Source organism: Sediminibacterium sp. GW821-FHT12F12, from assembly GCF_058806635.1.
In genome coordinates this window covers 230686-288356 of sequence record NZ_JBXAPW010000005.1, presented here as the reverse complement: position 1 = coordinate 288356, position 57671 = coordinate 230686, and the positions used below count along the sequence as shown (strand labels likewise).

Genomic DNA, 57671 nt, shown 5'->3' with positions numbered 1-57671 from the left:
ATAAGTCTTTCGACTTCATCATCAAAACCGCTCCTGCTGCTGTCCAGTTAATGGAAGCCGCCAAAATCCAGAAAGGATCCAAGGAAAGCAATCGTCAGAAAGTAGGTAAAGTAACCTGGGAACAGGTAGAAGTTATCGCTAAAGACAAGATGTCTGACCTGAACGCATTTACTTTAAACAGCGCCATGAGCATGGTAGCCGGTACTGCACGCAGTATGGGTTTAACCGTTGATGGAAAAGCGCCATGGGAAAACTAATTATTCACCTTAACACAGTAAAACATGTCAATTACTAAAAAAAGAAAAGTAGCTGCAGCCAAGGTGGATAAAAACAAAGTTTATTCCCTGAAAGATGCCGCTAACCTCGTTAAAGAGATTAACTGTACAAAATTTGATAGTTCCGTAGATCTGCATATCCGTTTGGGTGTAGATCCCAAGAAAGCAGACCAGCAGGTACGTGGTACCGTTTCTTTACCTCACGGTACCGGTAGAACCAAAAAAGTATTGGTGCTGTGTACCCCTGATAAAGAAGCCGCTGCCAAAGAAGCCGGTGCTGATTTTGTAGGTCTGGATGAATTTATTACCAAGATCGAAGGTGGTTGGGTAGATATGGATGTGATCATTGCTACACCGGCTGTAATGCCTAAGATCGGTAAACTGGGTAAAGTACTGGGGCCACGTAACCTGATGCCAAACCCCAAAACCGGTACAGTAACCAATGATGTGGCTGCTGCGGTAAATGAAGTAAAAGGTGGTAAAATCGCCTTCAAGGTAGATAAAGCGGGTATCGTTCACGCTTCTATCGGCCGTATTTCATTTGCACCCGAGAAAATTGCTGAGAACAGTGCAGAACTGATCAATGCCATCATGAAACTGAAACCATCTACTGCCAAAGGAATTTACCTCAAAGCGGTAAGCATGGCCAGCACCATGAGCCCGGGTATCACATTAGACACCAAATCATTAATGAACTAATCCTGGTGATCTCGGCTTAGCCAAGAAATGACCCGGGTTTTTAAAAAGATTAGTTATGACTAAAGATCAAAAAAACGAAGTGATTGAAATTCTGAAAGGAAAATTCAGTCAATACAATAACTTCTACATTACCGATACAGAATCTTTAACGGTAGCGCAGGTTTCCAAACTCCGTCGCACCTGTTTTGACAAACAGGTTGAGATGAAGGTTGCGAAAAACACATTGATCCGCAAAGCACTGGAATCACTGGATGCTGAGAAGTATGCAGGTGTTTACGAGTCTTTGAACAATGTAACTGCCCTGATGTTCTCTGAGAACCCTAAGGAACCGGCACTGATCATCAGTTCTTTCCGTAAGAGCAGCAATGGCGACAAACCTGTGCTGAAAGCGGCTTTCATCAATGGTGAAGTGTACACCGGTGATAACACACTGGCTTCATTGACCAAGATCAAAACCAAGAACGAACTCATCGGAGAAGTTATCGGCTTACTGCAGTCACCTGCTAAACGTGTACTGGCTGGTTTGTTACACCACCACGAGAAGCAGGCAGCAGGCGTAGCCGCTGAATAAGTTAAAAGTTAAAAGTCAAAAGTGTTCTTCACTATTAACTTTTCACTCAAAATATCCCAGGCCTGAGGGAAAATAAAGGCAAATTTTTTTAAACCCTCCGTCGGATCACACAGAACGTGAAATGAAGACGGAAAAAATTTAAACACATGGCAGACGTTAAAGCATTAGCCGAAACATTAGTAGGCTTAACAGTAAAAGAAGTTCAGGAATTAGCTGATGTATTGAAAGCTGATTACGGTATCGAACCAGCTGCTGCTGCAGTAGTAGTAGCAAGTGGCGACGGCGGTGGAGCTGCAGCTGCTGAAGAGAAAACATCTTTCGATGTAATCCTCGTTAGCGGTGGTGCAAGCAAACTGGGCGTTGTTAAGATCGTTAAGGAATTAACCGGCCTGGGTCTGAAAGAAGCAAAAGACCTGGTTGATGGTGCTCCTAAAGCCGTAAAAGAAGGCGTATCTAAAGCAGAAGCTGATGATTTAGTAGCCAAGCTGAAAGAAGCTGGTGCTGAAGTTGAAGTGAAATAATTACTGTTTCGCTAAAGAATATAGCCGGTGAGTGTTTGCTCACCGGCTTTTTTTTGCGTGAGGCGTGAATCGTGAGGCGTGAATCGTCAGTGGTGAATAGTGAATGGTGAATAGGTAGGCCCAATACTCACGACTCACGACTGACGACTCACGCCCCGAATGACGGGCGGTTTTGAAATGTGGGGGCGAATCCTAATATTTACAGTCACTAAAACCTCTTTATGAAAAAGCTACCCATTCTGCTGGCAGGTATTTTGCTGGCTTTGGTTTCCTGTAAAAGCAAATCCGGTTCCGATAAGGCTTTTTTTGATGTTGCCGGCATGGATACTACAGTGCATCCCGGCGATAATTTTTTCCTGTATGCGAACGGGGGATGGATCAAGGCGGCCAAGATTCCTGATGACCAGAGTGGCTGGGGCAGTTTTTATACCCTGTACCAGGATAACCTGGGTAAGATGCGTACCATACTGGAGGAAGTAGCTGCGAAAAAAGATCACCCCAAAGGTAGTACAGAGCAGAAAGTGGGCGATTTTTTTGCCAGCGGTATGGATACGGTAGCCATTGAAAAAGCAGGGTACGAACCCCTGAAACCCATGCTGGCCAAAATAGATGCGGTAAAAGATTACAAAGAGCTGATGAACCTGCTGGCAGAAAATGCCAAAGAAGGCAATGGCGACCTGATCGGGTATTATGTAGGTGCCGATGAACGTAACAGCGTAAAAAATATCCTGGTGTTGTACCAGACAGGAACCTCCCTTCCTGAAAAAGACTATTATACCAAAACAGATTCCATCACCGTTAACCAGCGCAACAAACTGGTAGAACATGCGGCCAACTATTTTACCCTTACCGGTACCGATGCCGCCACTGCCCAAAAAGGAGCCGCAGCGGTGCTGGCCCTTGAAACGGCTATCGCCCAATCGCATTTAACTCCTGTGGAACAGCGCGATCCGGTGAAGAATTATAATAAAATGTCTGTGGCGCAACTGGAGAAAATCTCTCCCAATATCGGCTGGAGCAATGTGTTGGCTAAAATGGGCATCAGTACCGATAGTGTAAACGTATCTCAACCCAACTATTACAAGGCACTAAGTGCACTGCTGGTTTCTCAGCCTATTGATGTGTGGAAACAGAAAGTGAAGTTTGATTATATCTCTGCCAATGCCTCCCTGCTTAGCAAAGCTTTCCGCGATGAGCGCTTTGCTTTTGGCAAACTGTTTTCCGGCGCCAAAGCCCAACCCGACCGCTGGAAGCGGATGGTTACGATGACAGATAACGGGTTGAAAGATCTGCTGGGACAGTTGTTCGTACAGAAATATTTCCCTGCAGAAGCCAAACAACGCATGGATGAACTGGTGAATAACCTGCAAACCGCTTTCAAAGCGCGTATTGCCAGGCTTGACTGGATGAGCGATACCACCAAACAGCGCGCCCAGGAAAAACTGGCTGCATTTCTGAAGAAGATCGGTTATCCTGATAAGTGGAAGAGTTATGAAGATGTGACCATCAGCCGCGATCAGTTTTATGAGAACATGCGCAGCATTGCCCGCCATGATTATAAAGAGACTATTGAGAAGATTGGTAAACCGGTTGACAAAACGGAGTGGGGTATGACAGCACCTACGGTGAACGCGTATTATAACCCGACTTTTAATGAAATCGTATTTCCTGCCGGCATTCTGCAGTTTCCTTTCTTTGATATGAAAGCAGACGATGCCATCAATTATGGCGCCATTGGTCTGGTGATCGGTCATGAAATGACGCATGGTTTTGACGACCAGGGCAGGCAATATGATGCCCAGGGCAACCTGAAAGACTGGTGGACGGCCAAAGACGGTGATCTGTTTAAATCGAAGGCCAAAGGGGTAGTGGATCAGTATAACCAGTATGTGGTGTTGGATAGCCTGCATGTAAACGGAGAACTGACCCTGGGAGAGAACCTGGCCGATATTGGCGGCCTGGCCATTGCCTGGGACGCTTTCAAATTAACAGAGCAGGGTAAGGGACAAACCAAAATCGATGGGTTTACACCTGACCAGCGCTTTTTCTTCGGATTTGCACAGGCCTGGCGTATTGTGAACCGGCCGGAAAATGTACGTACCGGTATTACCACCGATCCGCATTCGCCCGATGAGTTCCGGGTGCTGGGTCCTTTATCCAATTTTGATCCGTTTTATACCACGTTTGGAGTAACCGAGAAGAACAGAATGTACCGCAAGCCCGAGAACAGGGCTAAAATCTGGTAGAATATAATATATCTTATTGTTTTATAGCAACTAACAAATAATATTTTAATAAATATTATTTGTTGGTTGCTATTTTTTCAGGAAAAAACTGACAACTTGCCAAAACGGTGGATTTCTTTTCCACAAAAGGGGGTATTGGTCCAAAATTTGTTTTTTAAGTTTCTCCCCATTCCTTACCTTTGCCATCCTTAATTTTGGGCTATTTAGCGGGTGGACATTTTTATCATTATCGTTTGAATGGTGAATGCGCCGATTGTACGCTAAGAGAATCTTTGTTCTCCCCAGATTTTTTTTCGTATAAAACCGGTTTTCACACATATGTCTACAACTACATTGAACAACAGGGTCAACTTCGGAAAAACAAGACATTTAGCCGATGCACCTGACCTACTCGACATTCAGTTAGAATCATTCAGAGAATTTTTTCAGTTAGAAACCACGCCTGACAAACGTAATGTGGAAGGGCTGTTTCGTGTGTTCAAGGAAAACTTTCCTATTACGGACACGCGTAACATTTTTATGCTGGAGTTCCTGGATTATTTTATTGATCCGCCACGTTACACCATTGAAGAGTGTATGGAGCGTGGATTAACGTATGCAGTTCCCCTGAAAGCCAAACTTCGTTTGAGCTGTAATGATGAGGAGCATGTAGACTTCCAGACCATTGTACAGGATGTATTCCTCGGAAACATTCCTTACATGACACCCCGCGGTACCTTCGTCATTAACGGAGCCGAGCGTGTGGTGGTATCGCAGTTACACCGTTCACCGGGTGTATTCTTCGGTCAGTCCATTCACCCCAACGGAACCAAGATCTACTCTGCCCGTGTGATTCCTTTTAAAGGTGCCTGGATGGAGTTTGCGACCGATATCAACAACGTGATGTATGCGTACATCGACCGTAAGAAGAAATTCCCGGTAACTACGCTGTTACGTTCTATTGGTTTTGAAACCGATAAGGATATCCTGGAACTGTTTGGTATGGCTGATGAAGTGAAAGCCGACAAAAAATCACTAGCCAACCAGGTAGGCAAGAAACTGGCTGCACGTGTTCTGAGAACATGGGTAGAAGATTTCGTGGATGAAGATACCGGTGAGGTAGTGAGCATTGAGCGTAACGAGATTGTAATGGAGCGTGATACTGTTCTTGACGAAGAAGCGATCGCTACCATCATTGAGATGGAAGTGAAGAGCGTATTTATCCAGAAAGAAGACGTGGGTGGAGATTACGCTATCATCTATAACACATTAAATAAAGATACTTCGAACAGTGAACTGGAAGCGGTTCAGCATATCTACCGCCAACTGCGTGGTGCTGATGCGCCGGATAATGAAACTGCGCGTGGTATCATCGATAAATTATTCTTCAGCGATAAACGTTATGACCTGGGTGAAGTTGGCCGTTACAAGATCAACCGTAAACTGGGACTCGATTATCCTTTGCAGAAAAAAGTATTAACCAAGCAGGATATCATTGAGATCATCAAGTATCTCGTTCGCTTAACGAACGCGAAAGCTGAGATCGATGATATTGATCACCTGAGCAACCGTCGTGTACGTACTGTAGGCGAACAATTATATGCCCAGTTCGGTGTAGGTCTGGCCCGTATGGCCCGTACCATCCGTGAGCGTATGAACGTTCGTGATAACGAGGTATTTACTCCGGTTGACCTGATCAATGCCAGAACCCTTTCTTCTGTGATCAACTCCTTCTTCGGAACATCGCAGTTATCACAGTTCTTAGACCAAACCAATCCTTTGAGTGAGATCACGCACAAGCGTCGTATCTCCGCACTGGGACCAGGCGGTCTGAGTCGTGAGCGTGCCGGTTTCGAGGTACGTGACGTACACTATTCACACTATGGCCGTTTGTGTACCATTGAAACACCGGAAGGACCAAACATCGGTCTGATCTCTACCCTTTGCGTACACGCTGCTATCAACGATATGGGCTTTATTGAAACCCCTTACCGTAAAGTAGTGGATGGTAAAGTGAACATGAAGGAATTGACTTTCCTGAGTGCAGAAGAAGAAGATTCTGCTAAAATTGCCCAGAGTAATTCTCCATTGAATGACAAAGGACAGTTTACAGAAGACAAGGTTGTTTCCCGTCAGACGGGCGACTTCCCGATCCTCGATAAAGAAGAAGTTGAATATATGGACGTTGCGCCGAACCAGATCGTTGGTTTGAGTGCTTCGCTGATCCCGTTCCTGGAGCACGATGATGCCAACCGTGCCTTGATGGGATCGAACATGCAGCGTCAGGCGGTTCCTTTGTTACGTCCGGAAGCACCTATCGTAGGTACCGGTCTGGAAGGAAAAGCGGCACGTGATGCACGTATCCAGATCCACGCAGAAGGTAATGGTGTGGTTGAATTTGTAGATGCCACCGAGATCCATGTACGTTACGACCGTAACGATCTGGACCGTCTGGTAAGCTTTAATGATGACCTGCAGATCTACAAACTGACCAAGTTCATCAAAACCAACCAGGCTACCTGTATCAACCTTCGCCCTGCGGTGAAGAAAGGACAGAAAGTGAAGAAAGGTGACTTCTTAACTGAAGGATACGCAACCAAAGACGGAGAGCTGGCACTGGGCCGTAACCTGCAGGTGGCATTCATGCCATGGAAGGGTTACAACTTCGAGGATGCGATCGTGATCAATGAGAAAGTGGTGCGTGAAGACCTGTTTACTTCTGTACACATTGAAGAATACGAACTGGAAGTACGTGATACCAAACTGGGTGAAGAAGAACTGACCCCGGATATCCCGAACGTTTCTGAAGATGCTACCAAAGACCTGGATGAGCATGGTATTATCCGTATCGGTGCTACCATCAAAGAAGGTGATATCCTGATCGGTAAGATCACGCCTAAAGGTGAATCAGATCCTACACCGGAAGAGAAACTGCTGCGTGCCATCTTCGGCGACAAAGCAGGTGATGCCAAAGATGCTTCTCTGAAAGCACCAAACGGAACTGAAGGTGTGGTGATTGACAAGAAACTGTTCCAGCGCGCCAAGAAAGACAAGAATGGTAAGATCCGTGAAAAAGCGCTGTTGGAAAAAGTAGAAAAAGTTCACCAGCAGAATACAGAATCTCTGAAAGAACTGTTGCTCGAAAAACTGCAGACATTGTTGAAAGACAAAGCGTCTACCGGTGTAAGCAACAACTTTGGTGAGATGCTGATCGGTAAGGGTGCTAAGTTCAATAACAAGAACCTGGCTACCATCGATTACCAGAATGTAAATCCATTGGGTTGGACAGGTGATGCGAAGACCGATGACCAGATCAACACATTGCTGCACAACTACAGCATCAAGTTCAACGAAGAATTAGGCCGTTATAAGAGAGAGAAGTTCAATATTTCCATTGGGGATGAATTACCTGCTGGTGTATTGAAACTGGCGAAAGTGTACCTCGCTGTTAAGCGTAAGCTGAAAGTGGGAGATAAGATGGCGGGCCGTCACGGTAACAAAGGTATCGTGGCCAAGATCGTACGTGCGGAAGACATGCCATTTATGGAAGATGGATCACCGGTGGATATTGTACTGAACCCGTTAGGGGTACCGTCGAGGATGAACCTGGGACAGATCTATGAAACCATTCTGGGATGGACCGGTAAACGTTTGGGTCTGAAATTCTCTACACCGATTTTCGACGGAGCTTCTACTACACAGATCGAAGAATACTGTGTGGAGGCTAACATTCCAAGGAACGGTCATACTTACCTGTATGATGGTGAAACCGGGGAGCGTTTCCACCAGAAAGCAACCGTGGGTATCATTTATATGATCAAACTGCACCACATGGTTGACGATAAGATGCACGCGCGTTCTATCGGACCATACAGCTTGATTACCCAGCAGCCGTTGGGTGGTAAGGCGCAGTTTGGTGGACAGCGTTTTGGTGAGATGGAGGTTTGGGCACTGGAAGCTTATGGTGCTGCCAACATCCTGCAGGAATTGCTGACACTGAAATCAGATGATATCATCGGTCGTGCGAAAACTTATGAAGCTATCGTGAAAGGTGATAATATTCCAAGGCCGGGTGTTCCTGAATCGTTCAATGTATTGGTACATGAACTGAGAGGGCTGGGTCTTGATTTAAAATTTGAATAGTCAATTGTGAATGGTCAATTGTGAATGAAAACATTTGCTATTGACCATTCACCATTCACAATTGACGAATAGCGTTGCTGCAGTACAAGGGTGCGACGCAACAGCTGGTGAAGTAAGATTCAGCAGCTGACAACAAAATAAAAACATACAAATCCTCAACAGAGATATGGCAATCAAAAGAGATAACAAACCGAGACCAACTTTCTCCCAGATCACGATCAGCTTAGCATCTCCTGACAGTATTCTGGAAAGAAGTTTTGGCGAAGTTTTAAAGCCTGAAACCATCAACTACCGTACGTACAAGCCGGAGCGTGATGGTTTGTTTTGTGAAAGAATTTTCGGACCGGTAAAAGATTATGAGTGTGCCTGCGGTAAGTATAAGCGTATCCGTTACAAGGGTATTGTTTGTGACCGTTGCGGTGTGGAAGTTACCGAGAAGAAAGTGCGTCGTGAGCGCATGGGCCACATTAAACTGGTGGTGCCTGTGGTGCATATCTGGTACTTCAAAAGTTTACCAAACAAGATCGGTTACCTGTTGGGAATGAGCTCTAAGAAATTAGAGACCATCGTATATTATGAAAGATATGTGGTGATCCAGGGTGGTATCAAAGAGAACCTGAGCATGGGTGATCTGCTGACCGAAGAAGAGTACCTGGACATCCTGGATAATTTGCCCAAAGACAACCAGTACCTGCCGGATGATGATCCGCAGAAATTTGTTGCGAAGATGGGAGCAGAAGCGGTGCATGCTTTGCTGGAAAGGATTGACCTGGACAGCCTGAGCTTTTCACTGCGTAATGCAGCTGCCACTGAAACTTCCCAGCAACGTAAAGCAGATGCCTTAAAGCGTTTGAGCGTGGTTGAATCTTTCCGTGATGCCAGTACCCGTATCACCAACCGCCCTGAGTGGATGGTAATGCAGTATATCCCGGTTATTCCACCGGAACTGCGTCCATTGGTGCCATTGGATGGTGGTCGTTTTGCGAGCTCTGATTTAAATGATTTATATCGTCGTGTGATTATCCGTAACAACCGTCTGAAAAGACTGTTGGAGATCAAAGCACCGGAAGTGATCCTGCGTAACGAAAAACGTATGCTGCAGGAAGCGATCGATTCACTGTTCGATAACAGCCGTAAATCCAATGCGGTGAAAGCAGAAGGTGGTCGTGCGCTGAAATCACTGTCTGATGTACTGAAAGGTAAACAGGGACGTTTCCGTCAGAATCTGTTGGGTAAACGTGTGGATTACTCCGGTCGTTCTGTAATTGTGGTAGGACCTGAGCTGAAGATCCATGAGTGTGGTTTGCCAAAAGATATGGCGGCTGAACTGTTCAAGCCGTTTGTGATCCGTAAACTGATTGAAAGAGGTATCGTGAAAACAGTGAAGTCTGCTAAGAAATTAGTAGACCGCAAAGAAGCTGTGATCTGGGATATCCTTGAAAATATTCTGAAAGGTCATCCGATCCTGTTGAACCGGGCCCCTACACTTCACCGTTTGTCTATTCAGGCGTTCCAGCCAAAACTGGTAGAAGGTAAGGCGATCCAGTTACACCCATTGGTAACCTCATCTTTCAACGCCGACTTTGATGGTGACCAGATGGCGGTGCACGTGCCTTTGAGCAATGCAGCCGTACTGGAAGCCCAGTTGCTGATGCTGTCTTCGCACAATATCCTGAACCCGCAGAATGGTACGCCGATCACGCTGCCTTCTCAGGACATGGTATTGGGTCTGTACTACATCACCAAAGGCAAGAAGACCACTGAAACCGAGATCGTAAAAGGCCAGGGAATGGCTTTCTACAATATGGATGAAGTGATCATTGCCTACAATGAAGGCCGCGTTGACCTGCATGCCAACATCAAAGTAAAAACCAATGTACGTGTAAACGGACAGCTGGTGAAAAAACTGATCGATACCACCGTAGGTCGTGTACTGTTTAACCAGCACGTACCTGTGGAAGTAGGATATGTAAATGCTCTGCTGACCAAGAAGAGCCTGCGGGAGATCATTGGTGATATCATCAAGATCACCAATGTTCCTAAAACTGCGAAGTTCCTGGATGATATCAAAACACTCGGATTCCGTATGGCCTTCCGTGGTGGATTGTCGTTCAGTGTTAATGACCTGATCGTTCCTGAGATCAGGGAGCAACTGCTGGACTCAGCCAAGGACGAAGTAAATGAAGTGTGGGAAAGTTATAACATGGGTCTGATCACCAATAACGAGCGTTACAATGCCGTAATTGATATCTGGGGCCGTGTGGATATGAAGATCACAGAAAGCCTGATTCACGAAATGACCGTGGACAAACAAGGTTTCAACTCAGTATTCATGATGCTGGATTCCGGTGCCCGTGGTAGTAAAACACAGGTAAAACAGCTGGTAGGTATTCGTGGATTGATGGCGAAACCCCGTAAGAGCGGAAGCTCGGGCAGTGAGGTAATTGAAAACCCGATCCTGTCTAACTTTAAAGGCGGACTGAACGTATTGGATTACTTTATCTCTACCCACGGTGCCCGTAAGGGTCTGGCGGATACAGCCCTGAAAACAGCGGATGCAGGTTACCTGACCCGTCGTTTGGTGGACGTATCGCAGGATGTGGTTATCTCTGAAGAAGATTGCGGAACACTGCGTGGAAATGCAACGACTGCGTTAAAAGATAACGAAGACATTATTGAACCACTGGCTGACAGAATTGAAGGACGTACTTCTCTGCACAATATCTATCATCCGTTAACCGATGAGCTGATCATTGTTGCCGGTGAAGAAATCTCTTCCGATATCGCCAAGAAAATTGAAGAAGTAGGTATTGAAACCGTAGAGATCCGTTCTGTACTGACCTGCGAAAGCAAGCGTGGTGTTTGTGTGAAGTGTTATGGTAAAAACCTGGCAACAGGTTACCTGGCACAGAAAGGAGATGCGGTTGGTATCATTGCTGCCCAATCCATTGGTGAGCCTGGTACCCAGCTGACACTGCGTACCTTCCACGTGGGTGGTGTTGCGGGTTCTGCTTCTATCGAATCTACCTTACAGGCCAAATTCGATGGTACTTTACAATTCGATGGTCTGCGTACCGTAGATACCGTGAACAATGAAGGTGCCAAAGTAAAAGTAGTTATCGGCCGTACCGGTGAAGTAAGGATTACAGATGTGAAGAACGATCGTTTACTGATCACCAATAACGTTCCTTACGGTGCTACTTTGAATATCAAAGATGGTTCGCAGGTGAAGAAAGGGGATGTGATCTGTACATGGGATCCGTTCAACAACGTTATCGTGGCAGAACTGGTAGGTAAGATCAAGTTCCAGGATGTGATCGACGGTGTTACTTACCGCGATGAGTCTGACGAACAAACCGGTCACCGCGAGAAAGTGGTTATCGAAACCAAAGACAAGACCAAACTTCCTACCATTATCGTGGAAGGAAAAGATATCAAACAATATAACCTTCCGGTTGGCTCACACATCGTTGTAGAAGAAGGCGAAGAAGTAAGAGCCGGACAGGTACTCGTTAAGATCCCTCGTATCCTCGGTAAACTCCGTGATATTACGGGAGGTCTGCCACGTGTAACAGAATTGTTTGAAGCACGTAATCCGGGTAACCCTGCGATTGTTTGTGAGATTGATGGTGTGGTTGCTTTCGGTAATGTGAAGCGTGGTAACAGAGAGATCATTGTTGAATCGAGAGATGGTATGGTGAAGAAATACCTGGTGCCGTTGTCAAGGCAGATCCTGGTACAGGATGGTGACTTCGTGAAAGCGGGAACGCCGATGTCTGACGGACAGATTGCACCAGCGGATATCCTCACTATCAAAGGGCCATTTGCGGTACAGGAATACGTGGTGAATGAGATCCAGGAAGTATATCGTTTACAGGGTGTACGGATCAATGATAAACACGTAGAAGTGATCGTTCGCCAGATGATGAAGAAAGTAGAGATCGTTGATGCGGGTGATACCAAATTCCTGGAGGAGGATCTGGAAGACAGGTTCGACTTTATTGAAGAGAACGACCGGATCTACGACAAAAAAGTGGTAACAGAAGCCGGTGAAAGTACCAAGATGAAACCAGGTATGATCATTACCCTGCGCGAACTGAGGGAAGAAAATTCCATCCTGCGCAGAAGTGATAAGAAACTGGTGGAAGTAAGGGATGCCAAACCAGCCACTGCTACACCGGTACTGTTGGGTATTACCAAAGCATCACTGGGTGTACAAAGCTGGATCTCAGCTGCTTCTTTCCAGGAAACTACCAAGGTGTTAAGCCAGGCAGCTATCCAGGGTAAGACAGATTCTATGCTGGGTCTGAAAGAGAACGTGATCACTGGTCACCTGATCCCAGCCGGATCTGGTCAGAAAGAGTTCGATAACATGATCGTAGGTAGCAAGGAAGAGTACGAAGTACTGGCTACCACACGGGAAGCTATGAGCTTTGATGACGATGAATAATCATCCCGGATTACTCAGATGTAAATATGATTGATATGAAGCAGGAAGTGAAAGCTTCCTGCTTTTTTTAACACATAACTAATATCAATCTTCATTAAATTTACTGACCTGGCTTTTTGACAATCAAATAATACATACCTTAAATCCTCATAATCAGCGTTTCATGAAAAATTTTACTCTTGGTTTGAATATTGTATTGGTAGTAGCAGTGGGTGTTTTGTTTTACCTGCATTTTTCTTCTCCTTCAGCTAATCATGCGATCATTACAGGTACCAAAGAGGTGCCGTCTGGTAATTTTAAGATTGCTTATTTTGAAACAGATTCTATTCAGACACAGTTTGAATATTTCAAAGAGGTAAGCGGTGAGTTGCAGGCAAAAGACCAGGCGAATGCCAAGATACTCGGTGATATGAAAAGTACTTTTGCTGCCAAATACCAGGAGCTGCAGAAAGTGGCTTCTTCTTTATCACAGGCAGAACTGGCCAACAAACAGCAGGAGCTGATGCAGATGGAAAAAACCTTCCAGGGCAAAGAGAAAATGATGAGTGATGAGATGCAGGACGAGCAGTTCCGTAAGATGCAGGACGTGAAGAAGAAGATAGAAGACTACCTGAAAGAGTATAACAAAGACAAAGGGTATTCCTATATTTTGTCCAGTTCTCCGGACCTGATGTACCTGAAAGATACTGCGTATAATATCACTTCTGACGTGATCAGGGGACTGAATGCGCTGTATAAGAAGAAGAAATAAAACTTCGATCATATTTATTATCTTCATCCCGCTATAAAAGGCGGGATTTTTTATGACTAATACGACCTCCTTCAAACCAACACTGGGACTGTTTGATGCCACCATGATCGTTGCGGGAAGCATGATCGGTTCGGGTATCTTCATCGTTAGCGCCGATATTACCCGCAATGTGGGTAGTGCCGGCTGGCTCATCATGGTATGGCTGATCACGGGTTTTATGACCCTGACCGCGGCCCTGAGTTATGGCGAGTTGAGTGCCATGTTCCCGAAAGCGGGAGGGCAGTATGTATACCTGAAAGAATCCTACAACCCGTTGGTAGGTTTTTTGTATGGATGGAGTTTTTTCTCTGTTATCCAGACAGGTACTATTGCAGCCGTGGGTGTGGCTTTCTGTAAGTTTGCCGGCTATTTTTTCCCTTCGCTGGAGTTAACCGATGCGAATGTGTTACTGACGATCGGATCGCTGAAGATCTATACGGCTCAGATCGTGTCTATACTATTGATCATTTTCCTGACTTACATCAATACACGCGGTATCAAAGGTGGGAAACTGATACAGACCACGTTTACGGTAACCAAACTCTTATCCCTGTTCGGATTAATTGTATTCGGTTTTATCATGGCCAAGGGCGATGTATGGGACGCTAACTGGCAGAATGCCTGGACCATGCAGAAGATGACAGCCAGTGCCGATACCACATTTGCATTTGATGCAAACATTATCACGCCCTTGCTGGGAGCGGCTGCTGTAGGAGCTATTGCTGCGTCGATGGTCGGTTCCATTTTCAGTAGTGATGCATGGAACAATGTGACTTTTATTGCCGGAGAGATCAAAAACCCTAAGAAGAATATCGGGTTCAGCCTGTTTCTGGGAACCCTGATCGTTACGATCATTTATGTATCGACCAACCTGATGTACCTGAGTGTACTGCCTTTGCACGAGATCGCTTTTGCCAAATCCGACAGGGTGGCTGTAGCCGCTTCGAACGTGATCTTTGGCGATGTGGGTACGTATGTAATTGCATTGATGATCATGATCTCCACCTTTGGTTGTAACAACGGACTGATCCTTGCCGGGGCACGCGTGTATTATACGATGGCGCAGGATGGACTGTTCTTTAAAAAAGCAGGTACACTGAACAAAAATGCTGTTCCGGAATGGGCATTGTGGGCACAATGTATTGTGGCTTCGCTGCTCTGTTTAAGTGGCAAATACGGTGATCTGCTGGATATGGTATCGTTTATCGTGGTGATCTTTTATGTGCTCACCATTGCAGGCATTTTTATTCTGCGAAAAAAAATGCCCGATGCGGAACGTCCGTATAAGGCATTTGGTTATCCGGTACTGCCTGCTCTGTATATGCTGATGGGTATTGCTTTTTGTGTGATGCTGATTATCTATAAACCCAGTTTTACCTGGCCGGGACTGATCATTACCTTGATCGGTATCCCTTTGTATTATCTCGCAGTGAGTAATTCAAAAAAAGAGGCGTAATGAATTTCAAACAATTATTTAGAGAATTTGCTGATAAGAAAGTGGCCATTGTTGGCGATCTGATGCTGGATACTTACTGGTGGGGTTCTGTAGATCGTATTTCGCCGGAAGCGCCGGTGCCGGTAGTGGCTTTGAAGAAGAAGGAATTACGGGTGGGTGGTGCCGCTAATGTGGCGCTGAATACCGCTTCGCTGGGTGCGCAGACCACTGTTTTTTCGGTGATCGGGAAAGATGAAGACGGTGAGCATCTGTTGCGTTTGCTGGGAGAAAGCTGCATCAATACCTCGTATGTACTTTCTTCTGACAACAGGATCACGACCAATAAAACCCGGATCATGAGTCGTAACCAGCAGATGATGCGACTGGATGCCGAGATCACTGCGGATATCGATACGGAAAATGAAAACCGTCTGATTGAGCAGGTAAAAACCTATTTCAAAACCGGTAAACCGGATATTCTGATTTTTGAAGATTATAATAAGGGCGTACTTACTCCCCGTGTGATCAAAGAACTGATAGCGCTTTGTAAGGAAGCGGGTGTGGTAACCAGTGTGGATCCCAAGAAAAAGAATTTCCTTTCTTTCAACGGGGTAACTATTTTCAAACCCAACCTGAAAGAAGTAAAAGAAGGATTAAATCTGCTGATCGATACCATCGACATGCATACGCTCTCTGATATGCACCAAGGCTTGCAGGCGCAACTGCAACATGAGATATCCTTTATCACCCTCTCAGAAAAAGGCGTTTTTTACCAGCAGGGGGATGAACAGAAACTGATTCCTACCCATGTCAGAAATATTTCTGATGTAAGCGGGGCAGGGGATACGGTGATTGCCGTAGCCTCACTGGTGTATGCCGCCACACACAATATGCTGCTTGCCGCCGAGATGGCCAATATAGCCGGTGGCCTGGTATGCGAAGAAGTAGGTACGGCACCGATCAATAAGGAGAAGTTATTGCATGAGTGTGAAGTGTTGTTGGGGTAGGAGTCGTCATTCGTGAGACGTGAGACGTGAGTCGTGAGACGTGAGACGTGAGTCGTGAGGCGTGAGTGGAAAAGACGATACTACCTACTCACTACTCACTACTCACGACTGACGATTCACGATTCCCACTCACGTTCTAAACATCCTGCAACAAATCCCCTCTGCATTTGAACCTTCTCTAACGTTCCTCTCCAATAATTCGATTTTCTCCCTTTACTTAATATCTAATTTCGATTCAGCAAAGCGGAAAAAGATATGTCAGATTTTACCATAGTGATACACGGAGGTGCGGGAACCATTCTGAAAACGGATATGACACCTGCCCTGGAGCAGGCCTACAGCGATGGCTTGCAGCAGGCGCTGGATCTGGGTTATGCGGTACTGGAGCAAGGTGGTACGGCTGTAAATGCGGTAAAAGCGGCGTTGGTAATACTGGAAGACAATGTACTTTTCAATGCCGGCCGCGGGTCTGTGTTTACCAAAAAAGGGGTACAGGAAATGGATGCGGCCATTATGGATGGCAGCGATCTCTCTGCCGGTGCCGTAGCTGGTGTACGCAACGTGCGTAACCCGATAGAACTGGCTACCGAAGTGATGCGGAACAGTAACCATGTTTTCCTGAGCGGAAAAGGAGCCAATGATTTTGCCATTAAACAAGGGGTGAAGCTGGAACCGGATGAATATTTCTTCTCACAGTTCCGTTATGATCAGTGGAAGGCGATCCGTGATTCAGATACCTACTCGCTCGACCATACCAATCACCAGCTCGAAGAACTGATGCGTGATAAAAAATTCGGAACCGTAGGAGCCGTTGCCTGCGACAGCAAGGGAAACCTGGCCGGCGCCACTTCTACCGGTGGTATGACCAATAAAAAATACGGGAGAATCGGTGATAGTCCGATGATCGGTGCGGGAACCTATGCCAACAATGCTACCTGCGCCATCAGCTGTACAGGACATGGCGAAATGTTTATCCGATCAGTAGCTGCGTATGATGTGAGCTGCCTGATGGAATACAAAGGCATGAGTTTACAGGAAGCCATGGATACCGTAGTGAATACCAAACTGGTGGCTTTACACGGAGAGGGTGGCATGATAGGGGTAGACGCCAAAGGCAATGCAGCCATGGTTTTGAACAGTGCCGGTATGTACCGGGCCATGAAAAATAGTAAGGGTGTACAGGAAGTTTCTATTTATAAATAGTTATATTTGGTACAGGTCTATGAACATGAGAAAATGAAAGGAGCTACTTTTGTAGCTCTTTTTTGTTAGTGTTAATCAATCCCCGCAATGAAAAAATATGCAGTGATCGTGGCAGGTGGCAGCGGACAACGTATGGGGGCCGCTATACCCAAACAGTTTCTCCTTTTACAGGGGAAACCCCTGCTTTGGTATTCTCTGCAAACTTTTCTGCATACTTTTGATGACCTCGAGATCATACTGGTGCTTCCGGCAGATAACCTCGGTGAAGGCGAACAACTGGCAAAAGAGCTGAATGCCGTATCAAGGATAACTGTTACCGCTGGCGGTGCTACCCGGTTTCATTCTGTGCAGCATGGACTGGCGCTGGTGAGTTCTCCTTCCGTTGTTTTTGTACATGATGGGGTGCGGTGTCTGGTAAGTCCTGAACTGATTCAACGTTGTTATACACAGGCACTGGAAAAAGGAAGCGCCATTCCCGCTGTGGCGGCAACAGATAGTATCCGGATCTTAGTAGCGGAGGGACATACCGTAGCTGACAGAAAGCTGGTGCGAATCATACAAACCCCCCAAACATTTCGCAGTGAGATTCTCTTACCCGCTTTTCAAAATGAATTTGAAGAAGGCTTTACTGATGAAGCTACAGTGGTAGAAGCTTCCGGCTGTCCTGTTTGTTTAATTGAGGGAGAATATTCCAATATCAAAATCACCCGACCCGTTGACCTGCTGGTGGCAGAAAAAATCCTCGCAGAGCGTTCATCGCTTTAATAGCCGCAGGGGCCAGGGTAATCCATTGTAATGGTAATGAAAATAAGGTTGATTCACGGCGCCGAAGGTGGCATAAAATTTCTTTACACCAGGTATCTCAGATCCTTCGAGATCAAACAGCAGGGGTTTTTCGGCAAACTCACGGATAATATTGTCCAGCAAAAAATGATTGGCTTCTTTATCCCTGCCAATGGGTAAGGTAGTATTCATCAGGTTGTAGATCCTGCGCTCATCTTTCAGCAGTAATGCAATAGCCAGCAATTCCTTATCTGCGTTGGTAACGGCTCTTACCAAACATTGCCCACTTGTTTGCAACAGCTCGCACAAGCGTAAAAAATTATCATAGTCGGATGGATGGATCTGTTTTATCCTTGCAGCATACTGGTCCTGGAAATGATCAATCGCTTCATGCAGTCCGGCATGTGTATATACCAGGGCCTGGCTGGTGGCTTTTCTGATGTTTTCTTTCAGATCATTGCTATACTGTGCTTGTATCTGTACCAATGGCTGATCCAGTGATATTACCAGATTGGTCCAGCTGGTAACAGGGATATTTTGTAACAGCGAATCGTTTGAGAAATTGAAATGAATATCTGCGTAAGCAACAGCATCTTTGATCATTTTCAGCAGACGAGCTGTATCAACTGCATCTATATTTCCGATGATGCCCAATTGTTGTATAAAAGGAGGTGTGTACGCATAACGGATCCCCCATTTTTTTTTGGTGGGTAGTGCCAGGATGACTTCGTAATCATTTATAACCCATCCCTCCCAGTCAGGGCAAAGAGCATTCAGGTAAGTGGTAGTGGAATAGAGTAACCCATTGCTATGCTGTTGCACGCAAAAATCCCATTTGGCTGCATCGATCTGTGCAGCAGGTAAGCGTTGGATCCCGGGTTTCATCAAATGAAAAGTACCGCAATATTTACAAGCAGAAAAGTATTATTTGCCTTTACCGGAGAGGATGATCCGTAAGCTGTGCATCATGATCTTGAAATCGAGCAGGAGGGAAGCGTTCTCGATATAGATCAGGTCGTATTCCATGCGTTCGATCATTTCGTCTACGCTGGAAGCATACCCAAACTGCACCATGCCCCAGGAAGTGAGTCCGGGTTTGGCTTTCAGCAGGTAGCGGTAATAAGGCGTTTTCTGCATCAGCTGGTCGATGTATTCCTTGCGCTCCGGACGGGGCCCTATCAGGCTCATATCGCCTTTAATGATGTTCCAGAGCTGCGGCAATTCATCCAGCCGCCATTTACGCATGATCCGGCCCCAGCTGGTGATACGCGGATCATGATCGCTGGACAAGGCCGGCCCGTTTTTCTCCGCATCAGCCACCATACTCCGGAACTTATAAATAATAAAAGGTTTGCCCTTGTAGCCTATCCGCTCCTGACTGTAAAAAATACCGCCGCTGGAGGATAGTCCGGTTCTGATTGCGATGAACAGTAACATCGGACTCAACAGTACCAGTCCGCTTACCGATAGGATGAGATCAAATAACCGTTTTACATTCTGCTCGCGTGGCGAGAGGGCACTGCTCTGTATATCAATCAGCATAGCGCCCAGTACATTATTGGTTTTTACGGAACCGGAAAGTATATCGAGTGTGTCGGGTACGAGTTTGATGTCTACATCTTTCTGTGATAACAGGTTCACGAGTTCGGTAGTAAGCGCGTGCTGGGTTCTGTTGAGCGAGAGAATTACTTTTTCGATCGCATGTTTGTCTATCAGCTCCGCCAGTTGCGCCGTTGTGCCCAAATGCGGTAACCATTTGCCTAAGCCATTCCTGCTTTCGGGCGTAACTGTAATAAAACCGATTGTTTTAAAACCGAGGTAGCGGAAGTTTTTATGCAGTTCCTTATAAAGTTTAACCGCATGTTCATTATTGCCGATGATCAGTGTATTGAAATAGATATTTCCACGCGCTAAGGCATTTTTTACCCGGTAAAGTAACAGGGCCCGTCCCAGAAAGATCAGGCTGAATTGCAGCGGGAAATAAAATAGCAAAGCAGTAAGGTAAGATTCTCCTGTGTCCTGTATCTGCCAGATGAGTACCAGTGCCCCTATGAATGTATAAACAAGGGTAGCTGTAAACTCATTCAATCTCGATTTTTCGTAGAGTGATTGCGTATAACTGCCCGTAAATGCATAAAACAAAACCCAGCATCCACCCAGTACAAGAATGGTAACAAGCTGTTGGAGTGAAGCAGGATGGGAGAGATACCAGGAAAAAAACAGATATAACCCGGCTACCGAAAAGAGGTAATCGCTGATAAGATACCAGCTGATATTTTTTTTACGGTCGCTCATCTGTTTCAGACAAGAATACTGGTATTGTTGATCTTATCGAGGATCTGGTGCGCCACTTCCATCGCCAGAAAACCATCGATCTCACTTACCACAGTAGGTTTGTTGTTGATAATAGCATCCACAAAAGATTCCAGTTCCAGTTTAATAGCGTTCAGCGGTTGTATACTCGGATTGGCAATGGCAATGGTTTTTTTGCCATTACTGGTTTCAATGTCGAAGGAGAAAACATTGGTATCATCCGGTTGTTTCAGTTTAATGATCTCTGTTTTCTTTTCGAGAAAATCGATACCGAGATAAGCATCTTTCTGAAAGAGCCGCATTTTACGCATTTTCTTCATGCTGATACGGCTGCTCGTCAGATTGGCCACACAACCATTATTGAATTCAATCCTTACGTTGGCGATATCGGGTGTTTCTGTCATCACGGCTACACCACTGGCAGAAATATGTTTCACATCACTCTTCACCAGACTGAGAATAATATCAATATCATGGATCATGAGGTCAAGAATCACACTCACTTCTGTTCCCCTGGGGTTGAACTGCGCCAACCTGTGCACTTCAATGAACATAGGATTGAGCGGCATATCCTTGATAGCGAGATAGGCGGGATTAAAACGCTCCACATGTCCTACCTGCAGTTTGATATTGGCTTCCCTCACCATATTTACAATATCCCTTCCTTCTTGTATGGTATGCGCCAGCGGTTTCTCCACAAATACATGTTTGCCTTTGCGGATGGCCTGCATACAGATCTGGAAATGATGATCGGTGGGGGCAATCACATCAATGATATCACAGGCATCCATCAGTTTGTCCTCATCCATATATCTTTTCAGCCCATATTGTTCGGTTACCTGTTTGGCATTTTCATTATTCGGGTCAAAAAAACCTACCAGTTTCACACCCTCGATCTCTTTCCAGTTGTTCAGGTGAAACTTGCCCAGATGGCCCACTCCAAATACTCCTACTTTCAGCATAATAATGACTTTGTATAAGGCGGTAAATATAATTATTCGCCCGGTCTCTGCCTGTAACCGGATAAAGATGTGGATATTCTGTTCTGTCCTGCTCAGGCAAAGATCTCCAGCTCTTTTACCTGGGTCAGACTGCCATGTTGTAAAATGGTATTGGCACAGGCTTCTGCATGTGTCAGTTCATACCGGAAAAAGAAATGCATGGTATGGATCTTTCCTTCATAAAATACCTGTGTATTTCGGCTGAAATCTTTTTTAGCGAGTTTTTCTGCTGCTATTACCGCCTGTTTCAGCCATTGCCAGCCGATCACGATATAACCGGCCAGTTCCATAAATACGGTTGCATCGGCCAGGTAATTGTCTAATTGTCCCTTCCCGGCAAACCTGAGCAGGTGCGCCAGTACGGTCTGGATCCGGTGCAGCTCCTGCTCCAGTGCTTCCCCTCTGGGCTGCAGGTCAGGGTAAACAGCCGCCTGTTGTATGGTTTGCATGATCTCTGCTGCCAGCAGTTGCAGGGCTTTTCCATTCTCCATGGTGGCTTTTCTTCCGAGCAGATCAAGGGATTGAATACCGGTAGTGCCCTCATACAGCGACATGATCTTCAGGTCGCGGTAGTGCTGCTGTACCGGGAAATCGGTGGTAAATCCATACCCGCCCAGGGTTTGAATGGCCAGGGCCGCTGAGCGACTTCCCTGTTCTGAAGCATAGGTTTTGACAATGGGGGTGAGTATTTCAAGCAGTAAAAAATGGTTTTGTTTTTCTTCTCCAGTGGTTACCTGTGTCAGATCGTATAAGCGGTTACACTCCATGGCCAGCGATAAAGCGCCTTCGGCAATGGCTTTTTGTGTGAACAGCATCCTTTGCACATCCGGGTGATTGATGATGAGGGTAGGTGGTTTGGTTGGATCTTTTTCACCGGCCGGTCTACCCTGTGGCCGTTCCATCGCATACTGCAGCGATGCCTGGTAGGCCGCCATGGCCACAGATGCGGCACTTTGCCCTACGCTGATCCTAGCACCATTCATCATGTGAAACATATACGTGAGCCCTTTGTGTGGTTCGCCCACCAGGTAAGCATGGCAATCATCGTTATCGCCGAAGGAGAGGTGCGTAGTGGCATACCCTCTTTGTCCCATTTTCTGAAAATCGCCTGCACAATACACATCGTTGTATACGAGACTACCATCCGCTTCAGGACGAAATTTCGGGATAATGAACAAGGAAATTCCTTTTACTCCAACCGGTGCCCCTTCTATTCTGGCCAATGTAAGATGCACAAAATTATCACAGGCTTCATGCTGTCCGCCCGAGATAAAGATCTTCTGTCCTTTTACTTTGTAATATCCCTGATCTGTAGGTGAAGCGTTGGTGGTAATATCTGATAAAGAACTGCCAGCCTGCGGTTCGGTCAGGGCCATTGTACCCTGCCACTTGCCTGAAAAAATGTTGGGTACATAGGTTTCGATCTGCACCGTGGATCCGAAATTGAGGATCAGGCCTGCGGAGCCTGCTGACAAACCCGTATATCCTTCCACGCCGTTATTGGCTGCCTGGAACAGGTGATGTCCTGTACTGAAAATCATTTCCGGTAACTGCATGCCACCCTGGTCAAAGGAAGCATAACCCCCGATCCAGTGTTGCTCTGCCGCTTTCTGAATAATAGTTTTTAGCTGCGGATGTGTTTTTACACTCCCCTTGCCATCATATTGGGCCGGTGTTTCATCCATTGCTTTGAAATAAGGGAACATTTCCTGCTCTGCCAGTAGTTTGGCCGATTCAATGATCATCCAAGCCTGCTCTGCATCCAGGTGCGAAAAACGTTCATGCGTAAACAATTCCTCCACACGATGAACATCAAACAACAAAAAACGCAGATGTTCCATACTGGTAAAACTTGCCATGGGATTTATGGGTTTATTCGTTTATTGGTCTATTGGTTTAGTCGTTGATCTGGTTCTTCCATTCACTCATTCACTCACCTACTCATTCACTCATTGTTATCCCCCCGCCAGCACACTGATCAGTTCCGCCACATACGCAGGTTTATCGGCGCCTTCCAGTTCAATGGTACAGGTGAGGAATAATTTAACAGAGCCGTTCGTTTGTTCTTCTGAGTTGGTGAGAGTGGCTTGCATCCTGATCCGGCTTCCCTCGGGCACTGGCGAAATAAAACGGGCTTTGTTGATGCCGTAATTGAAAAAGGATGATACCTGCTCTACCTGTATCAGGTCATAAAGGAAATGCGATGCCAGCGACATTGTGAGATAACCATGTGCGATGGTTTTACCACCAGGCAGGAAGGCCTTCGCTTTTTCCGTATCGAGGTGCACCCATTGAAAATCAAAAGTGGCCGCGGCAAAATCATTGATCATCTGTTGGGTTACAGTTAGCCAGGCACCCGGACCAATCGTTTTCCCGATATGGTTTTTGATATCAGATAGTCCCTTGATGACCAGTACTTGCTTTTCTGTCTCAACCTCTTTTCTTATTTCTTTTTTGGGTGAGGAGGGAGGAACTGGTGTCATAACTTCTTCCCAGTTACCCACTTTCACTACCGCTTTTCCTTTAACCTTACGGTCGATCAGGTCCTGGATCGATTCCGCGGCCTCATGCAGCGTATAGATGCGGTGAATATGTTGGCTGATCTTTCCCTGTTGCAGCCATTGTAGTAATTGGCCGAGGTTCTGCCTGTTTTTTACCGGTTCTCTCTCCGCAAAACTGCCCCAGAAAATGCCCATCACGGCACAGCCTTTCAGCAAGGGCAGGTTAAAGGGTAATTGGGGAATCTGGCCCGAGGCAAAACCTACTACAAGATAACGGCCTTTCCAGGCGGTGGAACGTAGCGCCTGTTCAGCAATTGAGCCGCCGATGGGGTCATAGACTACATCCACCCCTTTATCGCCAGTAATTTCTTTGATCCGGGTACGCAGATCATCTACACTGTAATTGATCAGAAAATCGGCTCCTTTCTCTTTGCACAAAGCCAATTTCTCTTCTGTGGATGCAGCGGCTATTACGGTGGCTCCCATCAGTTTGGCCAGTTCCACCGCTGCAATACCTACACCGCCGGCAGCGCCCAGCACCAGTATCGTTTCGCCGGCTTGCAGGTTGGCACGATCCAGTAAAGCATGGTAAGCAGTGCCATAATTGTAGAGGGTAGTAGCGGCGGTGATATAATCCATAGCCGCAGGTATCGGGAAAACCTTTCGGCTTTCTACCACCACTTCTTCAGCAAATCCGCCCCAGCCGCATAAAGCCAGCACACGGTCGCCGGGTTGCAGATGTGTTACTTTATCGCCCACCGCCATTACCACACCCGATACTTCACCCCCGGGCGAAAAGGGCAGGGGCGGCTTGAACTGGTATTTGTTCTGTATGATCAGCGCATCGGGAAAATTAACACCACAGGCTTTTACGGCAATCAACACTTCTTTTTCTGCAGGAACAGGTGCAGGCGTTTCGGTATATACCAGTGTTTCCGGTAACCCGTATTGTTGACAGAGCAGCGCTTTCATATAAACAGGTTTGGTGCCTGTATACTGAATTTACAATGATTCGCTGAAAAGAGCGGGTTCTGTTTTATTTTTATCGTTCAACGCTTCCCATGCTCAAAAACAAGATCCGTTACTGGTGCCAGCAACTGATCGGTCTCGACCGTTACCTGTTTCTGTTTGCCCGGCTCACGATTTTCCGGATCCGGTATCTTGGGTATGAAAAAGAATTCCGCTGTTTTATGCGTTTACTTCCCCCAAGGGGGATCGTACTGGATATCGGTGCCAATATTGGTGCAATGTCTGCGGTGCTGGCCCTGAAATTTCCCCGATCTGAAGTGATTGCATTTGAACCGGTACCCCTTACTGCGGATGTCCTACGAAAAGTGACAGCACATTTTGGACTTACCAATGTTCAGATCTTTCAGACGGCATTGGGTGAAACTGAGGGAGAGATTGCCATGCTGACCCCGTTGGAAGAGAAGGCTGTTATGCATGGGTTAAGTCATGTATGGCAAAAGCCTGAAAGACCTGTACCGGCTGATGCATTTACAGTGCCCATCACCACCCTTGATCAGCTGTCGCTACTACAAAAGGGTGGAAAGATCACTGCCATCAAGATCGACGTTGAAAACTTTGAATATTATGTATTGAAAGGCGGCAGACAGCTTTTGCAAAAGCATCATCCCATTGTATTCGCAGAATTATGGAATGACGCCAGAAAAACGCAGTGTATCACTTTGATGGAGGAACTGGGTTATACCGTTAAGATCTGCCATAAGGGAGCACTCACCGATTACAGTGGGGAAGATGTGTTGAATTATTTCTTTCTGCACTTGTAAACAAAATCGTCAATATATTATAATTAATCGGCATTCATTTAGGGCATATACTTTTTTGTACTCCGTTAACGTTCTAATAAGGATATATTTTTACTTTCGCCGCTTGGTAAAAAGAAGTAATTTCATTTCACTGAATATTGCACTTTTGCCGATGCCGGAAAATGATAGTATAACCGGTGATTAACCAACCAGAAAACAGATGATCAAAAAAGTACTTTGTGTAGATGATGATACAATTTCTCTAACCATCTCTCAGTTATTGCTGAAGAGAACAGGTTTTGCGCAGGAAGTGCATACGGCCATCGACGGAAGTGAAGCATTGGAATATTTTGAACGCTTATTTGCAGAAGAATCTGATCCGGTGGCAGCAGCTCCGGAGCTGATTCTGCTCGATATCAATATGCCCGTAATGAATGGGTGGGAATTTCTCCAGGAATACAATCCCCGGTTCCGCGATAAGCTGACCAATACCCATATTGTGATCCTTTCTTCCACCATTGATCCGGAAGATTTTGCCCTCGCCAAACAATACCCCGTGGTAGCACAGTTCATCAGTAAACCACTCAGTGTAGAGAACCTGGAAGAACTGAAATCACATCCGGTCATGCAACCGTTTTTTCCTGAATCTTTTCGTAACTAAAGTAATGAATGCCCAAACATGCTGCCGGGTGTGATCCCTGTGCCGTAAAACCTATTTAGCTGTTTTGCCAGAAGGGAAATAAAAAAGCTTTGTAGGGAATTATTCTCACCCTACAAAGCTCGTGTAGCATCCTGCTACTGGGTTTTTCAAGGATTTGACTGTTTTACGCCCTGTAAAAGCGGCCAGTCTGTTTCAGATCTTTACAAAGGATAATTGAATATTACTCCCATTATAACCAGAACCAGGTTCTTTGTTTAATGTGATAGCATAAAGTAACGAACTAATACCAGCCCCTCCAATAAGAGCTTTGTGGTATTTCAGGTAAGGAATAAACAGGCAAAATGTAAGGATTATACTACATCGCGCTACCTGGTCAGTCAGGGCAGGATTGGGCGGCATAAAACCCTGATTGACACATTTATCCCAATTATTCGGTAGCTATTCAATGTTTTAATACATTGGTTCCATGAAAACAAACCAATTCTATCTGCGCCCCGGCTTTGTCAGGCACCTGGCCGGTATTTGTATGTTATCGCTGGTTCTCGCATCCAATGGCGTTTCTGCCCAGTCGCAGGACCCCGTTGTAGAAAAGATCCTGCAAGAGGGAAATACCAACTCTCAACTGGAAAAAATGGCCCATGAACTGTTCGACAGGATCGGCCCCCGTTTGGTGGGTACCCCCCAAATGCAAAAGGCCAATGATTGGGCTGTTGCCAAATATACCGACTGGGGCATCCCTGCCCGCAATGAAAAATGGGGCGAATGGAAAGGATGGGAAAGAGGGGTAACACATATTGATATGATATCTCCCTGGGTAAAAAGCCTGGAAGGCACACAATTGGCATGGAGTCCTTCTACCAAAGGCAAAGCCGTTTCTGCAGAACTGATCATTATCCCTGATCTGGCCGATTCATTGGCTTTTGCGGCCTGGCTGCCTTCTGTAAAAGGGAAATTTGTAATGGTATCGATGGCGCAACCCACCGGCCGGCCCGATCAGAACTGGCAGGAGTTTGCTACCAAAGAATCCTTCGATAAAATGAAAGCCGCCCGCACGGCACAAACAGATGCCTGGGCCAAACGCATCAAAAAAACAGGTTATTCCGCACGTATGCTTCCTATCATACTGGAGAAAGCCGGAGCGGCCGGTATTGTGGCCAGCAACTGGTCGCAGGGTTTTGGCGTGAACAAGATCTTCAGTGCCTACACACAGAAAATTCCTACGGTTGATATTGCGCTGGAAGATTATGGGCTGCTGTATCGTTTGGTAGAATCCGGCGATCAGCCCACTATCAGTGTGCGTGCCGATTCCAAACATACTGGAACAGTGCCTGCGTACAATACCATTGCAGAAATTAAGGGAACGGAGAAGCCGGATGAATATGTGATGCTTTCGGCGCATTTTGATTCATGGGATGGCGGAACAGGCGCCACCGATAATGGTACCGGTACCTTAACCATGATGGAAGCTTTACGGATCCTGAAAAAAGTATATCCCAATCCTAAAAGAACCATTCTCGTAGGTCATTGGGGAAGTGAGGAGCAGGGACTGAATGGTTCCCGCGCCTTTGTGGAAGATCATCCGGAAGTGGTGAATAAACTGCAGGCTTTGTTTAACCAGGACAATGGTACCGGCCGTATCGTTAATTTATCCGGCCAGGGTTTTCAGCATGCAGGCGAATTTTTAACCCGTTGGCTGGCTGCGGCACCCAAAAGTATGCGCGATTCGATCAGAACCACTTTCCCGGGTACACCCGGTGGTGGCGGATCTGATTTTGCTTCTTTTGTAGCGGTAGGTGCACCCGGATTTTCGTTGGGTGCATTGAACTGGTCTTATTTCAATTATACCTGGCATACCAACCGTGATACCTATGATAAAATAGTGTTTGATGATCTGCGTAACAACGCATTACTCACTGCCATCCTTGTTTATATGGCCTGTGAAGATCCAAACACTTTCCCGAGAGAGAAAGCAACTTTGCAGAACGACCGCAGCGGAAGACCCGCTACCTGGCCCACACAGGTGAAAGCGATCCGCAAAGGACCGGTTGCGCCTGTGAATTAATTGCCTACGAATGCATTTGAAAAGCCTCCGGATTGGGGGCTTTTTTTTGTGGAACAGATGAACAGAGGAACAAGGAACAGATGAACGGAGGGAGTGAATATCGAACACCGAATATCGAACGCCGAACACAGAACATAAAACACAGAACAGAAAGAAGTGCTGTTTAAAAAAGGGAAAGCTGGGACTTGTTTTTTGCGAGGGGTTTTTTAACCGGGGTTGTTGAACGTTGTGAAGATCCACTTACTTCGTATACGCCGGTTTCCTGGTAGCGGGAGGCTACGATGATCTCTGTGTTGCCGGCGTGAGGTTGAAATAATTCTTCTACCAGTTTCGGATGGTTATTGTTTTTGGAGAGATGCGCGAGCAGTAAATGACTCATATACGCTGGCCTGTGTGTCAGAAAGAGTTGCAGGGCTTGTTCATTGGATAAATGACCCTGTCCGCCACTGATCCTTTTTTTGAGATGGTAAGGATAGTTGCCTTTCTCCAGCATGGCTGTATCATAATTAGCTTCGAGAAAAGCGGCATTGCATTGTTTGAAATATCGGACCAACTGGTCGCAACTGACACCTAGATCAGTGAATACACCCACGTTTACTTTTTCTGCGCTAACGAGAAAACTGTGCGGGTCTGCTGCATCATGAAATTTTGGGAAAGCTGTTATCGATAATGCTCCTATGGAAATGGCTTGATGTGGTTGGAAGGAGCGGATCAGTTCTTCTTCGAGCGGGATCCTGCCATGGGCATGGGTAGCGGGGGTGATGTATACGGGTAAACGGAATTTTTTGGAGAGGCCGGGTACGCCGGTAATATGGTCTCCATGTTCGTGCGAAACAAAAATGGCTTTTACGGTGGCCATATCCAGGCCCGAGCGTTTCATCCGTTTCTCTGTTTCGCGGCAGGAAATGCCGGCATCGATCAACACCGCTTCCCGGCCATTACCTACATAATAGCAATTGCCATTGCTGCCGGAATTGAGGGAACAGATGAATAGAGACATAACCGTTCAAAAGTAATCCGAATAGCTGGATTAATGTACTTCTGTTATCGGTCTTTGCAGCCCATATTATTCACACAGGGCTGCGAGGAACAAGGAGAGGCATCAGTTGGCAGAAAGTGGAATCTGTCGCTGTTTTAAAGCTTCTCTACGGGGTGCAGCCCCTTTTTCCAGCACGGCCAGTAACTGCGCCACATTGCCGATCTGCTCCTGCTCGTTCTGTGCAATGGATACGCGCCATTTGCTTTCTACAGCATTCAGCAGGTACAGCATTTCCCAATCGGCCAGTTGCAGGTCGCGTTTCAGGTCTGTTTGCGGATCAACAAGGGTAGTGTTGATATTGAGTTTCTTTTTCAGTAATTTCTGTATGCCAACGAGTAAGGGCTGCATATGGTTTGGTTTACACTATCAGGAAAGAACCATGATAGACCAAAAACGTTGCCAAAAGCTTATTAAGATACTGTTAAAAGGAAGTTTCAGGTTGTGATCCCCACAAAAAAGACACCCGGAAAACGATTCACGTTCTTCCGGGTGTGCAATATGATCGGCGTTATAAACGCTTAGTTTTTCTTAGGAGTCGCCTGTTGAACAGGAGCTGCGGCCTTGGTGGCTGCTGTTGTTGCAGGTGCTGTTTTTACCTCACCTTTAATGATCAATACTTTCTGGTTAGGATTAGCATTGGAAACAACTGTGATGGTTTTGGTAAATGGCCCCATAGCGGCGGCATTGTAAATGGCTTTGATAGAAGCGGTAGCTCCCGGTCTAACCGGCTCTTTAGGCCATTCAGGGGTAGTACAACCACAGGAAGCAGTTACGGAAGTGATCACCAAGGGTTCGGTACCTGTATTCTTGAAACTGAATACATGGTTCACAGGGGTGCCCTGTGGAATGGTGCCAAAATCATAGGTGTCGGCAGTAAAAGTAAGGACAGCTTTACTGGTGCTTGCGGCAGGTGCCGGAGCCGATGTAGCAGCTGTTTGCGCATAACTTGTTGAAAGACCCACACAAAGTAGGAGAGTAACTCCTGCTAATATCTTTTTCATAGTTTGTTTATTTACCGGAAAGATAAAGATTTTTTGGAATCTGCTGCTTACCACGGCTGACTATATGCCGGTTAAGGATAATTTAATGAGTAAGGGCAGGCAGATTTACGAGTCTTTCCCGCTGCCCCTGAACTGGTGAATGGTTTCTTTGAACAACACATTAAAAGTGGTAAGCGAACCATATCCGGCGGTAATATATTGCTGCAACTCCACTTTTTCCGCATCCGTCAGCACTTTGTGTGCGTTGATCTTCTGTTCTATCAGTCGTAACCTGTCGCGCAGCATCACGATCTTATGAAAGAAAACTTCAATGGGAACTTCTTTGGCCTGTAAACTCTCATCCTGGGGTTTCAATACCAGGGTGCCATCGTTCCATTTAGTAGCCATGGGCACCAGTTGAAACTCATGAAGGCGTTGGGTGAGTACATGGTCTAAAGCCTGTTCTATATCCACCAGCGAAATCCCACCGGACTCACTGTTGTTGCCGGTATTTTCCAAGACGGTCAGTTCCGTATAATCTTTAGCAATGGTCTTGGCGGTATTGGCCGTTTTGAACCAGATGGTATAAAATTCGCTGGCACTCTCGACTACTACGCCCTTGCCATAATGCGGATGATTCACTCTTGCGCCTATACCCAGTGTTTCCATATCCATTATTTTGATTGGCAAACTACAACATTCCTGCTAAACCCATCGCGGCCCAACAGTCTCGTCTCGTAACAAAAAAGCCTGCTGTTGGGTAGAACAGCAGGCTTTTGCAAAATACTTTTTCAGATTATTTGATGCTCACCGGAACATCCAGGTTCTCCCAGCTTAACACAAAACCTTTTGCGTTGATCGTGTACACCAAACGCTCATTCATGGTAGCAGATTTGGCAGGTTTTACCGTTACACGCAATACATCTTTGGCAGGATCAGCAGTGGTTTCGCCCTGGCGGGTAATGCCCCACTGGCCGGTTTGTGAATTGATGATGATGGTCCACTCACTTTCGCCAGGGATAGCATAAATACTGTATTTGCCGGCAGCAAGGGCTTTGCCTTCTACGGTAATGTCTTTATCTGTTTCCAGCACGGTGGCCTGGTTGGCACCCGCACGCCATGTTTTGCCATAAGGCACCAGTGCACCCCAGATCGCCCTTCCTTTTACAGAAGGACTGCTGTACTTAATAGAAATATTGGCACCGTTAATGTTACCGGTAGCGGTAGCGGCTGGGCTTGCCTGCGACCAACCGATGGTTGCCATACAGGTTAGTGCCAAACCCAGAACCATTGATCTGATAAATGTTGTTCTTTTCATAGTGTGATTTTTTAATCGTTTAGATTTTTCGGGATGGGGAAATTACAGGATTCTCCACAGGGATTTTGCTTTTTTATATAAGTGGCAGGAAGGGGATGAGGCTGATTTATATTATCTTGTTGTTTCCAAAACCCATTGTATGTTGCCTGCCTTACCCCGAAACCTGTTAATTGCCGTTTTGCTTTGCGGTGTTTCTTCCGCCACGGCACAAAATGCTTTGCAGCAATACCAGTCTGTTAATTTCTCCAAAGTGCGGATTATGGATAATTTCTGGCGGCCCAAGCTGGAAAAAGTATCTACCGTTACCATACCGGTATGCATAGACCAGACCGAAGTAAAAACACCGCGCATCCGGAATTTTGAAATTGCAGCCGGTAAGCGGAAAGGAAAATTTGAAGGGATCTTTTATGATGATTCGGATGTTTTCAAAGCACTGGAAGCCATTGCTTACTCCTTAAAGAACCATCCCGATGCTGCACTGGAGAAAAAAGCCGACGACTGGATAGACCTGATTGCCGCGGCACAATTGCCCGATGGATATATTAATACCTACTATACGCTGCAGTTCCTGGACAAACGTTGGACGGACATGAGCATGCACGAAGACTATAACGGTGGTCACCTGATAGAAGCGGCCGTTGCGTATTTCGACGCTACCGGCAAACGGAAATTACTGGATGTGGCCATCCGTTTTGCAGATCATTTTGACTCATTGTTTGGTCCGGGTAAAAGAGACTGGGTTACCGGTCACCAGGAACTGGAACTGGCTTTGGTGAAACTTTACACAAATACTAAACAGAAAAAATACCTGCAACTGGCCGACTGGTTATTGAGTGAGCGCGGACAAAAAAAAGCCGTAGGGTATACCTGGACTGACTGGAAAGACACGGCCTATGCGCAGGATAGTAAACCGGTTCGGGAGCAGAAAGAAATTGCCGGCCATGCCGTGCGTGCCATGTACATGTATACCGGCGCAGCAGATGTGGCGGCGCATACCGGCGACCAGGGATATATGCAGGCGATGAAAACCGTTTGGGAAGATGTGGTGTACCGCAATATGTATATCACCGGCGGTATTGGTTCATCGGGCAGTAATGAAGGTTTTTCTGTAGACTACGATCTGCCCAATGAAAATGCCTACTGCGAAACCTGTGCATCGGTGGGTATGGTTTTGTGGAACCAGCGCATGGGTATGTTAACCGGCGAGGGAAAATACATCGACGTACTTGAGAAGAGTTTATACAACGGGGCATTGGATGGGATTTCACTGGCGGGCGATAAATTCTTTTACGGCAATGTACTGGCTTCCAACGGCAAACAGGCCAGAAGGGATTGGTTTGGTACGGCCTGTTGTCCGGCCAACATTGCGAGATTAATAGAGTCGCTGGGGAATTATATATATGGGTACAACGATAACAGTATCTGGGTAAATCTGTTTGTGGGTAGCCAGACTGAAATCGGGTTGAAGAACCAGCAGGTGGTTATCCAGACACAGACCAATTATCCCTGGGAGGGAGCCGTGGGTATTCTTGTATCGCCGCAGAAGAAAGAGCGGTTTGCTTTGCGGGTACGTTATCCGGGCTGGGTATCTGGCGAAGCCGTTCCCGGTGGTTTGTATGCCTACGAAAATAATAAACAGCATTCTTTAACACTGCTCAGCATCAATAACCAGCCCGTAAAATATACCATAGAGAATGGATACCTGGTCATAGACCGCGAATGGGCACCAAATGATCAGGTGTCGATCTCCTTTCCGATGGATATCAGGAGAGTGTACAGCCGGTCGGAAGTAAAAGCCAATGTAGAAAGAGTAGCCCTGCAACGCGGTCCGCTGATCTATTGTGTAGAAGGAACCGATAATGATGGCAAAGCGCTGAATATTGTGTTACCCAAAACGGCACAGGTGGTTACGGCCAAACAACAGGTGCTTACAGAAAATGTGGTTTCACTGGAAGCAGATGCAACTGTTTTGTCTGTGATGCCCGGCGGTGAGAATGTACAGGCAGTAAAAAAGAAGATCAGAGCGGTTCCCTATTATACCTGGAATAACCGGGGGGCAGGACAGATGCTGGTTTGGCTGCCGCAAAGAATTCTCGACATCAAGATCAATTGAACCTCAACGCTTACGAAAACGGTGTAGTAAAAAAACGTTGCTAACACTAGTAAAAACCATAGAAACGGGTTATTTTTAAAACAGTATATAGCTATCACGATTTAAACAAACCATATGAAACCTGCCGAACAAAGTCCAGCAGCCCCAGAACTGTCGCCATTGCAAAGTCTTGATCATTGGGAAGATGATATACTGGAGCGTTATCCGGATCCCGAATCCATTGCACAGGGTAAAGAAACCAATGAGTACAGAAATTATGAGGATCCCAAACGTGAAACTGTGAAGGAGTTTTACCGTTTGAACCATACTTACCAGACCTATGATTTTGTGCAGGCGAAAAGAGCTGATTACCTGCGTTTCAATAAGAAGAAAATGCCGGTATGGGCCGCTTTTGATTTCCTGAATGAGCTGGTGGATGATTCGGATCCTGATACAGACCTGGACCAGCTGCAGCATTTATTGCAAACTTCCGAAGCCATCCGTGCCGATGGTCACCCGGACTGGATGGTGCTGGCGGGATTGATGCATGATATGGGGAAAGTGCTTTGTCTTTTCGGTGAACCGCAGTGGGCGGTGGTGGGAGATACTTTCCCTGTAGGATGCGCCCATTCGGATAAGATCGTCTACCCTGAATTTTTTGCCACCAACCCGGATGCGGCCGATGAACGCTACAATACCCAATATGGTGTTTATGAGGCTAACTGCGGACTGGACAACGTAACCATGTCGTGGGGCCATGATGAGTATGTATACCACATGATGAAACCTTATTTACCCGAGCCTGCGTTGTATATGTTGCGGTACCATTCCTTTTATGCCCAGCACAGGGAACATGCGTACGTCCACCTGATGAGTGCCCACGACCAGGAAATGTTCAAATGGGTAAACCTGTTTAATCCCTATGACCTGTATTCTAAAAACCCAACACCGCCTAACTGGAATGAGCTGCGCGGTTATTATGAGCAACTGGTAAAGAAATACCTGCCCGAAGAATTGCTGTTCTAACTGAAATAAATAAACTAACCCATGCAAACCCCTGGTAATTTTCCGGGGGTTTTGTTTGATAAGCGCTCAATAGGGAAAGAACGTATGAAAATAAACGGCGCAGGAATTTTGTAAACAGTATATTTATCCTCACAGAAAAACTGTTAAAACTGATTATCTAATTACCCGATAAAAGTCTGCTGATGCATAGTTTACAGATGGCTGATTATATTGTTTTCTTTATCTATTTTATCGTGGTATCCGGTTATGGGTATTATATCTACCATAAAAAGAAATCGGCTACTACTTCTTCCAAAGATTTTTTCCTTGCCGAGGGCTCGCTTACCTGGTGGGCCATTGGGGCCTCGCTGATCGCATCCAATATTTCTGCGGAACATTTTATTGGTATGTCGGGTTCAGGTTTTGCACTGGGGTTGGCCATTTCTACTTACGAGTGGATGGCAGCTGCCACACTGATCATTGTGGCGGTATTCATCATCCCGCTTTACCTGAAGAACAAGATCTTTACCATGCCGCAGTTTCTGGCCAAAAGGTATAACGATACGGTTAGTACCATCATGGCGGTATTCTGGTTGCTGGTTTATGTGTTTGTAAATCTCACTTCGATCATTTACCTGGGGGCACTGGCCATCTCTTCCATTTCCAATATCGATTTTGGCTGGTGTATAGTAGGGTTGAGTCTGTTCTCCATCATTGTTACACTGGGGGGCATGAAAGTGATCGGTTACACGGATGTGTTCCAGGTATTTGTGTTGATCGTGGGCGGATTGGTTACCACTTATCTCGCACTCACACTGCTGTCGGAAAGCTTTGGTTTTGGCAAGGATATCTGGAAAGGACTTTCTGTATTACGCAGAGAAGCGCCTACGCATTTTCACATGATCTTTCAGAAAGGGGATCCGTATTATAAAGAGTTGCCCGGTTTATCTGTATTAATAGGAGGTATGCTCATCAATAACCTCGCTTATTGGGGTTGTAACCAATATATCGTACAAAGGGCATTGGGGGCAGATCTGCAGACAGCGAGAAAGGGAATCCTGTTTGCGGCTTTTTTGAAGTTACTGGTACCGGTGATCGCTGTATTGCCGGGTATTACCATGTATGTGTTACACCAGAAAGGATTGTTTCAGGCAGAAATGAGTGATGCGGCAGGTGTGATCAAACCCGATCATGCCTATCCCACACTGATGAATCTCTTGCCTGCCGGATTAAAAGGGGTCGCTTTTGCCGCCTTAACCGCTGCCATTGTTGCCTCACTCGCCGGTAAGGCCAATAGTATTTCCACGATATTCTCGCTGGATATTTACCAGAAGTATTTCAATAAAACGGCTTCCGAAAGAAAGCTGGTACTGGTGGGCCGATGGGCGGTGATTATATCGATGACGGCTGCGGCCATTGTAACACCGGCTTTACGTTCGCTGGACCAGGCTTACCAGTTCATCCAGGAATATGTGGGCTTTGTATCGCCTGGTGTACTGGCTATTTTCCTGCTTGGATTTTTCTGGAAAAAAACAACCGCCAATGCCGCTATTGCCGGGGCTTTGCTAACCATTCCGGTATCAACGGTGCTGAAGTTTCTGCCCGTCTGGACCAGCGGTTCCTTCCCGGATTATCCTTTCCTTGACCGGATGACCATTACATTTTTTGTGGTGGCCATCGTGATGATCCTGATCAGCCTGTTAAAGCCACGTCCGGCAACAGATCATCATGCCATTGTGGTGGATACTTCCTTATTCAGGGTTACCACCGGTTTTGTGATCGGCTCTGTGATTATTTGTGGCATACTGGCCGCATTGTATACCGTATTTTGGTAAAGAAACCGGAACAGGAACAGGCCGGGAGTAGAATATCCTGAGTCTGATCATCTAATCATTTTTGAACAGGTATCATTGATATGAGTAAACATCCCCTTAACCTCGCCCTTCGTTTTTTGCTTGAGCTGGTTTCTTTATGCATTATCGCCACCTGGGCCTGGACCTTTCACCAGGGTATTTACCAGTGGGTGGCAGTGATCTTCTATCCCGCGATAGCGGCAGCCGCCTGGGCTATTTTTAAAGTGGAGGGCGAAGATGGAAAAGTACTGGTGGCCGTAAGCGGCATTACCCGTTTGTTGATCGAGATCCTGTTTTTTTCTACTGCTGCCAGGATGTTATACCAGTTGCATAGTGGCAGGTTGTATTCCTTTTATTTATTATTTTTAATGGTGCATTACGCGGTTTCTTACGACAGGGTGTTTCGTTTATTAAGAAAAACACAGTAAACCCATCATACCATGTTCTTAGGACATTTTGCAGCGGCTTTTGCCGCCAAGAAAGCAGCTCCGAACGTTTCGCTGGGCACCACCATTTTTGCGGCACAGTGGTTAGACCTTTTATGGCCGGCCTTACTGCTTACCGGTACAGAAACAGTGGCGTTGGCTGCACCGGGGTCTCCGGTTCCACTTTCATTTACGCATTATCCTTTGTCGCACAGTTTACTGGCTGTGATAGGCTGGAGTATGCTTTTCGGTGGATTGTATTTCCTGTTTTCCCGTAACCAGCGGGGCGCATTTGTGGTAGGACTGCTGGTGTTGAGCCATTGGGTGTTGGACTGGCTGGTGCATATTCCCGACCTGCCCATTGCGGCTTTTACAGATTACAAAGCCGGATTGGGTTTGTGGAACTATCCCGTTCCCGAATTATTATTGGAGCTGGGCCTGTTTGCTGTGGGTGTGTACCTGTTTCTTCAAAACAGGCAGAACCCGGTTTCGCGGGGCAGAAATATCATCACCGGATCGCTGGTCGTTTTTCTGCTGATTATCCATATCATGAATGTATTTGGTCCGCCACCACCTGATGTGAAACCCATCGCCTATGTAGGTCTTTCACAATGGTTATTGGTAGGATGGGGTTACTGGGCCGATAAAACCTGATAGTAAAACTAGTGGCTTACTTGCGATTCAGGAAATTACCCGGAATGCGCATGCCTTCTTCTTTATCAACCACGTGCTTCATCAGTTTTTGCAGGGCTTCCGGAATCACTTCCTGTTCCTTTTCGGTTAATGGTTTTACGATCTCGAAGAATTCATCTTCATCATCGTAATAACCAAAGTAGAGATCGTACTGGTTATTGGAATGAAGACGGAGAGAGATTTCTTTGTCTTCTTCATATACATGCATGGAAAGAATAGCCCACTGATCGTTACCCTCGTAATCAAAATGGATGTCAACAGATTCTGTATTCACGGCCCAGCTAACCAGTCTTTCGACCATTTCTCCGGCGTGATTTTTTACCAGGTCTTCGTAATTCATAATGCCTTTGATTGAGGCCCGAAAGTAATCCAGTTTACCCTTCCGGCAAACAGAATCCTTTTAAATGGGGGCAGAATTGTGATACCCGCAGGCAATTATCTCCCCCAAAAGCTAAACAGACTCGTTTTCCTGCTAAAACCTGAAAAAACCTCTCTGAAATGGTCTTGAAATTTGACAAATTTCCTTGCGGAAGCAGTATTTTTAGGACTTAGTTCCCATTTTAAAATCAATGAGTATGATTAAGCTAACGATCAATAACCAGTCTTATGAGGTGGATGCCAGTCCGGAAATGCCCCTTCTCTGGGCCATCCGCGATCTGGTAGGGCTAACCGGTACCAAATTCGGCTGTGGTATTGCCCAATGTGGTGCCTGTACCGTACATGTGGATGGTAATCCCGTTCGTTCCTGCAGTTATCCCGTATCTGCGGCGGCCGGAAAAAAAATTACGACCATCGAAGGCATTTCAGAAAAAATCGGAGAAGCCGTGCAGAAAGCCTGGATAGAATTGCAGGTGCCGCAGTGCGGTTACTGTCAGTCCGGTCAGATCATGAGTGCTACTGCTTTGCTGAAAAGCAAACCCAAACCTACGGATGCAGATATTGATGCCGCCATGCAGGGTAATCTTTGCCGTTGCGGTACTTACCAGCGCATCCGCAGTGCTATTCATCGCGCAGCAGAACTGATCTAATCATTCTCAACCCAAATCTTACTTGTTATGCATAAGCAAATCACCAATATAGATCGCAGGAACTTTCTCCGTTTGTCCGGTATCACCGGCGTAGGGCTGGTACTGGGCCTTTCTGCCAAAGCAGATGGCACGGCTACCATCGAAAACCTGTCGGCTGCGGGAGAGTCGTTTGAACTGACTCCTTTTGTAGTGATCGAAAAAAGCGGTCAGATTACCATCTTCAACCCCAAACCCGAAATGGGACAGGGTACTTTCCAATCAATACCAGCATTGATTGCGGAAGAGCTGGAAGTAGCGCTGGATAAGGTGACCATCAAACAAACCGGCGGTGAAAAGAAATTCGGTGGCGGACAGTCTGCCGGTGGTAGTGCTTCGGTGCGTACCAGTTACACCAACCTGCGTAAAGTAGGCGCTTCGGCCCGCGAAATGCTGGTAGCTGCTGCTGCACAACAGTGGAATGTGCCAGTTACAGAATGTTATGCATCTGAAGCCAAAGTGTTTCACAAACCTTCGGGTAAAAGTCTGGGGTATGGAGAACTGGCAGAAGCGGCTGCTAAAATAGAAGTACCCAAACAGCCTACTTTGAAAGATCCCAGAGATTTCAAAATACTGGGCAAGCGGTATCCGCGTCCGGATGTTCCGCTGAAAACAAATGGTAAAGCCCTATTCGGGATCGATGTATCGGTACCGGGGATGGTGTATGCTTCTATTGAGCGTTGTCCGGTATTCGGCGCCACGCTGGTGAGTTATGATGATACAGCAGCCAAAAAAATAAAAGGAGTAATCGCTGTAGAAAAATGCGAAAGGATCCATGGTGTGTACAAATCAGAAGGTGTGGCCGTGATTGCCGAAAATTACTGGGCCGCTTTACAGGGAAGAAAAGCCCTGCAGATAAAATGGGATTACCAGGGTAACGACAAATTCAATTCCAAAACCTACGAACAAAGTCTGCGCGATGCTTCCAAACAGGAAGGAGCCGTACAGCATAAGCAAGGCGATTTTGATAAAACATTTGCTGAAGCTCCTGTAAAACTGGAAGCATTTTATGAAACACCGGTGGTATCCCACTCGCCCATTGAGCCCATGAACTGTGTGGCCAGCTGGCAGGAGGGGAATAAACTGGAGATCTGGACCTCTACACAGGTGCCGGGCAGCATCATGAACAGTTTCCCCAAATTGTACGATGTGGCTCCGGAGAACCTGAAGATAAATGTGATGTTTAACGGAGGTGGTTTTGGAAGAAGATTATATCCCGATTATGTACACGAAGCGGTACAGCTCACCAAAAAGATCGGCAAACCGGTAAAAGCCATCTGGACAAGGGAAGACGATACCAAAATGGGACCCTTCCGTCCGATGACTTTCTCTGCCATGAAAGGCGCTTTATCTGCTGATGGAAAAGCCATTGCTTTCCAGCACAAAGTGATCTCGCCCACGCTGGATATGCGTAAGGATTATGACAAAACCAAGGCAGATGGAACGATGACAGAAGGCATCAGTGAACAGAAATACGAGATAGAGCACATGAAGAACCTGTATGTGCATCATTACCTGCATGTACCGGTAGCAGCCTGGCGCGCGGTAACCAGTACCACACTGGCTTTTTCGCATGAGTGTTTTATAGATGAGATGGCGGTGAAAGCGAAAAAAGATCCCATGGCTTTCCGTTTGGGCATGCTGACAAAACCTTCGGATACCAAGGTGCTGCTGGAGAAACTGAAAGAAGTATCTAACTGGGACAAGCCCTTACCGGCAGGATGGGGAAGAGGGGTAGCGCAGTATGAATTCTTTGCCGGACTGGGTGGTTTTGTGGTAGAAGTGTCTAAAAAAGGAACCGGTATCAAGATCGAAAAAGTATATGCGGCCATTGACCTGGGAACCGTGGTGAATCCCGATACCGTTGAAGGGCAGGTGCAGGGTGCCGCAGTAATGGCACTGACGGCTGCCATCAAAGGCGGTATCACTTTTGAGAACGGGCAGACCGTACAAAGCAATTTTCATAATAATCCGCTGGTACGCATGAATGAAATGCCGAAAGTGGAAGTGCATATCATTGCCAATGGTGGAACCAGGATCAAAGGCGTGGGCGAACCCGGTTTACCGCCATTTGCGCCGGCCCTGTGTAATGCTATTTATGCAGCCACCGGCAAGCGGATCCGCAGGTTACCTTTTGATATTAATAAGATTGTTTAATAACAGAAAAGAAAACTATTGAAAAAAATACTTGTAGCAGGTACGCTGCTCTTACTGTTCTATTCTGGAACGGCATTTGTGCAGGCTTATAATTTACCCCAAAGTGTAATACGCGGCAAGGAATTGTATACCACTTATTGCCAGAACTGTCATATGGAAGATGGCAAAGGGCAGGCAGGTGTATTTCCTCCATTGGCAAAAGCAGATTACCTGAAGAAAACACCGGTTAGTAAGATCATTGACCTGGTGTTAAAAGGACAAACAGGCGAGATCACGGTGAATGGTACCCAATACAATGCCCAGATGCTGGCCATGGATTATTTATCTGATGAGCAGGTGGCAGATGTATTGAATTATACCTACAACAGCTGGGGCAATAAATCACTCAAAGCCGTTACACCCGCACAGGTTAAAAAAGCGCGACAATAATACCTGCATCTTTCCCATGAAAGAGATCAAAGACATCGTTCAGGCATTCGATGAAGCTACCCGTCTTCGGCAAAAAACGGCATTGGCTACGGTGGTACATGTGTCCGGCTCTTCTTACCGCCGGCCCGGGGCCCGTATGCTGGTAACAGAAGATGGACAACTAACCGGAGCCATCAGTGGCGGATGCCTGGAAGGGGATGCTTTGCGCAAAGCCGTATTGGCCATTACACAGGGAAAGAACAAACTGGTGATCTATGATACCACTGATGAAGATGATGCCAAACTGGGCGTACAGTTAGGCTGTAACGGGATTGTTTCCATACTCTTTGAACCGATCGATGCGGATCAGCCTAATCATGCCATTCAGCTCCTTCGTAGGGTGATCGCTGAAAGAAAACCGGCCATATTGGTAACAGGATATTCGCTCAATCAAAATGACCATATCGGAACCACTGCCATGGCAGATCTGCCCGCAGTGATTTCATCGCAAATACAATCAACCGTTGCCACGGTATTGGCTGAGCAACAATCGGTACATCTTGATCTGCCAATAGAAGCTAACCAGCAGCATTTTTTTGTGGAATACTGCAAGCCTTCCATTGCATTGGTGGTGGTGGGTGCCGGTAACGATGCCTTGCCTTTGGTAGCCATAGCGCATTCGCTGGGCTGGGAAATTACGGTGGTGGATGGAAGGGCTTCTCATGCTACCACACAAAGATTTCCTTTGGCGGATAGTATCATAGTGGCCAAACCCAAAGAAGCAGCGGCCCGTTTGCAAACGGATGCACGCACGGCACTGGTGCTGATGACACATAATTATAATTACGACCTGGGTATGCTGCAACAGCTGCCTGCTACGGGTATTGCTTATATCGGTATGCTCGGGCCAGCTGCCAAACGCAACCGCATGCTGGATGAACTGGCAGAGCAGGGGGGCGTTTTTGAAGATAGTTTTCTGAAAAAGATCTATGGCCCTACAGGCATTGACCTGGGTGCAGAAACCGCGGCAGAGATTGCACTCTCGATTACAGCAGAGATTATGTCTGTGTTGCAGGATACGGCACCTGTTCACCTGCGGGAGAAAAAACAAGCCATACACCATCGTGCTGTATGAGTACCGGTATACTGATATTAGCAGCCGGTAGTGCTTCGCGCATGCAGCAACCCAAGATGTTATTGCCTTTTGGAAAGGGAACCATTCTTTCGCACCTGCTGGAAGAAACCCAAGCGGTGCAACCAAAGGTAATTTGTGTGGTGACAGGGTATTATCATACGGCCATGTTACCCTTACTTCAAACAGCACCCATTTTGGTTGTATATAATGAGGATTGGAAAGCAGGAATGGCGGGCTCGATCAAAACAGGGTTGTGTGCCTTATTGGAACAGCATCCGGCACTGGATTCGGTGACGATACTGGTAAGCGATCAGCCATTTATCACCCGGGCTTTGTTACAGGAAATGATACAGACACATGAAACAAGTGGTAAAGGCATTGTTGCCGCTTTTTATAACGGCATAAAAGGCACCCCGGTTCTGTTCAACAAGAAGTATTTTCACCATTTGCAGGAATTGCAGGGAGATAAGGGGGCGAAGAGTATCTTGCAACTGGTTCCGGACGATATTGCCACGGTTGATTTTGCGGAAGGAGAAATGGATATTGATACACCGGAAGATTATGAACGATTTTGTGCACACTTCAAATGAACGCATGCTGACAGATACTTTTCAACGGAAACATACTTACCTGCGGATATCCTTAACCGATAACTGTAATCTCCGTTGCTTTTACTGCATGCCGGAAGAAGACTATGCGTTTATGCCTCAGCGGCAACTGATGCAGGCTGATGAGATAGAAAAACTCGCGGCCCTATTTGTAGCAAACGGTATTAACAAAATCCGGTTAACCGGCGGCGAACCATTGGTGAGAAAAGATGCCGCCGATATTATCCGTTCGCTTGGTAAGCTGGGTGTGGAATTAACCATGACTACCAATGGAACCCGTATTCATCATTTTGTGGATGATCTGGCGGCAGCCGGCATCCGCTCTATCAATATCAGTCTGGATACTTTGCAGGAAGATAAGTTCTCGATCCTTACCCGCCGAAATCAATACCAGGTAGTAAAAGACAATATTCAGTTATTATTGGATAGAGGATTTACCGTAAAAGTAAATGTGGTGGTGGTGAAGGGATTGAACGATAATGAGATCCTTGATTTTATTGCCTGGACAAAACATACACCCATACATGTCCGGTTTATCGAATTCATGCCCTTTGATGGCAACCAATGGAAAAGCGACAAACTCGTTACCTGGAAAGAGATCCTGGAGATAGCGCATACAAGGTATGAGATAGAACCACTGGCCAATGATCTGCATGATACCTGTAAAAAATACCGTGCTGATGATCACCAGGGAACATTTGCGGTGATCAGTACCATGAGTGCCCCGTTCTGCGGCAGTTGTAACCGCATTCGTTTAACAGCCGATGGGAAGATCAAAAACTGTTTATTCTCTGAAGAAGAGACCGATCTGCTCACCGCTTTGCGCAACGGGCAGGAAGTACTGCCGTTGATCGAACAATCAATCCTCAGTAAACACAAGGAACTGGGCGGACAGTTTTCCAAAGATTTCAATGCTATTGATACCACCCATTTACACAATCGAAGCATGATCGCCATTGGCGGATAATACAGACACCCTATGATCAGTGTAACAGAAGCCCGGCAGATCGTTGCAGCACAGTGCCCGTTACTGGAAGCCGTGAGCATCCCTTTTCAGCAGTCGGTGGGTTATGTGCTGGCCGAGGACCTGATCAGCCCGGTTTTCATTCCTTCTTTCCGGCAATCTTCTATGGACGGGTATGCCATCCGTGCTGCTGAGAAAGATCAGTTGTTACACTTACAGGATGCGTTACCGGCAGGCAGTTCCAGAGAACTTACGCTGGCACCGGGTAATGCCATCCGTGTGTTTACAGGAGGGCCTGTACCCGAAGGGGCAGATACGGTTGTGCAGCAGGAATGGGTCGGTCTGAAAGACACTGCTGTACAGATCAATGATCATCCCGTTGAAATAGGCGCCAATATCCGGTTGCCCGGTGCAGATATTAGTAAGGGAGTAGTGGCCATACCGTCGGGTACCTGTATCAATGCCATGCAGATCGGTTTTATGGCCAGCCTGGGAATCACCCGTGTAAGCGTTTACCGAAAACCATCCGTAGCTATACTGATTACAGGTAATGAGTTGGTGCAGCCGGGTAATGAATTACGGTTCGGAAAGGTGTATGATTCCAATTCTTTTGGGCTAACCGCCTGTTTACAGCAATTGCATATTTCATCAGTCAGTGTTAGTTTTACCAATGACAGTTTAGCAGAAACAGAAACCGCCATTGCAAAAGCTTTGCTGGAGAATGATCTGTTATTGATTACCGGCGGGGTAAGTGTAGGCGATCATGATTATGTAGCACAGGCCTGTGCTAATCTGGGAATCGTGAAACAGTTTCATGGCGTAAAACAAAGGCCGGGTAAACCTTTGTTCTTTGGTGCCACGCAAAATAAATGGGTCTTTGGTTTGCCAGGAAATCCTGCTTCCGTGTTGTCCTGTTTTTATCAGTATGTGATTCCATTCATTCATGGATTAACAGGCGTACAGCCTGCACCACCCTTGCAGGCTGTATTGGCAGCCGATTTTGATAAAAAAGCGGCATTGCGTTTTTTTCTGAAAGGTTCTTATGCAGCGGGTCTTGTAAACGTGTTGGCAGCACAGGCTTCTTTTCAGCAAACAGCATTTGTACAGGCTAATTGCTGGATAGAGTTGCCGGAAGAAGTGGCGGTTTTCCTCAAAGGCACACGGGTTATTATTCACCCCTTTTTATAAATAGATTGATGGAAGAAGTTATTTTATATGGTTTGTTTTTCCTGGTAGCTTTTCTCTATGCTTCGGTAGGGCATGGTGGTGCCAGCGGTTACCTGGCATTGATGGCTTTACTGGGTTTCAGTGCTTCTGTGATGAAGCCTACAGCGCTGTTATTAAATGTAATGGTATCGCTGATCGCTTTTATTTCTTTTTACCGGGCCAGACATTTCCGTTCGCAGCTGCTCTGGCCACTGATTGCAGCTTCTATCCCTTTTGCGTATCTGGGTAGTGTGTTGCCGGTATCTGAGGTATTGTATAAACAGATCTTAGGCGTGGTATTGCTGCTTTCCATTATCAGGATTGTGTGGGAGAGTTCGGAAAAACCATTATCGCCTGCACCTAAATGGTATGTTTTATTCGGTATCGGAGCCGGTATCGGTCTTGTTTCGGGTATGATTGGCATGGGAGGAGGTATCCTCTTGTCGCCGTTATTATTACTGATGGGATGGTCTACCCAGAAGCAGACTGCGGCCATCAGTGCTATCTTCATCTTTTTAAATTCCATGGCGGGTATAGCGGGGCAATTACAGACCGGTTTCAATCTGGGCCCGCAAATACTGGCCATTACCGGATTTGTTTTGGCAGGTGGTTGGCTGGGTGCGTATATTGGTGCAGAGAAACTGCGCGCGAAAAATATGAAATATATACTGGCACTGGTATTGGTGCTGGCTGCAGCTAAATTGTTTTTTGTAAAGTGATGTGTATGCAGATTGAACTCTTGTTTTTTGGATCACTGACGGATGCTACTACGGTGAGCAGGCTGATAGTGGAAGGCATGAACGATACGGAGCAGTTGAAAACGTATCTGGAAGAAAGATATCCGGCCTTGCGGACAGCTAAATATTTTATAGCCGTTAACCAGCAAATGATACAGCAGGTACATACATTACAGTCAGGTGATATAGTAGCTTTTATGCCACCTTTTTCAGGAGGATAATTATGTTGTTGAACAACCGATATATACGCCAGATGATTCTGCCCGGCTTTGGTCAGGAAGCACAGGAGAAACTCCGTGCCGCCAAAGTGTTGATAGTGGGTATGGGTGGGCTGGGTTGTCCGGCATTGCCTTACCTGGCAGGTGCAGGCGTGGGAACGATTGGTATCATGGATGGAGATACGGTAAGTTTGAGTAACCTGCACCGGCAGGTATTGTTTACGGAAGAAGATATTGGCAGTAACAAAGCAACAGTTGCAGCAGTCAGACTGCGGTTGCAGGATCCTGAGATCAAGGTAGCTGTGTATCCCTATTCACTTACTAATCAGAATGCGTTGGATATTATCGGGCAATATGATCTGGTGCTGGATGGTACGGATAATTTTGCGGCCAAGTACCTGATCAACGATGCCTGTGTATTACTGCAGAAACCCTTTGTTTACGGAGCGGTATCGCGTTTTCAGGGACAGGTATCTGTATTCAATATGCCAGTTGCGGAAGGCCGTTCGTTGAATTACCGCGACCTGTTTCCGGTATCACCCCGCCCCGGTGAGATACAGAGCTGTGAAGAAACAGGTGTGATAGGTGTATTGCCGGGTATTATCGGTACCATGCAGGCTGCAGAAGCGGTAAAACTCATCACCGGATTAGGTGATCTCTTGTATGGACGCCTCTTGCATTATGATGTACTGCAGGCACGTTCTTATGAGATCCGCTTATCTCATCAGCCGGAGATTCCTGTGATTGATCAAGATAGTTTTCTGCAGATGAATTATGCTTTTGATTGTGAAGAGGAAGAAGATGTTCCCGAGATCAATGTAGCGGAATTTAACAGACTGGTGCAGCAGCCCAATATTTTTGTTCTGGACGTGCGGGAAAGGCATGAATATCCCTCTATTGATTTTTCAGATGCACAGATCCCCATGTCTGAACTGCAGTCTTCGCTGGAAACACTGCCGGAAAAGGAGATCTGTGTGATCTGTCACCAGGGGATCCGCAGTGTATATGCAGCCCAATTGATCAGGGCCCGGCGGAATTTGCCCGTGTATAGTTTAAAAGGTGGACTAACTGCTTATTTCAATCAACCCGGAAAATGAAAGAGAAAAAGATCAGAAATATTTTTACGGAAGGTGCCATCCCTGCGCAGCAGATTGCGGACGATATACAGAAGCATGCTACGCAAACAGAGATCGGGGCACATAGTATTTTTTTAGGACAGGTGAGGGCCGATAGTAAGGAAGGAGGCAGAGTTACTGCCATTGAGTATACCGCATATACAGAAATGGCTTTGGAGAAAATGGCTGAGATCAGAGAAGCGCTGTTTGCCAAATATACTTTAACCTGTATGCACGTGTATCATAGTCTGGGAAGGGTAGCAGTGGGGGAGATATGTTTATTCGTGTTTGTATCATCACAACACCGCAAAGCGGCCATAGATGCCTGCGAAGAACTGGTAGAAGCGATCAAGTTTCAATTACCCATCTGGGGTAAAGAGATTCTCGATAATGAGGACTCCACCTGGAAAGAAAATAAATGATATGGTCAACATCACTCATAAACAGAACAGTTTACGGAAAGCCATTGCCTCGGCCGTGGTAAAAGTTTCTGCCGAAGCCACCGTTGAAGCCGTGCGTAATAAAACCGTACCCAAGGGAGATGTGTTCGAGTTTGCTAAAGTTGCGGCATTGTTTGCCATTAAAAAAACCAGTGATGTAATTCCGGATTGTCATCCCCTACCTGTCGAGTTTGCAGAAGTACGTTATGCGATCAGCGGGCTGATGATTTATATTAGTGTAGAAGTGCATACTATCTATAAAACCGGCGTGGAAGTAGAAGCCATGCATGGTGCCTCTATTGCAGCACTTACGATGTACGATATGCTGAAACCGATTGATAAACATATTGAGATCCAGAATATACGGTTGTTACATAAGGAAGGAGGGAAGTCGCAATACACATTGCCTGATAACGAAACTATCCGTGCGGCAGTGATTGTGTGTTCTGATACTGTTTATGAAAAGAAAGCCGAAGACAAAGCCGGTTTGGCGGTGATAGAAAAACTGGCCAGTTTCGGTATCCAGACACCACAATACCAGGTCATACCCGATGAAGCTGATGCCATCCGTGAACAGCTGTTAATTCATACAAAGGCAGGAATTAACCTGCTTTTATTTGTGGGGGGCACGGGAGCTTCGCCCAGAGATGTTACCCCGGATATTGTAAAACCCCTGTTGGATAAGGAAATCAATGGGATCATGGAACAGGCCCGGCGATATGGGCAGGACCGGATGCCTTATGCGATGTTATCACGTGGTGTGGCTGGTTTTGTGGAACAAACGCTTGTTTTAACGCTTCCTGGCTCAACAAAAGGGGCTGTAGAATATATCGATGCCTTGTTTCCCCAGGTATTGCATACACTGGAAATGGTGAAGGGCAAACGACATGAATAAGTTTTCCGCAAACGATTGCAGGTTATACATGCGAATAGCTGTTCACAACTTTTCGTGATTATTATGTTTTTTCTCACCGAGTATGCTCAATTGACGTAATTTTGTATTCTATCTGTAAAGTGGTTATCATTTTGATAGTAATAGCGTTTCCGAAAACAATGTTATTGCATTAACTATCCCCTTTTTAAGGGGGGTAATTAGAAAAAATTAATCATTTTCTTTACTTCCTGCTTTATTCCTGTAAAACATTGTATGCAAATGACGATTTCACCTCATTGTGAAACTGATTTGCCTATTTGTTTAGAATAATAATTTTCATAGCATTCACAATCTTAGCAGGAATGGTTACCGTAGGTATTATCGAAGACAATCAGGCTTTACGAACAGGGATTGAAGAATTTATTTTCCAAAACAATGGTATGCGTATCGTTTTTTCATGCAACAGCGTGGAGAAATGGCTCGTGCATTACAACCAGGATGTAGAACCTCCCTACGTGCTTTTTCTTGATATCGGCCTGCCGGGCATCTCTGGGCTGAAAGCCATTTCTGTTATTAAAGATAAATACCCTGAAACCAAATTGGTGGTTATTACAGGTGATGCTTCACGCGAAAGTATTTGGGAAGCTATTACCACTGGTGCAGATGGGTACCTGCTGAAACCCTTTTCCTTAAAAGAGATCAGTCAACAGATCGCGATTCTGCAAAACGGCGGAGCCGTTATTTCGCCCGTGGTTGCTGAAAAGCTGATACACCGGATTAACGCCCGAACGCGGCCTGCCCGTGAGAGAAAAAATCTGTTATTAACCAGGCGGGAAAATGATGTATTGGAACAACTGGTAAAAGGACTCAGCTACAAGGAAGTAGCCAACATACTGCAGATCTCTTTTGCAACTGTAAATGATCATATCAAGAATATTTATTTTAAAACGGGCGTTAATTCAAAGTCAGAACTGATCGCTAAAGTATTATCGAGCAGACAGTCTGATGGCAGGCTCAATTAATCATCAATGATGTCGGAACAGCTGAATGAGTATCACATTTTAATTGTAGAAGATAATGGGATTAACCGTTTTATATTAATGAAAATGCTGAAAGAACTGGGTAAACCCATTACAGAGACAGAAGATGGCGGAGAAGCACTACAGGCATTGGATACACTGAAGGATCGTAATACCATTCTCTTGCTGGATCTGAATATGCCGGTACTGGATGGTTATAGTGTTATCAGAAAAATGGCGGCGGATACAGCTGCCTATGCAAAGGTAAAAATTGTAGTTGTTACAGGTACCATGTATAATGATTTTCAGAAAACGGGACTTGATAGCCATATCAACGGTTATGTAGAAAAGCCTGTTGAAAAAGATGAACTGATCGGACAAATAAAAAAATGTGCAACAGAATTTTGAAACATACCATCAACATGTCAGATAGTGCAGGCCAGCAGCTTAACGAGCTGAAGTTCCTTTTCAATAATATTTCACATGCAGTATTGTTTGAAACACTGGATAACCGGATTCTCTTCGTAAATCAGCAATTCTGTGAACTGTTTCAGATCCCTGTTTCCCCTGATGAATTGATAGGTGCAGATTGCTCCAAATCTGCGGAAAGCTCTGCTGTTTTTTTTCGGCATCCGGAAAAATTTATAAAAGGTATCAGGGATATCTATCAGCAACAGCAACCTGTGTTGAATGAAGAACTGGTATTGGCGAACGGTAAATCGATATACAGAGACTACAAACCTCTCTTTGATAACCCTGCCTGTAAGGGGCATTTCTGGATTTATAAACATTTCAATGAGCTTAAGTCAATACTGGCTGAAACACAGGAACAGAAACATTTTTACGAGCACTTGCTGAATAATATTCCGGCTGATATTGCCATTTTTGATAAGGAGCATAGATATGTATTCGTTAATAAAACCGCTATTCAGAATGACGAAACCCGTCAGTGGCTGATAGGTAAGGACGATTTTGATTTCTGTAAGTATACGCAACGGCCTGCCCACATGGCTATTTACCGGAGAGGCATTTTCCGGGAAGCCATCAATTCGGCGCAGATGGTCGAATTTGAAGAAACCAATTACAACAAAGAAGGGGGTAAAGTATTTAATCTGCGTCGGTATTATCCGCTATTGGATAAAGAGGGTAATATAGAACACGTAATCGGATATGGAGTAAATGTTACCCGGATCAAAGAGCGCGAAGAGAACCTGATGGAAAGGGAGCAGGCATTGAAAAACCTCGTACACTCCATGGATCAGATGGTAGTTACAATAAATGCCGCTGGACTAATCAAGTATGCTAATCCCAAATGGGAACAGCTGACTGGTTTGACCATTGATCAATACGAGAACCAGAAATTGAGCCACTTTATCAAAAGGGGGCGGGATTCTTTTTTACGTAAATTAGATTCATTCATCACAGAAGAAAAAATCGAAATCCCGGAAACTTATATCTATCTGAATGATAAAAATGGCGTGCAGCGCGTATTTAGTTATTATCTCTCCAATTTCAGCAGCTATTACACAGAAGAGAAAAGGGTAGCCGTATTCCTGAATGATATTACTTCCCGTTTGATGGCGGAACGTAAGTTAAAACGGATTGCCAGTGAAGAGAGGCGGATCAATGAAATGAAATCGGGTTTTATTAGTCTGGTATCACATGAATTGCGTACACCACTATCTGTGATTCTTGCCAGCACAGAACTGATAGAGATACAGACCGCCGCTAATAGGGGAACAGATGCAGCTAAAACAGACAAATATACAGGCCGGATTATTCAGCAGGTGGATAAGATGACGCAACTGATGAATGAGTTCCTGTTTCTCAGTAAAATCGAATCGGGTAAACTCTCCCTTCATCCTGTATTACTGCAGGTAGATGAAGTAGTCAGGAAAATTGTACAGGAGCTGTATAGTCCATGGCAGGATGGCCGGAGCCTGCAATTCTCCGTAAAAGGAGAGCCCGTAAAAACACAGGCGGATGAGTTAATGCTAACCCATATTATCAGCAATCTTATTACCAATGCTTTCAAATATTCAACAGGTGCCAAAGCTCCCTGCCTGCGTTTACGGTTTACGAAGAAAGGGTGGAGCCTGTTGGTAGTAGATAGTGGAATTGGAATTCCGGAAAACCAGCATAACAAGATTTTTCAGCCTTTTGTAAGAGGGTCTAATGTGGGTACTGTTTCCGGTACGGGATTCGGATTGATGATTGTTGACCTGTTTGTAAAAAAGAGTAAAGGCAGATTGATCGTGAGAAGTGCAGAGAACAAGGGAGCGGCTTTTCTTATTCGTTTCAGATATTAAATACGCCTATTCAGATTATGGAAAAGATTCTATTAGTGGAAGATGAGGTGATTATCCGTGCTTCGATTGCCGAGATACTCCGGCATTACGAGTATGAGGTTGTTGTTGCCGAAAACGGGAAACAGGGTTTAATCAAGGCTCTCGCTGAAAAGCCGGATCTGATTGTGTGTGATGTAATGATGCCGGAAATGGATGGTTTTGAAATGCTGGCCGAACTGCGGAAACAAACGGATTTTGATACCCCATTCATTTTCCTCACTGCCAAAGTGCAGTCTGATGATATAAGGGAAGGGATGAATCTGGGCGCAGATGATTATATTTTTAAACCTTTTAAGAGTGCAGACCTCGTTAAAGCGATTGAAACCCGGTTGGATAAAAGGAGGCAGGTGCTTACAAAAATTACCGAAAAAACCCGGGAACTTGAAAATGTAATCAGGCTCATGATTGGTCATGAATTCAATACGCCCATGAACGGTATTAAAGCGATGTCTGAATTCATTCACCAGAATGTGGAGAAATACAATGATGCAGAATTACTGGAGTTCAGTAACTATCTCTCTGTTAGCGCAGCCCGGCTTCAGACTACTTTTGAAAAAGTACGTAAAGTATATGAAATAAAGGAATTTGATAAGCAGGATGTTGCCGATGAAAAATGTCCGATGGTAACGAATACTATTGTTCAGATAACCAGGTCATTGGCGGAGAAGGCGGGAAGACTCCATGACCTTGTAATAGGCAATCTCGATGATGTGGATTTGCCAATAACAACCAACCTGTTATTTACGGCTTTATATGAGATCATCGAGAATGCCTTTAAATTTTCGAAGAGGGGAACCGAAGTACTGATAGAAACCCATCGATCGGTTAATACCTACGAAATCAGTGTTACAGATCGGGGCGATACCATTACAGCAGAAGAATTGACTACCTATAAATCCTTCAAGCAATTCGACCGCTCAAAATATGAGCAACAGGGATTGGGTGCCGGATTGGCATTGACCATCAGTATTCTGGAAAAATATGATGCTACAATTTCATTCACCAATAACTCGCCCACTGGTATTAAAGCAAGTTTGATTTTTAAAATTTAATTGTATGACCCAACATAAAAATACTACTATTCTGATAGTTGAAGATGACTTTGCACTGAGGGAAACACTAGCTGATATGCTTTCCGGTTATCACCATGTTATTGGATCAGATAATGGGGCAGAAGCATTGGAAATCTTGCAAAAGCATAAACCAGACCTGTTACTGCTGGATGTGATGCTGCCTTTTCCGTTGGATGGTTTTTCTGTCTTGCGGGTGTTAAAGAACGATGCTGTACTTTCTCTGATACCGGTAATTCTTATGTCGGGTATTAAAACGGAGCAGACAATTCTGGAAGGATTGAAAATGGGGGCAAATGATTATATCGTAAAACCATTCCGGTCGGCTGAACTTTTGCTCAAATGTAATAATCTGATCAACATGCGTTTGAAAATAGAACAGAAAGTGGAAAGAGAGATGTTTATTAAAACTCCGCAGGTATTCCAGTTCGATATAGAGTCTGAGTTTAAGCAGAAGTTTGAAAATATTACGAGGTCGATGGTGGAAGGATCCGATTTTACAGTGCCTAATATTGCCAGTAAAATGCTTATGAGTATTTCTACCCTGGAAAGATGGACCAAGAAGATTTATAACATGACACCTAAACAGTATATTCAGCATACCAAACTTACAACAGCAGAGATATACCTTCGTCAGCGTTTGACCAGTGTAAATGAGATAGCATATACACTGGGGTTCAGTTCTGTTTCTTATTTCTGTCTGTCGTTTAAAAAGAAATATGGGAAAACACCGAAAGCCTATATGCGCTTTCCTGCAAAAGCAGAACCGGATATAATGCATTCATAAATGGGAGCAGGTATAAGCAATGGCATTCCCGTTTGAGGAACTTTAAAAGCGGATATTACTTTGGTTGAATGGTAGTATGCACCTTTTGTTTATAAAATTACCACAATGCTTCCTGCCAATAAAAAAGCGCCGTAAACGGGTTCAGGCGCTTTGCAAAGAGGTATGAAATATTCCATTATTTCTTCAGGTAAGTTTTTACTTTGTTGTGTAAACCTTCGCTCAATGGAACTACCGGTAAACGAACCGTGTTGCTGATCCATCCTTTTTCTGCCATAAAAGCTTTTACACCGGCCGGGTTGTTTTCCGCAAACATCAGGTCGTACGCTTCGATCAGTGTATCGTTCATCGTTTTGGCAGCAGCAAAATCCTTTTTCAGGCAGAAGCGGATCATCGTTGAGAACTCGGCAGGAAAAGCGTTGGCGGCTACACTGATCACCCCCTGCATACCACAGGCGATAAGGGGAAGTGCCAGTGCATCATCGCCGCTGACCAGTAAAAAATCATCGGGCATATCGCGCAGCAATTGCATGCATTGGGCCATATCGCCACTCGCTTCCTTCATTCCTGCAATATTGGGTAACTGTGCCAGACGTAAAGTGGTTTCTGCGGTCATATTCCTGCCTGTACGGCCCGGAACATTGTATAACAGGATAGGTTTGGGCGATTCTGCTGCCAGGGCCTTATAATGCTGGTAAATGCCTTCCTGCGAAGGTTTGTTATAATTGGGAGAGGCACTCAGTACCGCAGCAGCTTTATCCAATGGAAATTTATGCAGATCATTGATAAGTTCTGCCGTATTGTTTCCGCCAATACCCACAACAACGGGTACGCGGCCGGCTACTCTCTCAAAGGTATATTGGGCAATGTCCCGTTTTTCCTGTTTATCCAGCGTAGGGGTTTCACCAGTAGTTCCTAAGGTAACGAGGTATTCAACCCCATCCTTGATCATGGTATCGATCACATTCCCCAGCGAATCAAAATCCACTTTCAGATCAGCTGTAAAAGGTGTAACCAGCGCTACCCCCGTTCCCTGCAGTTGTTGACGTAAAGACATTACTTGTTTATTGGTTGATGACGGATTTGCGGATGACGATTTTCGGATTAATAACTCCAGACTATTAACTTTTAACTATTCACTCCCCTCACCACTTTACCGTTCTCTTCCCAGAATCCCATTTTTCCATATTTTTCAATTCGGTCGTTGATGCGCTGGTGCGGGTCTTTGTTTTTAACCTCGCTTAAGGCACGCAGAATATAGGTTTTAAGGATCGCGGAAGATTCGGCATAATCCCAATGGGCACCGCCCAGGGGTTCATGTACGATCTCATCTACCAGACCAAAACCTTTCATATCTGAAGCCGTGAGGCGTAATTGCTCGGCAGCCACTTCTTTTTTATCCCAGCTGCGCCATAAGATGGAACTGCAGCTTTCGGGAGAGATCACGGTGTACCAGGTGTTCTCCATCATTAATACCTTATCGCCCACACCAATACCAAGGGCGCCACCACTGGCACCTTCGCCAATGATAACGATGATCACAGGCACTTTCAGACGGATCATTTCATAGATATTCCGGGCAATGGCTTCTCCCTGTCCACGTTCTTCCGCTTCCAGACCGGGGTAGGCACCGGGGGTATCTATCAGGCAAATAACCGGTTTATTGAATTTTTCGGCCAGTTTCATCAGCCGCAAAGCCTTGCGGTAGCCTTCCGGGTTAGCCATCCCGAAATTGCGTAGCTGACGGGCTTTGGTGTTGATTCCCTTTTGCTGGCCAATCACCATCACGGTTTCTCCATCCAACTGGGCAAAACCACCCACCATGGCTTTGTCATCTTTGAAATTACGGTCGCCATGCAACTGTACAAAGTTGGTACACATATTAGTAATATGTTTCATTGTATAGGGCCTGTCGGGGTGGCGGCTCAACTGCACCCTTTGCCAGGGTGTAAGGTGCATGGTAATGTCTTTTCGCTTTTCCAGAATAGAGGCTTCCAGTTGCTCCAGGGTAGAGGTATAGTCGATCCGGGGATTTTTCTCCGCCAGTTTTTTAGTATCATCTATCTGCTCATAGATTTCCTTAATGGGGTTCTCAAAATCAAGGAATTGTCTATTGGGGTATTGCGGCATACGATTCAATTAAGATGGTAAAATTAGGGGTTGCATTTTTTTTTTGAAAAGATTTGTTTGAAAGTGGTTTCCCCCTATCTTTGCCGTCCGAAAAACGGGATGATTTATCCCGCTTGGAGGTACGGATCGGTAGTTCAGTTGGTTAGAATGCCGCCCTGTCACGGCGGAGGTCGCGGGTTCGAGTCCCGTCCGGTCCGCAGAGTGTATCTGCAAAATCTATAAAAGCCCTCAGAATCTTCTTTCTGAGGGCTTTTGCTTTTCCTCACCCCCAACCCCTCTCCACAAAGTGGAGAGGGGAGTTAGCTCCCCTTCTCTACAAAGTAGAGAAGGGGGCGGGGGATGAGTCGATCATTGAATAGCTGAAAGTACCTGTTTACCCAGCAGTTCCTTATTCAACTACCCAGTCTAAACAACGCATTTTTTTATTTATCTTTCTTTCATTAAATCATATCTCAAAATTTCAGCCCATGACCTCCCGGAAAAAATTCCTGCACCAATCCGCTGCCTTATTGGGTGGAGGATTACTGGCATCTGCAATTGACAGCCAGGCCTTCGCTATTTTCAAGAACCGGATCTCGCCCAGTGATCAATTGAATATCGGCGCTATCGGTATCAATGGCATGGGTTGGTCTAATGTGAGAGCCGCTTTAAAAGTTCCGGGTGTGAATCTGGTGGCTGTTTGTGATATTGATAGGAATGTGATTGATAAACGCATGAAAGAACTGGCCGATAAGAGTTATGATACGTCAAAGATCAAAGTATATGGGGATTACCGAAAGCTGCTCGACCAGAAAGATATCGATGCTGTTATCATTGGCACCCCCGATCATTGGCATGCATTGATCATGATTCATGCCTGCCAGGCGGGTAAAGATGTGTATGTGGAAAAACCCGTTGGCAATTCTATTGTAGAATGCAGAACCATGGTAGCGGCACAACAGCGATATAACAAAGTGGTTCAGGCCGGACAATGGCAGCGTAGCCAGCAGCATTTCAGAGATGCGGTTGACTTTGTGCAGAGTGGTCAGCTGGGTAATATCCGTACCGTAAAAGTCTGGTGTTACCAGGGTTGGATGCGTCCGAAACCCGTTGTGGCCGATAGCGCTCCGCCTCCGGGCATTGATTATAAACAATGGCTGGGTCCTGCAGTTACCCGGCCTTTTAATGCCAGTCGTTTTCATTTTGATTTCCGCTGGTTCTGGGATTATGCGGGTGGACTGATGACCGACTGGGGTGTTCACTTACTGGATTATGGTCTGCTGGGTATGAAAGCAGATCTTCCCAAAACCATCTGCGGAATGGGCGGAAAATTTGCCTATCCTGAATTATATGAAGAAACCCCCGACACTTTAACCACTTTATATGAATTTGATGGCTTTAACCTGGTATGGGATTCGGCCATGGGTATTGACAACGGTTCTTACGGAAGGGATCATGGTATTGCCTATATCGGCAATAATGGCACCCTGATTCTTAACCGCGGCGGATGGGAAATCATAGAAGAAAAACAAGGCAAGAATAAAGTGAGCAAACCTTTTGTAAAATCATCCGATAACGGACTGGATAAGCATTGGGAAAAT

At 45.8% G+C, this 57671-nt stretch carries 51 protein-coding genes and 1 tRNA gene (2 of these 52 only partly in view); 39 read left to right on the top strand and 13 right to left on the bottom strand.

The genetic code is table 11. The features are described 5' to 3' along the window. The 12 genes from rplK to AC1RNB_RS10150 all read left to right on the top strand — a co-directional run. Positions 1-257, top strand: the 3' portion of a protein-coding gene (gene rplK, locus AC1RNB_RS10205; RefSeq protein WP_493082576.1) for a 50S ribosomal protein L11. Its footprint begins 187 nt before the window's first position; the window shows 257 of its 444 coding nt (coding positions 188-444); the start codon falls outside the window, past its left edge; it ends in the stop codon at positions 255-257. A gap of 24 nt (positions 258-281) precedes the next feature. After that, a complete protein-coding gene (gene rplA, locus AC1RNB_RS10200) occupies positions 282-974 on the top strand; it encodes a 50S ribosomal protein L1 (RefSeq protein ID WP_493082575.1) in 693 nt (230 codons plus the stop codon). Positions 975-1029: 55 nt separating this feature from the next. Continuing rightward, on the top strand, positions 1030-1545 hold the full coding sequence (rplJ, locus tag AC1RNB_RS10195; RefSeq protein WP_493082574.1) for a 50S ribosomal protein L10: 516 nt from the start codon (positions 1030-1032) through the stop codon (positions 1543-1545). Positions 1546-1691: 146 nt separating this feature from the next. Next, the gene (gene rplL / locus AC1RNB_RS10190; RefSeq protein WP_493082573.1) at positions 1692-2066 is read left to right on the top strand and encodes a 50S ribosomal protein L7/L12; all 375 of its coding nucleotides are present in this window, start codon (positions 1692-1694) and stop codon (positions 2064-2066) included. Positions 2067-2287: 221 nt separating this feature from the next. Next, complete coding sequence (locus AC1RNB_RS10185) at positions 2288-4312, top strand: M13 family metallopeptidase (protein ID WP_493082572.1); 2025 nt, start codon at positions 2288-2290, stop codon at positions 4310-4312. Positions 4313-4630: 318 nt separating this feature from the next. Beyond that, a complete protein-coding gene (gene rpoB, locus AC1RNB_RS10180) occupies positions 4631-8434 on the top strand; it encodes a DNA-directed RNA polymerase subunit beta (protein WP_493082571.1) in 3804 nt (1267 codons plus the stop codon). 166 nt (positions 8435-8600) lie between these two features. Beyond that, positions 8601-12884, top strand: coding sequence for a DNA-directed RNA polymerase subunit beta' (gene rpoC / locus AC1RNB_RS10175; RefSeq protein WP_493082570.1), 4284 nt, complete (start codon positions 8601-8603; stop codon positions 12882-12884). Between the two features lie 163 nt (positions 12885-13047). Next, positions 13048-13635, top strand: coding sequence for an OmpH/Skp family outer membrane protein (locus AC1RNB_RS10170; RefSeq protein ID WP_493082569.1), 588 nt, complete (start codon positions 13048-13050; stop codon positions 13633-13635). A 52-nt stretch (positions 13636-13687) separates the two neighbouring features. Then, positions 13688-15130, top strand: coding sequence for an APC family permease (locus AC1RNB_RS10165; RefSeq protein WP_493082568.1), 1443 nt, complete (start codon positions 13688-13690; stop codon positions 15128-15130). Next, positions 15130-16116 (top strand): bifunctional heptose 7-phosphate kinase/heptose 1-phosphate adenyltransferase, encoded by a 987-nt coding sequence (locus tag AC1RNB_RS10160; protein ID WP_493082567.1) that lies wholly within the window; start codon positions 15130-15132, stop codon positions 16114-16116. The genes AC1RNB_RS10165 and AC1RNB_RS10160 overlap by 1 nt, the downstream gene beginning before the upstream one ends. Positions 16117-16371: 255 nt before the next feature. Further along, positions 16372-17319 (top strand): isoaspartyl peptidase/L-asparaginase family protein, encoded by a 948-nt coding sequence (locus AC1RNB_RS10155; RefSeq protein ID WP_493082566.1) that lies wholly within the window; start codon positions 16372-16374, stop codon positions 17317-17319. An 87-nt stretch (positions 17320-17406) separates the two neighbouring features. Beyond that, positions 17407-18084, top strand: a complete 678-nt coding sequence (locus AC1RNB_RS10150) for a 2-C-methyl-D-erythritol 4-phosphate cytidylyltransferase (RefSeq protein WP_493082565.1) — start codon at positions 17407-17409, stop codon at positions 18082-18084. Here the strand turns inward: AC1RNB_RS10150 and AC1RNB_RS10145 are convergent. The 5 genes from AC1RNB_RS10145 to AC1RNB_RS10125 form a co-directional block, all read right to left on the bottom strand. Continuing rightward, positions 18073-18987 carry a GNAT family N-acetyltransferase gene (locus AC1RNB_RS10145; protein ID WP_493082564.1) on the bottom strand — a complete coding sequence of 305 codons (915 nt, stop codon included), beginning with the start codon at positions 18985-18987 and terminating at the stop codon, positions 18073-18075. The genes AC1RNB_RS10150 and AC1RNB_RS10145 overlap by 12 nt on opposite strands. Before the next feature lie 39 nt (positions 18988-19026). Further along, positions 19027-20397: a sugar transferase gene (locus AC1RNB_RS10140; protein ID WP_493082563.1), complete on the bottom strand. Its 1371-nt coding sequence runs from the start codon at positions 20395-20397 to the stop codon at positions 19027-19029. A 5-nt stretch (positions 20398-20402) separates the two neighbouring features. Then, on the bottom strand, positions 20403-21377 hold the full coding sequence (locus tag AC1RNB_RS10135) for a Gfo/Idh/MocA family protein (protein WP_493082562.1): 975 nt from the start codon (positions 21375-21377) through the stop codon (positions 20403-20405). A 92-nt stretch (positions 21378-21469) separates the two neighbouring features. After that, the gene (locus AC1RNB_RS10130; protein ID WP_493082561.1) at positions 21470-23275 is read right to left on the bottom strand and encodes an acyl-CoA dehydrogenase family protein; all 1806 of its coding nucleotides are present in this window, start codon (positions 23273-23275) and stop codon (positions 21470-21472) included. A gap of 96 nt (positions 23276-23371) precedes the next feature. Then, positions 23372-24889: a zinc-binding dehydrogenase gene (locus AC1RNB_RS10125; protein WP_493082560.1), complete on the bottom strand. Its 1518-nt coding sequence runs from the start codon at positions 24887-24889 to the stop codon at positions 23372-23374. An 89-nt stretch (positions 24890-24978) separates the two neighbouring features. Between AC1RNB_RS10125 and AC1RNB_RS10120 the strand changes: the two genes are divergently transcribed. The 3 genes from AC1RNB_RS10120 to AC1RNB_RS10110 all read left to right on the top strand — a co-directional run bounded on the left by AC1RNB_RS10120 (position 24979) and on the right by AC1RNB_RS10110 (position 28409). Then, positions 24979-25707: an FkbM family methyltransferase gene (locus AC1RNB_RS10120; RefSeq protein ID WP_493082559.1), complete on the top strand. Its 729-nt coding sequence runs from the start codon at positions 24979-24981 to the stop codon at positions 25705-25707. Between the two features lie 199 nt (positions 25708-25906). Continuing rightward, positions 25907-26347 (top strand): response regulator, encoded by a 441-nt coding sequence (locus AC1RNB_RS10115; RefSeq protein WP_493082558.1) that lies wholly within the window; start codon positions 25907-25909, stop codon positions 26345-26347. 466 nt (positions 26348-26813) lie between these two features. Further along, on the top strand, positions 26814-28409 hold the full coding sequence (locus AC1RNB_RS10110) for a M20/M25/M40 family metallo-hydrolase (RefSeq protein ID WP_493082557.1): 1596 nt from the start codon (positions 26814-26816) through the stop codon (positions 28407-28409). 163 nt (positions 28410-28572) lie between these two features. Here the strand turns inward: AC1RNB_RS10110 and AC1RNB_RS10105 are convergent, their stop codons facing one another. The 5 genes from AC1RNB_RS10105 to AC1RNB_RS10085 form a co-directional block, all read right to left on the bottom strand. Then, positions 28573-29409: an MBL fold metallo-hydrolase gene (locus AC1RNB_RS10105; RefSeq protein ID WP_493082556.1), complete on the bottom strand. Its 837-nt coding sequence runs from the start codon at positions 29407-29409 to the stop codon at positions 28573-28575. Positions 29410-29511: 102 nt separating this feature from the next. Next, complete coding sequence (locus AC1RNB_RS10100; protein WP_493082555.1) at positions 29512-29796, bottom strand: hypothetical protein; 285 nt, start codon at positions 29794-29796, stop codon at positions 29512-29514. Between the two features lie 170 nt (positions 29797-29966). Further along, entirely contained in the window at positions 29967-30449 is a 483-nt protein-coding gene (locus AC1RNB_RS10095; protein WP_493082554.1) for a DUF1573 domain-containing protein, read from the bottom strand. A 105-nt stretch (positions 30450-30554) separates the two neighbouring features. Then, positions 30555-31097, bottom strand: coding sequence for a DUF8685 domain-containing protein (locus AC1RNB_RS10090; RefSeq protein ID WP_493082553.1), 543 nt, complete (start codon positions 31095-31097; stop codon positions 30555-30557). 127 nt (positions 31098-31224) lie between these two features. After that, entirely contained in the window at positions 31225-31746 is a 522-nt protein-coding gene (locus AC1RNB_RS10085; protein ID WP_493082552.1) for a DUF2911 domain-containing protein, read from the bottom strand. A 139-nt stretch (positions 31747-31885) separates the two neighbouring features. Here AC1RNB_RS10085 and AC1RNB_RS10080 point away from each other — a divergent pair, with 139 nt between their 5' ends. The 5 genes from AC1RNB_RS10080 (at position 31886) to AC1RNB_RS10060 (ending at position 37775) form a co-directional block, all read left to right on the top strand. Continuing rightward, entirely contained in the window at positions 31886-33859 is a 1974-nt protein-coding gene (locus AC1RNB_RS10080) for a glycoside hydrolase family 127 protein (RefSeq protein WP_493082551.1), read from the top strand. A 114-nt stretch (positions 33860-33973) separates the two neighbouring features. Continuing rightward, a complete protein-coding gene (locus AC1RNB_RS10075) occupies positions 33974-34864 on the top strand; it encodes an inositol oxygenase family protein (RefSeq protein ID WP_493082550.1) in 891 nt (296 codons plus the stop codon). Positions 34865-35046: 182 nt separating this feature from the next. After that, positions 35047-36678 (top strand): sodium/sugar symporter, encoded by a 1632-nt coding sequence (locus AC1RNB_RS10070; protein WP_493082549.1) that lies wholly within the window; start codon positions 35047-35049, stop codon positions 36676-36678. A gap of 80 nt (positions 36679-36758) precedes the next feature. Further along, positions 36759-37124: a DUF2568 domain-containing protein gene (locus tag AC1RNB_RS10065; protein WP_493082548.1), complete on the top strand. Its 366-nt coding sequence runs from the start codon at positions 36759-36761 to the stop codon at positions 37122-37124. A 12-nt stretch (positions 37125-37136) separates the two neighbouring features. Further along, positions 37137-37775, top strand: coding sequence for a hypothetical protein (locus tag AC1RNB_RS10060; RefSeq protein ID WP_493082547.1), 639 nt, complete (start codon positions 37137-37139; stop codon positions 37773-37775). 16 nt (positions 37776-37791) lie between these two features. Here the strand turns inward: AC1RNB_RS10060 and AC1RNB_RS10055 are convergent, their stop codons facing one another. Further along, positions 37792-38154: a hypothetical protein gene (locus tag AC1RNB_RS10055; protein WP_493082546.1), complete on the bottom strand. Its 363-nt coding sequence runs from the start codon at positions 38152-38154 to the stop codon at positions 37792-37794. A 235-nt stretch (positions 38155-38389) separates the two neighbouring features. Between AC1RNB_RS10055 and AC1RNB_RS10050 the strand changes: the two genes are divergently transcribed. The 17 genes from AC1RNB_RS10050 to AC1RNB_RS09970 all read left to right on the top strand — a co-directional run bounded on the left by AC1RNB_RS10050 (position 38390) and on the right by AC1RNB_RS09970 (position 53964). Continuing rightward, the gene (locus AC1RNB_RS10050; protein ID WP_493082545.1) at positions 38390-38842 is read left to right on the top strand and encodes a (2Fe-2S)-binding protein; all 453 of its coding nucleotides are present in this window, start codon (positions 38390-38392) and stop codon (positions 38840-38842) included. A 27-nt stretch (positions 38843-38869) separates the two neighbouring features. Next, a complete protein-coding gene (locus AC1RNB_RS10045; protein ID WP_493082544.1) occupies positions 38870-41035 on the top strand; it encodes a xanthine dehydrogenase family protein molybdopterin-binding subunit in 2166 nt (721 codons plus the stop codon). Between the two features lie 18 nt (positions 41036-41053). Next, complete coding sequence (locus AC1RNB_RS10040) at positions 41054-41464, top strand: c-type cytochrome (protein ID WP_493082543.1); 411 nt, start codon at positions 41054-41056, stop codon at positions 41462-41464. A 16-nt stretch (positions 41465-41480) separates the two neighbouring features. Further along, positions 41481-42578 carry an XdhC family protein gene (locus AC1RNB_RS10035; RefSeq protein ID WP_493082542.1) on the top strand — a complete coding sequence of 366 codons (1098 nt, stop codon included), beginning with the start codon at positions 41481-41483 and terminating at the stop codon, positions 42576-42578. Then, positions 42575-43168, top strand: a complete 594-nt coding sequence (locus AC1RNB_RS10030; RefSeq protein WP_493082541.1) for a nucleotidyltransferase family protein — start codon at positions 42575-42577, stop codon at positions 43166-43168. The genes AC1RNB_RS10035 and AC1RNB_RS10030 overlap by 4 nt, the downstream gene beginning before the upstream one ends. Then, complete coding sequence (gene moaA / locus AC1RNB_RS10025) at positions 43140-44153, top strand: GTP 3',8-cyclase MoaA (protein ID WP_493082540.1); 1014 nt, start codon at positions 43140-43142, stop codon at positions 44151-44153. The genes AC1RNB_RS10030 and moaA overlap by 29 nt, the downstream gene beginning before the upstream one ends. A gap of 12 nt (positions 44154-44165) precedes the next feature. After that, positions 44166-45338, top strand: a complete 1173-nt coding sequence (locus AC1RNB_RS10020) for a molybdopterin molybdotransferase MoeA (protein ID WP_493082539.1) — start codon at positions 44166-44168, stop codon at positions 45336-45338. An 8-nt stretch (positions 45339-45346) separates the two neighbouring features. Next, the gene (locus AC1RNB_RS10015) at positions 45347-46075 is read left to right on the top strand and encodes a sulfite exporter TauE/SafE family protein (protein WP_493082538.1); all 729 of its coding nucleotides are present in this window, start codon (positions 45347-45349) and stop codon (positions 46073-46075) included. A gap of 5 nt (positions 46076-46080) precedes the next feature. Continuing rightward, the gene (locus AC1RNB_RS10010; RefSeq protein ID WP_493082537.1) at positions 46081-46314 is read left to right on the top strand and encodes a MoaD/ThiS family protein; all 234 of its coding nucleotides are present in this window, start codon (positions 46081-46083) and stop codon (positions 46312-46314) included. A gap of 32 nt (positions 46315-46346) precedes the next feature. Further along, positions 46347-47408 carry a ThiF family adenylyltransferase gene (locus AC1RNB_RS10005; protein ID WP_493082536.1) on the top strand — a complete coding sequence of 354 codons (1062 nt, stop codon included), beginning with the start codon at positions 46347-46349 and terminating at the stop codon, positions 47406-47408. Continuing rightward, positions 47405-47848, top strand: a complete 444-nt coding sequence (locus tag AC1RNB_RS10000; RefSeq protein WP_493082535.1) for a molybdenum cofactor biosynthesis protein MoaE — start codon at positions 47405-47407, stop codon at positions 47846-47848. The genes AC1RNB_RS10005 and AC1RNB_RS10000 overlap by 4 nt, the downstream gene beginning before the upstream one ends. 1 nt (position 47849) lies before the next feature. Beyond that, complete coding sequence (moaCB, locus tag AC1RNB_RS09995) at positions 47850-48761, top strand: bifunctional molybdenum cofactor biosynthesis protein MoaC/MoaB (protein WP_493082534.1); 912 nt, start codon at positions 47850-47852, stop codon at positions 48759-48761. A gap of 341 nt (positions 48762-49102) precedes the next feature. Then, the gene (locus tag AC1RNB_RS09990) at positions 49103-49762 is read left to right on the top strand and encodes a response regulator (protein ID WP_493082533.1); all 660 of its coding nucleotides are present in this window, start codon (positions 49103-49105) and stop codon (positions 49760-49762) included. Positions 49763-49768: 6 nt separating this feature from the next. Next, positions 49769-50167: a response regulator gene (locus AC1RNB_RS09985; RefSeq protein WP_493082532.1), complete on the top strand. Its 399-nt coding sequence runs from the start codon at positions 49769-49771 to the stop codon at positions 50165-50167. Positions 50168-50181: 14 nt separating this feature from the next. After that, positions 50182-52068: an ATP-binding protein gene (locus AC1RNB_RS09980; protein ID WP_493082531.1), complete on the top strand. Its 1887-nt coding sequence runs from the start codon at positions 50182-50184 to the stop codon at positions 52066-52068. 17 nt (positions 52069-52085) lie between these two features. Continuing rightward, positions 52086-53159: a hybrid sensor histidine kinase/response regulator gene (locus AC1RNB_RS09975; protein ID WP_493082530.1), complete on the top strand. Its 1074-nt coding sequence runs from the start codon at positions 52086-52088 to the stop codon at positions 53157-53159. A 4-nt stretch (positions 53160-53163) separates the two neighbouring features. Next, positions 53164-53964, top strand: a complete 801-nt coding sequence (locus tag AC1RNB_RS09970; RefSeq protein ID WP_493082529.1) for a response regulator — start codon at positions 53164-53166, stop codon at positions 53962-53964. 175 nt (positions 53965-54139) lie between these two features. Here AC1RNB_RS09970 and dapA read toward each other — a convergent pair whose 3' ends face one another. Together dapA and AC1RNB_RS09960 are read right to left on the bottom strand one after the other, a co-directional pair. After that, on the bottom strand, positions 54140-55018 hold the full coding sequence (dapA, locus tag AC1RNB_RS09965) for a 4-hydroxy-tetrahydrodipicolinate synthase (protein WP_493082528.1): 879 nt from the start codon (positions 55016-55018) through the stop codon (positions 54140-54142). A 71-nt stretch (positions 55019-55089) separates the two neighbouring features. Continuing rightward, complete coding sequence (locus AC1RNB_RS09960; protein WP_493082527.1) at positions 55090-56091, bottom strand: acetyl-CoA carboxylase carboxyltransferase subunit alpha; 1002 nt, start codon at positions 56089-56091, stop codon at positions 55090-55092. 123 nt (positions 56092-56214) lie between these two features. Here AC1RNB_RS09960 and AC1RNB_RS09955 point away from each other — a divergent pair. Beyond that, positions 56215-56288: transfer RNA gene (locus AC1RNB_RS09955), tRNA-Asp, on the top strand. 270 nt (positions 56289-56558) lie between these two features. Continuing rightward, a protein-coding gene (locus AC1RNB_RS09950) for a Gfo/Idh/MocA family protein (RefSeq protein WP_493082526.1) crosses the window boundary here: on the top strand, positions 56559-57671 show its 5' portion. The gene runs 222 nt beyond the window's last position; only the first 1113 of its 1335 coding nucleotides appear in the window; it begins with the start codon at positions 56559-56561; its stop codon lies off the right edge, out of view.

Excerpts from the sequence above, each read along its gene's own strand:
- AC1RNB_RS10155 (WP_493082566.1), top strand. The coding sequence starts at position 16,372 with ATGTCAGATTTTACCATAGTGATACACGGAGGTGCGGGAACCATTCTG.
- AC1RNB_RS10130 (WP_493082561.1), bottom strand. The coding sequence starts at position 23,275 with ATGGCAAGTTTTACCAGTATGGAACATCTGCGTTTTTTGTTGTTTGAT.
- AC1RNB_RS09990 (WP_493082533.1), top strand. The coding sequence starts at position 49,103 with ATGGTTACCGTAGGTATTATCGAAGACAATCAGGCTTTACGAACAGGG.
- rpoB (WP_493082571.1), top strand. The coding sequence starts at position 4,631 with ATGTCTACAACTACATTGAACAACAGGGTCAACTTCGGAAAAACAAGA.
- AC1RNB_RS09985 (WP_493082532.1), top strand. The coding sequence starts at position 49,769 with ATGATGTCGGAACAGCTGAATGAGTATCACATTTTAATTGTAGAAGAT.
- AC1RNB_RS09960 (WP_493082527.1), bottom strand. The coding sequence starts at position 56,091 with ATGCCGCAATACCCCAATAGACAATTCCTTGATTTTGAGAACCCCATT.
- AC1RNB_RS10015 (WP_493082538.1), top strand. The coding sequence starts at position 45,347 with ATGGAAGAAGTTATTTTATATGGTTTGTTTTTCCTGGTAGCTTTTCTC.
- AC1RNB_RS10185 (WP_493082572.1), top strand. The coding sequence starts at position 2,288 with ATGAAAAAGCTACCCATTCTGCTGGCAGGTATTTTGCTGGCTTTGGTT.
- dapA (WP_493082528.1), bottom strand. The coding sequence starts at position 55,018 with ATGTCTTTACGTCAACAACTGCAGGGAACGGGGGTAGCGCTGGTTACA.
- AC1RNB_RS10050 (WP_493082545.1), top strand. The coding sequence starts at position 38,390 with ATGATTAAGCTAACGATCAATAACCAGTCTTATGAGGTGGATGCCAGT.
- AC1RNB_RS10085 (WP_493082552.1), bottom strand. The coding sequence starts at position 31,746 with ATGAAAAGAACAACATTTATCAGATCAATGGTTCTGGGTTTGGCACTA.
- AC1RNB_RS10090 (WP_493082553.1), bottom strand. The coding sequence starts at position 31,097 with ATGGAAACACTGGGTATAGGCGCAAGAGTGAATCATCCGCATTATGGC.
- AC1RNB_RS10115 (WP_493082558.1), top strand. The coding sequence starts at position 25,907 with ATGATCAAAAAAGTACTTTGTGTAGATGATGATACAATTTCTCTAACC.
- AC1RNB_RS10150 (WP_493082565.1), top strand. The coding sequence starts at position 17,407 with ATGAAAAAATATGCAGTGATCGTGGCAGGTGGCAGCGGACAACGTATG.
- rplJ (WP_493082574.1), top strand. The coding sequence starts at position 1,030 with ATGACTAAAGATCAAAAAAACGAAGTGATTGAAATTCTGAAAGGAAAA.
- AC1RNB_RS10105 (WP_493082556.1), bottom strand. The coding sequence starts at position 29,409 with ATGTCTCTATTCATCTGTTCCCTCAATTCCGGCAGCAATGGCAATTGC.
- AC1RNB_RS10135 (WP_493082562.1), bottom strand. The coding sequence starts at position 21,377 with ATGCTGAAAGTAGGAGTATTTGGAGTGGGCCATCTGGGCAAGTTTCAC.
- AC1RNB_RS10030 (WP_493082541.1), top strand. The coding sequence starts at position 42,575 with ATGAGTACCGGTATACTGATATTAGCAGCCGGTAGTGCTTCGCGCATG.
- AC1RNB_RS10140 (WP_493082563.1), bottom strand. The coding sequence starts at position 20,397 with ATGAGCGACCGTAAAAAAAATATCAGCTGGTATCTTATCAGCGATTAC.
- AC1RNB_RS10060 (WP_493082547.1), top strand. The coding sequence starts at position 37,137 with ATGTTCTTAGGACATTTTGCAGCGGCTTTTGCCGCCAAGAAAGCAGCT.
- rpoC (WP_493082570.1), top strand. The coding sequence starts at position 8,601 with ATGGCAATCAAAAGAGATAACAAACCGAGACCAACTTTCTCCCAGATC.
- AC1RNB_RS10020 (WP_493082539.1), top strand. The coding sequence starts at position 44,166 with ATGATCAGTGTAACAGAAGCCCGGCAGATCGTTGCAGCACAGTGCCCG.
- AC1RNB_RS10055 (WP_493082546.1), bottom strand. The coding sequence starts at position 38,154 with ATGAATTACGAAGACCTGGTAAAAAATCACGCCGGAGAAATGGTCGAA.
- AC1RNB_RS10170 (WP_493082569.1), top strand. The coding sequence starts at position 13,048 with ATGAAAAATTTTACTCTTGGTTTGAATATTGTATTGGTAGTAGCAGTG.
- AC1RNB_RS10065 (WP_493082548.1), top strand. The coding sequence starts at position 36,759 with ATGAGTAAACATCCCCTTAACCTCGCCCTTCGTTTTTTGCTTGAGCTG.
- AC1RNB_RS09970 (WP_493082529.1), top strand. The coding sequence starts at position 53,164 with ATGACCCAACATAAAAATACTACTATTCTGATAGTTGAAGATGACTTT.
- AC1RNB_RS10110 (WP_493082557.1), top strand. The coding sequence starts at position 26,814 with ATGAAAACAAACCAATTCTATCTGCGCCCCGGCTTTGTCAGGCACCTG.
- AC1RNB_RS10120 (WP_493082559.1), top strand. The coding sequence starts at position 24,979 with ATGCTCAAAAACAAGATCCGTTACTGGTGCCAGCAACTGATCGGTCTC.
- AC1RNB_RS10095 (WP_493082554.1), bottom strand. The coding sequence starts at position 30,449 with ATGAAAAAGATATTAGCAGGAGTTACTCTCCTACTTTGTGTGGGTCTT.
- AC1RNB_RS09975 (WP_493082530.1), top strand. The coding sequence starts at position 52,086 with ATGGAAAAGATTCTATTAGTGGAAGATGAGGTGATTATCCGTGCTTCG.
- AC1RNB_RS10145 (WP_493082564.1), bottom strand. The coding sequence starts at position 18,987 with ATGAAACCCGGGATCCAACGCTTACCTGCTGCACAGATCGATGCAGCC.
- AC1RNB_RS10080 (WP_493082551.1), top strand. The coding sequence starts at position 31,886 with ATGTTGCCTGCCTTACCCCGAAACCTGTTAATTGCCGTTTTGCTTTGC.
- AC1RNB_RS10010 (WP_493082537.1), top strand. The coding sequence starts at position 46,081 with ATGCAGATTGAACTCTTGTTTTTTGGATCACTGACGGATGCTACTACG.
- AC1RNB_RS10075 (WP_493082550.1), top strand. The coding sequence starts at position 33,974 with ATGAAACCTGCCGAACAAAGTCCAGCAGCCCCAGAACTGTCGCCATTG.
- rplA (WP_493082575.1), top strand. The coding sequence starts at position 282 with ATGTCAATTACTAAAAAAAGAAAAGTAGCTGCAGCCAAGGTGGATAAA.
- AC1RNB_RS10165 (WP_493082568.1), top strand. The coding sequence starts at position 13,688 with ATGACTAATACGACCTCCTTCAAACCAACACTGGGACTGTTTGATGCC.
- AC1RNB_RS10125 (WP_493082560.1), bottom strand. The coding sequence starts at position 24,889 with ATGAAAGCGCTGCTCTGTCAACAATACGGGTTACCGGAAACACTGGTA.
- moaCB (WP_493082534.1), top strand. The coding sequence starts at position 47,850 with ATGGTCAACATCACTCATAAACAGAACAGTTTACGGAAAGCCATTGCC.
- AC1RNB_RS10100 (WP_493082555.1), bottom strand. The coding sequence starts at position 29,796 with ATGCAGCCCTTACTCGTTGGCATACAGAAATTACTGAAAAAGAAACTC.
- AC1RNB_RS10000 (WP_493082535.1), top strand. The coding sequence starts at position 47,405 with ATGAAAGAGAAAAAGATCAGAAATATTTTTACGGAAGGTGCCATCCCT.
- moaA (WP_493082540.1), top strand. The coding sequence starts at position 43,140 with ATGAACGATTTTGTGCACACTTCAAATGAACGCATGCTGACAGATACT.
- AC1RNB_RS09980 (WP_493082531.1), top strand. The coding sequence starts at position 50,182 with ATGTCAGATAGTGCAGGCCAGCAGCTTAACGAGCTGAAGTTCCTTTTC.
- AC1RNB_RS10070 (WP_493082549.1), top strand. The coding sequence starts at position 35,047 with ATGCATAGTTTACAGATGGCTGATTATATTGTTTTCTTTATCTATTTT.
- AC1RNB_RS10035 (WP_493082542.1), top strand. The coding sequence starts at position 41,481 with ATGAAAGAGATCAAAGACATCGTTCAGGCATTCGATGAAGCTACCCGT.
- AC1RNB_RS10160 (WP_493082567.1), top strand. The coding sequence starts at position 15,130 with ATGAATTTCAAACAATTATTTAGAGAATTTGCTGATAAGAAAGTGGCC.
- AC1RNB_RS10045 (WP_493082544.1), top strand. The coding sequence starts at position 38,870 with ATGCATAAGCAAATCACCAATATAGATCGCAGGAACTTTCTCCGTTTG.
- AC1RNB_RS10005 (WP_493082536.1), top strand. The coding sequence starts at position 46,347 with ATGATTCTGCCCGGCTTTGGTCAGGAAGCACAGGAGAAACTCCGTGCC.
- rplL (WP_493082573.1), top strand. The coding sequence starts at position 1,692 with ATGGCAGACGTTAAAGCATTAGCCGAAACATTAGTAGGCTTAACAGTA.